Annotated in this window: 54 protein-coding genes and 1 tRNA gene (1 of these 55 cut by a window edge); 30 read left to right on the top strand and 25 right to left on the bottom strand. The window is 53.9% G+C overall.

The window, feature by feature from the left end; translation table 11 throughout:
- Window positions 1-307: 307 nt before the first annotated feature.
- The 4 genes from Q4551_RS05980 (at window position 308) to ccoM (ending at window position 3,606) form a co-directional block, all read left to right on the top strand.
- Window positions 308-1,030, top strand: coding sequence for a helix-turn-helix domain-containing protein (locus tag Q4551_RS05980; protein ID WP_303432493.1), 723 nt, complete (start codon window positions 308-310; stop codon window positions 1,028-1,030).
- 414 nt (window positions 1,031-1,444) lie between these two features.
- Complete coding sequence (locus tag Q4551_RS05975; RefSeq protein ID WP_303432492.1) at window positions 1,445-2,620, top strand: glycosyltransferase family 1 protein; 1,176 nt, start codon at window positions 1,445-1,447, stop codon at window positions 2,618-2,620.
- Between the two features lie 42 nt (window positions 2,621-2,662).
- Window positions 2,663-2,965, top strand: coding sequence for a hypothetical protein (locus tag Q4551_RS05970; RefSeq protein WP_303432491.1), 303 nt, complete (start codon window positions 2,663-2,665; stop codon window positions 2,963-2,965).
- Between the two features lie 521 nt (window positions 2,966-3,486).
- Window positions 3,487-3,606, top strand: coding sequence for a cytochrome c oxidase subunit CcoM (gene ccoM, locus Q4551_RS05965; RefSeq protein WP_303432489.1), 120 nt, complete (start codon window positions 3,487-3,489; stop codon window positions 3,604-3,606).
- Window positions 3,607-3,724: 118 nt separating this feature from the next.
- Here the strand turns inward: ccoM and Q4551_RS05960 are convergent, their stop codons facing one another.
- Genes Q4551_RS05960 through Q4551_RS05925 form a run of 8 tightly spaced genes read right to left on the bottom strand, consistent with a single transcriptional unit; the run spans window position 3,725 to window position 11,235 of the window.
- On the bottom strand, window positions 3,725-4,495 hold the full coding sequence (locus Q4551_RS05960) for a septal ring lytic transglycosylase RlpA family protein (protein ID WP_303432488.1): 771 nt from the start codon (window positions 4,493-4,495) through the stop codon (window positions 3,725-3,727).
- A complete protein-coding gene (gene mltB, locus Q4551_RS05955) occupies window positions 4,492-5,469 on the bottom strand; it encodes a lytic murein transglycosylase B (RefSeq protein ID WP_303432487.1) in 978 nt (325 codons plus the stop codon). The genes Q4551_RS05960 and mltB overlap by 4 nt, the downstream gene beginning before the upstream one ends.
- 25 nt (window positions 5,470-5,494) lie before the next feature.
- On the bottom strand, window positions 5,495-6,637 hold the full coding sequence (gene rodA / locus Q4551_RS05950; protein WP_303432486.1) for a rod shape-determining protein RodA: 1,143 nt from the start codon (window positions 6,635-6,637) through the stop codon (window positions 5,495-5,497).
- On the bottom strand, window positions 6,634-8,490 hold the full coding sequence (gene mrdA / locus Q4551_RS05945) for a penicillin-binding protein 2 (protein ID WP_303432484.1): 1,857 nt from the start codon (window positions 8,488-8,490) through the stop codon (window positions 6,634-6,636). Before mrdA ends, rodA begins: the two co-directional genes overlap by 4 nt.
- A gap of 7 nt (window positions 8,491-8,497) precedes the next feature.
- Window positions 8,498-8,965 carry a 23S rRNA (pseudouridine(1915)-N(3))-methyltransferase RlmH gene (gene rlmH, locus Q4551_RS05940; RefSeq protein WP_303432483.1) on the bottom strand — a complete coding sequence of 156 codons (468 nt, stop codon included), beginning with the start codon at window positions 8,963-8,965 and terminating at the stop codon, window positions 8,498-8,500.
- Window positions 8,962-9,318: a ribosome silencing factor gene (gene rsfS / locus Q4551_RS05935; protein ID WP_303432480.1), complete on the bottom strand. Its 357-nt coding sequence runs from the start codon at window positions 9,316-9,318 to the stop codon at window positions 8,962-8,964. Before rsfS ends, rlmH begins: the two co-directional genes overlap by 4 nt.
- Window positions 9,319-9,325: 7 nt before the next feature.
- A complete protein-coding gene (gene nadD, locus Q4551_RS05930) occupies window positions 9,326-9,967 on the bottom strand; it encodes a nicotinate-nucleotide adenylyltransferase (RefSeq protein ID WP_303432477.1) in 642 nt (213 codons plus the stop codon).
- An 11-nt stretch (window positions 9,968-9,978) separates the two neighbouring features.
- Complete coding sequence (locus tag Q4551_RS05925; RefSeq protein WP_303432475.1) at window positions 9,979-11,235, bottom strand: glutamate-5-semialdehyde dehydrogenase; 1,257 nt, start codon at window positions 11,233-11,235, stop codon at window positions 9,979-9,981.
- 176 nt (window positions 11,236-11,411) lie between these two features.
- Here Q4551_RS05925 and Q4551_RS05920 point away from each other — a divergent pair, with 176 nt between their 5' ends.
- Both Q4551_RS05920 and Q4551_RS05915 read left to right on the top strand, forming a co-directional pair.
- Window positions 11,412-12,347, top strand: coding sequence for a hypothetical protein (locus Q4551_RS05920; RefSeq protein WP_303432473.1), 936 nt, complete (start codon window positions 11,412-11,414; stop codon window positions 12,345-12,347).
- Entirely contained in the window at window positions 12,331-13,311 is a 981-nt protein-coding gene (locus Q4551_RS05915; RefSeq protein ID WP_303432471.1) for a diguanylate cyclase, read from the top strand. Before Q4551_RS05920 ends, Q4551_RS05915 begins: the two co-directional genes overlap by 17 nt.
- A gap of 44 nt (window positions 13,312-13,355) precedes the next feature.
- Here the strand turns inward: Q4551_RS05915 and Q4551_RS05910 are convergent, their stop codons facing one another.
- Window positions 13,356-13,601, bottom strand: a complete 246-nt coding sequence (locus tag Q4551_RS05910) for a hypothetical protein (protein ID WP_303432469.1) — start codon at window positions 13,599-13,601, stop codon at window positions 13,356-13,358.
- A gap of 180 nt (window positions 13,602-13,781) precedes the next feature.
- Here Q4551_RS05910 and Q4551_RS05905 point away from each other — a divergent pair, with 180 nt between their 5' ends.
- Window positions 13,782-14,804, top strand: a complete 1,023-nt coding sequence (locus tag Q4551_RS05905; RefSeq protein WP_303432467.1) for a DUF3549 family protein — start codon at window positions 13,782-13,784, stop codon at window positions 14,802-14,804.
- The gene (locus Q4551_RS05900) at window positions 14,801-15,268 is read left to right on the top strand and encodes a YchJ family protein (RefSeq protein ID WP_303432465.1); all 468 of its coding nucleotides are present in this window, start codon (window positions 14,801-14,803) and stop codon (window positions 15,266-15,268) included. Before Q4551_RS05905 ends, Q4551_RS05900 begins: the two co-directional genes overlap by 4 nt.
- Window positions 15,269-15,305: 37 nt before the next feature.
- Here the strand turns inward: Q4551_RS05900 and Q4551_RS05895 are convergent, their stop codons facing one another.
- Window positions 15,306-15,602 carry a hypothetical protein gene (locus Q4551_RS05895; RefSeq protein ID WP_303432463.1) on the bottom strand — a complete coding sequence of 99 codons (297 nt, stop codon included), beginning with the start codon at window positions 15,600-15,602 and terminating at the stop codon, window positions 15,306-15,308.
- A gap of 78 nt (window positions 15,603-15,680) precedes the next feature.
- On the opposite strand from Q4551_RS05895, the gene Q4551_RS05890 reads away from it, so the two are divergent.
- Entirely contained in the window at window positions 15,681-16,523 is an 843-nt protein-coding gene (locus tag Q4551_RS05890) for a hypothetical protein (RefSeq protein ID WP_303432461.1), read from the top strand.
- A gap of 122 nt (window positions 16,524-16,645) precedes the next feature.
- On the opposite strand, the gene Q4551_RS05885 is transcribed toward Q4551_RS05890, so the two are convergent.
- Window positions 16,646-18,184, bottom strand: a complete 1,539-nt coding sequence (locus tag Q4551_RS05885) for an alkaline phosphatase (RefSeq protein ID WP_303432458.1) — start codon at window positions 18,182-18,184, stop codon at window positions 16,646-16,648.
- Window position 18,185: 1 nt separating this feature from the next.
- Window positions 18,186-19,721, bottom strand: a complete 1,536-nt coding sequence (locus Q4551_RS05880) for an alkaline phosphatase (protein ID WP_303432456.1) — start codon at window positions 19,719-19,721, stop codon at window positions 18,186-18,188.
- 257 nt (window positions 19,722-19,978) lie between these two features.
- Between Q4551_RS05880 and Q4551_RS05875 the strand changes: the two genes are divergently transcribed.
- The 4 genes from Q4551_RS05875 (at window position 19,979) to lipA (ending at window position 23,124) form a co-directional block, all read left to right on the top strand.
- Window positions 19,979-21,118: a D-alanyl-D-alanine carboxypeptidase family protein gene (locus Q4551_RS05875; protein ID WP_303432454.1), complete on the top strand. Its 1,140-nt coding sequence runs from the start codon at window positions 19,979-19,981 to the stop codon at window positions 21,116-21,118.
- Window positions 21,119-21,123: 5 nt separating this feature from the next.
- A complete protein-coding gene (locus tag Q4551_RS05870) occupies window positions 21,124-21,426 on the top strand; it encodes a YbeD family protein (protein ID WP_303432451.1) in 303 nt (100 codons plus the stop codon).
- The gene (gene lipB / locus Q4551_RS05865; RefSeq protein ID WP_303432448.1) at window positions 21,426-22,064 is read left to right on the top strand and encodes a lipoyl(octanoyl) transferase LipB; all 639 of its coding nucleotides are present in this window, start codon (window positions 21,426-21,428) and stop codon (window positions 22,062-22,064) included. The genes Q4551_RS05870 and lipB overlap by 1 nt, the downstream gene beginning before the upstream one ends.
- A 73-nt stretch (window positions 22,065-22,137) precedes the next feature.
- Window positions 22,138-23,124 (top strand): lipoyl synthase, encoded by a 987-nt coding sequence (gene lipA / locus Q4551_RS05860; protein WP_303432445.1) that lies wholly within the window; start codon window positions 22,138-22,140, stop codon window positions 23,122-23,124.
- Window positions 23,125-23,242: 118 nt separating this feature from the next.
- On the opposite strand, the gene mltF is transcribed toward lipA, so the two are convergent.
- A complete protein-coding gene (gene mltF, locus Q4551_RS05855; protein WP_303432443.1) occupies window positions 23,243-24,682 on the bottom strand; it encodes a membrane-bound lytic murein transglycosylase MltF in 1,440 nt (479 codons plus the stop codon).
- 523 nt (window positions 24,683-25,205) lie between these two features.
- Here mltF and purL point away from each other — a divergent pair.
- Window positions 25,206-29,144 (top strand): phosphoribosylformylglycinamidine synthase, encoded by a 3,939-nt coding sequence (gene purL, locus Q4551_RS05850; RefSeq protein ID WP_303432440.1) that lies wholly within the window; start codon window positions 25,206-25,208, stop codon window positions 29,142-29,144.
- A 184-nt stretch (window positions 29,145-29,328) separates the two neighbouring features.
- Complete coding sequence (locus Q4551_RS05845; protein WP_303432437.1) at window positions 29,329-29,802, top strand: hypothetical protein; 474 nt, start codon at window positions 29,329-29,331, stop codon at window positions 29,800-29,802.
- Window positions 29,803-29,859: 57 nt separating this feature from the next.
- On the opposite strand, the gene Q4551_RS05840 is transcribed toward Q4551_RS05845, so the two are convergent.
- Window positions 29,860-30,009, bottom strand: a complete 150-nt coding sequence (locus Q4551_RS05840) for a hypothetical protein (protein ID WP_303432434.1) — start codon at window positions 30,007-30,009, stop codon at window positions 29,860-29,862.
- A gap of 114 nt (window positions 30,010-30,123) precedes the next feature.
- Here Q4551_RS05840 and Q4551_RS05835 point away from each other — a divergent pair, with 114 nt between their 5' ends.
- The 7 genes from Q4551_RS05835 to Q4551_RS05805 all read left to right on the top strand — a co-directional run bounded on the left by Q4551_RS05835 (window position 30,124) and on the right by Q4551_RS05805 (window position 36,039).
- Window positions 30,124-31,137 (top strand): HlyD family secretion protein, encoded by a 1,014-nt coding sequence (locus tag Q4551_RS05835; protein WP_303432432.1) that lies wholly within the window; start codon window positions 30,124-30,126, stop codon window positions 31,135-31,137.
- A gap of 3 nt (window positions 31,138-31,140) precedes the next feature.
- Entirely contained in the window at window positions 31,141-32,709 is a 1,569-nt protein-coding gene (locus Q4551_RS05830) for a DHA2 family efflux MFS transporter permease subunit (protein WP_303432430.1), read from the top strand.
- Window positions 32,710-33,009: 300 nt separating this feature from the next.
- On the top strand, window positions 33,010-33,288 hold the full coding sequence (gene rpsP, locus Q4551_RS05825; protein WP_303432428.1) for a 30S ribosomal protein S16: 279 nt from the start codon (window positions 33,010-33,012) through the stop codon (window positions 33,286-33,288).
- A gap of 24 nt (window positions 33,289-33,312) precedes the next feature.
- A complete protein-coding gene (rimM, locus tag Q4551_RS05820; RefSeq protein WP_303432427.1) occupies window positions 33,313-33,837 on the top strand; it encodes a ribosome maturation factor RimM in 525 nt (174 codons plus the stop codon).
- 40 nt (window positions 33,838-33,877) lie between these two features.
- The gene (gene trmD, locus Q4551_RS05815; protein ID WP_303432425.1) at window positions 33,878-34,657 is read left to right on the top strand and encodes a tRNA (guanosine(37)-N1)-methyltransferase TrmD; all 780 of its coding nucleotides are present in this window, start codon (window positions 33,878-33,880) and stop codon (window positions 34,655-34,657) included.
- 10 nt (window positions 34,658-34,667) lie between these two features.
- On the top strand, window positions 34,668-35,021 hold the full coding sequence (gene rplS / locus Q4551_RS05810) for a 50S ribosomal protein L19 (protein ID WP_303432423.1): 354 nt from the start codon (window positions 34,668-34,670) through the stop codon (window positions 35,019-35,021).
- A 148-nt stretch (window positions 35,022-35,169) separates the two neighbouring features.
- On the top strand, window positions 35,170-36,039 hold the full coding sequence (locus tag Q4551_RS05805) for a DsbC family protein (RefSeq protein WP_303432421.1): 870 nt from the start codon (window positions 35,170-35,172) through the stop codon (window positions 36,037-36,039).
- Window positions 36,040-37,174: 1,135 nt separating this feature from the next.
- Here the strand turns inward: Q4551_RS05805 and truC are convergent.
- Window positions 37,175-37,945: a tRNA pseudouridine(65) synthase TruC gene (truC, locus tag Q4551_RS05800; RefSeq protein ID WP_303432419.1), complete on the bottom strand. Its 771-nt coding sequence runs from the start codon at window positions 37,943-37,945 to the stop codon at window positions 37,175-37,177.
- A 267-nt stretch (window positions 37,946-38,212) separates the two neighbouring features.
- On the opposite strand from truC, the gene Q4551_RS05795 reads away from it, so the two are divergent.
- Window positions 38,213-39,808 (top strand): cation:proton antiporter family protein, encoded by a 1,596-nt coding sequence (locus tag Q4551_RS05795; protein WP_303432418.1) that lies wholly within the window; start codon window positions 38,213-38,215, stop codon window positions 39,806-39,808.
- Here Q4551_RS05795 and Q4551_RS05790 read toward each other — a convergent pair.
- Both Q4551_RS05790 and Q4551_RS05785 read right to left on the bottom strand, forming a co-directional pair.
- Window positions 39,760-40,338, bottom strand: coding sequence for a TIGR00730 family Rossman fold protein (locus Q4551_RS05790; protein ID WP_303432416.1), 579 nt, complete (start codon window positions 40,336-40,338; stop codon window positions 39,760-39,762). The two genes, Q4551_RS05795 and Q4551_RS05790, sit on opposite strands and share 49 nt — an antisense overlap.
- Before the next feature lie 160 nt (window positions 40,339-40,498).
- Entirely contained in the window at window positions 40,499-41,878 is a 1,380-nt protein-coding gene (locus Q4551_RS05785; RefSeq protein ID WP_303432414.1) for a PhoH family protein, read from the bottom strand.
- A 618-nt stretch (window positions 41,879-42,496) separates the two neighbouring features.
- On the opposite strand from Q4551_RS05785, the gene trxB reads away from it, so the two are divergent.
- Both trxB and Q4551_RS05775 read left to right on the top strand, forming a co-directional pair.
- Window positions 42,497-43,459 carry a thioredoxin-disulfide reductase gene (gene trxB / locus Q4551_RS05780; RefSeq protein ID WP_303432412.1) on the top strand — a complete coding sequence of 321 codons (963 nt, stop codon included), beginning with the start codon at window positions 42,497-42,499 and terminating at the stop codon, window positions 43,457-43,459.
- A gap of 289 nt (window positions 43,460-43,748) precedes the next feature.
- A complete protein-coding gene (locus Q4551_RS05775) occupies window positions 43,749-46,868 on the top strand; it encodes an EAL domain-containing protein (RefSeq protein ID WP_303432411.1) in 3,120 nt (1,039 codons plus the stop codon).
- A gap of 161 nt (window positions 46,869-47,029) precedes the next feature.
- Here Q4551_RS05775 and Q4551_RS05770 read toward each other — a convergent pair whose 3' ends face one another.
- The 5 genes from Q4551_RS05770 to Q4551_RS05750 form a co-directional block, all read right to left on the bottom strand.
- Complete coding sequence (locus tag Q4551_RS05770) at window positions 47,030-47,938, bottom strand: energy transducer TonB (protein WP_303432407.1); 909 nt, start codon at window positions 47,936-47,938, stop codon at window positions 47,030-47,032.
- Complete coding sequence (locus Q4551_RS05765) at window positions 47,935-48,357, bottom strand: biopolymer transporter ExbD (RefSeq protein WP_303432405.1); 423 nt, start codon at window positions 48,355-48,357, stop codon at window positions 47,935-47,937. Before Q4551_RS05765 ends, Q4551_RS05770 begins: the two co-directional genes overlap by 4 nt.
- Before the next feature lie 6 nt (window positions 48,358-48,363).
- Complete coding sequence (locus Q4551_RS05760) at window positions 48,364-48,816, bottom strand: biopolymer transporter ExbD (RefSeq protein ID WP_303432404.1); 453 nt, start codon at window positions 48,814-48,816, stop codon at window positions 48,364-48,366.
- Window positions 48,813-49,493 (bottom strand): MotA/TolQ/ExbB proton channel family protein, encoded by a 681-nt coding sequence (locus tag Q4551_RS05755; RefSeq protein WP_303432402.1) that lies wholly within the window; start codon window positions 49,491-49,493, stop codon window positions 48,813-48,815. The genes Q4551_RS05760 and Q4551_RS05755 overlap by 4 nt, the downstream gene beginning before the upstream one ends.
- A gap of 304 nt (window positions 49,494-49,797) precedes the next feature.
- Window positions 49,798-50,484 (bottom strand): hypothetical protein, encoded by a 687-nt coding sequence (locus Q4551_RS05750; protein ID WP_303432400.1) that lies wholly within the window; start codon window positions 50,482-50,484, stop codon window positions 49,798-49,800.
- A gap of 171 nt (window positions 50,485-50,655) precedes the next feature.
- On the opposite strand from Q4551_RS05750, the gene Q4551_RS05745 reads away from it, so the two are divergent.
- The 4 genes from Q4551_RS05745 to Q4551_RS05730 all read left to right on the top strand — a co-directional run bounded on the left by Q4551_RS05745 (window position 50,656) and on the right by Q4551_RS05730 (window position 53,932).
- Window positions 50,656-52,167 (top strand): PLP-dependent aminotransferase family protein, encoded by a 1,512-nt coding sequence (locus Q4551_RS05745; RefSeq protein WP_303432397.1) that lies wholly within the window; start codon window positions 50,656-50,658, stop codon window positions 52,165-52,167.
- A 181-nt stretch (window positions 52,168-52,348) separates the two neighbouring features.
- A complete protein-coding gene (locus Q4551_RS05740; RefSeq protein ID WP_303432395.1) occupies window positions 52,349-52,804 on the top strand; it encodes a hypothetical protein in 456 nt (151 codons plus the stop codon).
- A gap of 136 nt (window positions 52,805-52,940) precedes the next feature.
- The gene (locus Q4551_RS05735; protein WP_303432393.1) at window positions 52,941-53,501 is read left to right on the top strand and encodes a helix-turn-helix domain-containing protein; all 561 of its coding nucleotides are present in this window, start codon (window positions 52,941-52,943) and stop codon (window positions 53,499-53,501) included.
- A 53-nt stretch (window positions 53,502-53,554) separates the two neighbouring features.
- Window positions 53,555-53,932, top strand: a complete 378-nt coding sequence (locus tag Q4551_RS05730) for a hypothetical protein (RefSeq protein WP_303432391.1) — start codon at window positions 53,555-53,557, stop codon at window positions 53,930-53,932.
- Between the two features lie 306 nt (window positions 53,933-54,238).
- Here Q4551_RS05730 and Q4551_RS05725 read toward each other — a convergent pair.
- The 3 genes from Q4551_RS05725 to Q4551_RS05715 all read right to left on the bottom strand — a co-directional run bounded on the left by Q4551_RS05725 (window position 54,239) and on the right by Q4551_RS05715 (window position 56,508).
- Window positions 54,239-54,314: transfer RNA gene (locus Q4551_RS05725), tRNA-Arg, on the bottom strand.
- Between the two features lie 57 nt (window positions 54,315-54,371).
- Entirely contained in the window at window positions 54,372-55,835 is a 1,464-nt protein-coding gene (locus Q4551_RS05720; protein WP_303432388.1) for a heavy metal sensor histidine kinase, read from the bottom strand.
- Window positions 55,828-56,508, bottom strand: a complete 681-nt coding sequence (locus Q4551_RS05715) for a heavy metal response regulator transcription factor (protein WP_303432387.1) — start codon at window positions 56,506-56,508, stop codon at window positions 55,828-55,830. Before Q4551_RS05715 ends, Q4551_RS05720 begins: the two co-directional genes overlap by 8 nt.
- 150 nt (window positions 56,509-56,658) lie before the next feature.
- Between Q4551_RS05715 and Q4551_RS05710 the strand changes: the two genes are divergently transcribed.
- On the top strand, window positions 56,659-56,847 hold the start of the coding sequence (locus Q4551_RS05710) for a copper resistance system multicopper oxidase (RefSeq protein WP_303432384.1). The gene runs 1,518 nt beyond the window's last position; 189 of the gene's 1,707 nt are visible here — the first part of the coding sequence; its start codon is at window positions 56,659-56,661; its stop codon lies beyond the right edge, outside the window.

The following is a 56,847-nucleotide window of genomic DNA, read 5'->3' as shown; positions in this document are numbered from 1 at the left end:
CTGTGTCGTCTTTGTGATAATTCTTTGTGCATTTTTGTGAGCATTGCTGGCTTTACTTGGGCAGTTATTGATAAAAGGCAATATTTTTTTCTTCCTTGACTGTTCCAGAGTGATGACAGAACGCTGGATAAACCAGTCACAACCCCGTAGTACGGTACGTATAGGCAGTCAATAGTGCTTTTTTGACCTGTTCTGATGATTTTTTGGGCGCTGGCCATGATCCGGGCGCCTGCCGACAAAATTTATTGGTTGGTTTGGCAGAGCTGGTACGGAGTTTGCGAAAGACTATGTAAAGGAGGATCTGCCCATGTACAAAATCGCTGATATCCAAGACTATCGCCAGCCCAAACCTGCCACTGCCGCCCATTGGCTGACAGGCCTGACTGAAATCATTGAAGGTCGTTACCAGGACGAAGAAAGCATCCAACGCCTGCTGATGTTGATTTCTGAACACACGGAACTGCGTAATGTATCCATTGCATTACCTGACTCCCCAAGCCGCTTTAAAGCCCAATATTGTTCCACTGGTGTCACTAATGGTGTGTACAGCTTTGCTGTCCAACATGCCTTGTGCCGTCAGTTTGAATCACGTGAATGGTTGGTCATCAAGGATGGCAGTGAGCGTCCGGAACGATTTGACCCCCAAGCCAGTGGCCTGACCTTGCAGGATCGTTGCTTGTTGGTCCCTCTGGTGCTGCGTCAGTCAGTACTGGCTGTGTTGGTGATGGACCTTCGTGGTGCAAGACTGGACAATGTCAGCCTTGAACTGGTGCACTGCCTTGGTGCTCAGATTGCTCAGATTCTGGCAACACAAGTGGTGCCTAATTTCAAGACTCTGTATGCACGTCCTTACCAGCGTGTGCAAGAAGATGAACTGAGTGATATTCACGCAGCCATCGATAAGTGCAACGGCAACAAGACCATGGCTGCAAAAGTGCTGGGATTGACGCCACGGCAATTACGTTATCGCTTGTCCAAACTGAGTGAAGAAACGACGTCCTCGATGAGTGCTTCAGAAGTCACTCATTAAGCATTGGTTATATCCATTCTGTATGCGGGTCTCCGGCCCGTCGTTGATACTGGGGTGACTGGTATCTGCGACGGGCAGTCTGCTCGTATTGGCTGACCAGCCTGTCTCTTTTCCCCGCATGACCCATAACCCGCCTGTCATTCGTTTGTTATCCGGCTTGTTATCCTGTTCGCTGTTTTTGGTTGCTCGATAAACTATTGCTTCTTTTGGGTAAGTTCCATTTCCATTTCCCTTTCCCGGTTGGGTCGCCCTGATTTCAGGCTGTTGTTCAGGCGTTCTGAGCCGGAGGATGACGTGGAGGGCTGGTTTGGAGAGCTGACGTTTGGTGGAGTGATATGGGGCTTTATTGGCTTCATCAAAGTGTCACGGTGGTGCTGGCACACTGGTTGAATTTAGCCAGAGTGCCAGACCCGTATGGCTCCACTTCGTATCAGTATTGTTACCGAAACCTATGTGCCCGATGTTAACGGTGTCGCTAATTCCCTGCGCCAGTTGATTAATGCGCTGGACCCTCGTCACTTTCAGGTACAGCTGATTCGTACTCGGCCGCGCTCGACATGGCGTCCAGAAGTGGAAGAAGTCTGGTGCCGTGGTTTGACCATTCCAATGTACCCGGATTTACAGATTGGCTGGCCAGCCCGGGGAGATATTCGGGCGGCCTGGGATCGCTTTCAGCCGGAATTTGTCTTTATTGCCACCGAAGGCCCGCTGGGCAACTCGGCATTGAATTTGGCCACCGAGCGCGGCATTCCGGTGTTGAGTGCGTTTCATACCAACTTTCATCGTTACAGTAGTTATTATGGCTTGGGCTGGATTCGAACCCTGACGCTGAACTGGCTGCGCCGCTTCCATAACCGTACCGCCGGAACCCTGGTTCCTTCCGAAGAAGTCGCCGGGTTTTTATGTAAATCCAGCTTTCATAACGTTCAGGTATTGCCTCACGGGGTCAATTGTCATCTGTTCCATCCGCGGCGGCGTAGTATCAGTCTCAGGCAGTCCTGGCAGGTCAAGGACAGTGACCGGGTGATGCTGTATGTCGGACGTATTGCGGCAGAGAAAAATATCCCGCTCGCCATTGCGGCTTATGACCAGTTACGGGTGACCCGACCAGATCTGAAACTGGTGATGGTGGGGGATGGCCCGATGCGTGGTGATATTCAGGCCAGCCATCCCGATGTGATTTTTGCCGGCGTGCAAACGGGCGAGGCACTGGCCCGGCATTTTGCTTCCGCTGATCTGTTTGTCTTTCCCAGTGTCACGGAGACGTTTGGTCTGGTAACGCTGGAGGCCATGGCCAGTGGCTTGCCAGTGGCTGCATTTGATATGGCAGCTGCCCATATGCATATTCAGTCCGGTGTTAACGGTTCGTTGGCTCCGGTTGAAGAGAAGCCGGATATTGCCGAGCGGATGTTTGTCTCTGCCGCCGAGGCATTATTGGAGAGTGATCTGGTTGAGCAGGGCAAGGCGGCACGAGTGACGGCAGAACAGCTAAGCTGGGAGTGTGTGGCTGGTCAGTTTAGCCGTTATATAGATCGTGAGTTGGATCAGCCGATTGTTCAAATCGAAACAAAATACAAAACAATGGTATGAGCGTTGCAGTAAAATCCCTAGTACCAACTTGGGGGGAACCACATGGTTGAATTCAACCGCAACAATATCGCACTACTACAAAAAATAAAGCGATTAGCGAAAGATGAGCAGGGCTGCATAATTCACTATGATTCGCCTTCCTTGGAAGATGACCTCAGAACCCTTGTAAAAAGCGGCGTGAGCCATGATTTACTTGAGATGATTGAGATGTTTTTGCCGACCCAGGCACCAAAAACCAAGCCGATTATGGACAGAACGTACCGCGGTGCGACGGCCATGATTGATGATCGGGAGCGGATCGGGCCGTCTACCCGGGTCTATCGGGGGCGAATTATCTCTAATTAGTTTGTTATCAATGTGTTGTTTTTTGGTGCGATATTGAACTCGTTTTGAAAAATCTGTGAATTGCTGGTGCAGATGACCTGAATTAACCTTGCAGTGGCGTTCGGTAATCCAGAAAGATAACGATCAATAAGCATGACAGACAGCACCTTGTGCAAGGATGCCACGCAAGACCTGTCATTTTTCAGCAGCCAGCGCCTGTGGGCGCTGGTTTGCTCGACCCTAATAAGATCTTTGGGAAACAGGGATCTTCGTCCGGATAACGTCCCTGCCCCTGTTTCTGCCGGTGATGACCTGATCATCGGAATAACCGTCTCCCTGAAATCCTGCCTCCTGTTTCAGCGCAATAAGCAAGCCAGCCAATAACTGATCTTATGTCGCTTTTGATGCATATCAAGCGTAGCAACGGTTATAAAGAGCGGCTGAAAAACGGCTTGATGTGAGTCAATTTGACACAGGTGTGGACTGTTACATTGCCCTCAACACGTCAAACGCAAGACCGACTAAGAGTGAGGAATCCCACTATGTTTATGGACGAAGTTGTTTTTGCCGGATTAGTGATTGTCGGACTGACCTGCGTATTTTTTGTAGGTGTATATGCGGCTATCCGTAAGGACATCAAAAAACACGGCTCTGGAGAATAAGAGCCGGTTTTATTATTTTCTGCGCTGAGTACCCTTGCCTCGGGCCCGACCAGTTTGGTCGTGGCCCTTTTTTTTGTGGCTTGTGATCTGCTGCGCGTGACGGCAATGTGAATGGTGCTCAGTCGAGTTGATGAGCACCGAGTATGACGGGGTTGTTGATCTGCAGGTTTTCCAACCTGATCAGCAAGTCCTGCAAGGGCTCTCCTTCCGGTACCGGGCCGATACGTACCTTATGGAGTGGTTTGCCATTCAGATTGCCCTGATGTACCTCCACAGGCCACGACAGTGGCTTCAGCGCCTGACTCAGGCTTTGCTGCTGCCGCCTGGCGTTGGACTGGTCGGACAGGGCTGACACCTGTATCCAGTGTACCTTGTCGGGGTAAGGCTGGGTCAGCAGTTCGACCGTGACCGGGGCGGTGCCGGATACATCCAGGCCCACTTTGTGGGCAGCGGCATACGACAGGTCAATAATACGGCCTTCATGAAATGGCCCGCGATCATTGACCCGTACCACCACACTTTTGCCGTTGTCTTGACGGGTTACCCGCACATAGCTGGGTAACGGCAAGGTTTTGTGGGCCGCGGTAAATTGATAAACATCGTAAATTTCACCGTTGGAGGTAGCGTGGCCATGGAATTTCATGCCGTACCAGGAGGCGATGCCTGTCTGCCGGAATGACGTTGGTTGATCCAGTACTTGATAGCGTTGTCCCAGCACCTGATACGTTGGGCCGTTACCCGTCACACTGAGTGGTTCCCGTGTGGGGGTGGGCTCCTCTATGGTGGATAAATCCGGTGGTTCTGGAGGACTGAAGTCTTCCTTGTGCTGGTAACGCGAGCTGCAGGCGCTGAGTAGCAGCGCCATGATCAGCCAAAAGCCGGTCTTCACTGTTTCAGCGCCTCACTCAACTGATAAACCGCCATGGCATACAGACGGCTATGGTTATAGCGGGTAATCACGTAATAGTTATAGTGGGCCAGCCAGAACTCGGCTCCTTGCTTGCCAATCAGTTTGACCAGGCTGGCAGGGTCTTCGGCATTTGCTGGCTCGATGGTGGAAACTCCCATGGCTGCCAGTTTTGCGACAGTCCATTTGGGCTTCAGGTTGTCATTAACGGCTTGCTGGTACTGGTTGCCGCTGACGCGGGCGCGTTGTACCACCGGCTCGTGTGCTCGCCAGCCATGGACGTTGAAATAGTTGGCGACGCTGTTAATGGCATCCGCTGGGTTAGCCCATAAATCTCGCTGGCCATCACCATCGCCATCAACGGCATACGCGAGAAAACTGGTCGGAATAAACTGACCGTAGCCCATGGCGCCGGCGTAAGAGCCCTTGACGGTTGCGGGATCAAGATTTTCTTCTTTGGCCAGTGAGAAAAAGGCTTTTAATTCGCGCCAGAAGATCGGCCGTTTAGGGTAGTCGAATGCCAGTGTGGCCAGTGAATCCAGTACCCGGTAGCTACCCTGACGACTGCCGTAGAACGTTTCCACACCGATGATGGCAGTGATGATTTCTTTGGGAATGCCGTACTTCTGTTCTGCCGCCGCCAACAGCCCGGCATGTTTTGCCATAAAGGCCTTGCCGCCTTCAATGCGCTTGCTGGTGAGGAAAATATCCTGATAGCTATCCCATTCGAGGGTTTTTTCTGCCGGACGAGCGATGGCTTCCAGTACCGAGTCGAGTTTTTTCGATTCTGCCAGCCAACGCCTGGTTTCTGCAGGAGGGATTTGATATTCCTTTTCCAGCTCGGCCGCAAACTCATTAAAGCGAGAGTGCTGGTCGTAACCGGCATATGCCAGCGCTGAGCCACTAAGACTGATAACCAGGCAAGTCTTTGCCAGTTGACGTGTAAGTCTGGTCATACTGATTCCCTGTTAAGTATTTTGATTAACGTTTTTGATGTATTGCCATGGACATGATCAGGCCAAAGGCTGTCATCAGGCTGACGACTGACGTTCCACCATAGCTGACCAGTGGTAGTGGAACACCTACCACAGGTAAAATTCCGCTAACCATACCGATGTTCACAAATACATAGATAAAAAAGGTAACGGACAAGCTGCCCGCCAGCAGGCGGCCAAACAAGGTCTCGCTACGGCTGCTAAGCACCAGACAGCGGAATATGATCAGGAAGTACAGCACCAGTAGCAGCAATACGCCAATCAGACCCAGTTCTTCTGCCAGTACGGCAATAATAAAATCGGTATGACTCTCTGGCAGAAATTCCAGTTGTGACTGGGTACCCTGCATAAAGCCTTTGCCTTCAATGCCGCCGGAGCCAATGGCGGTTTTTGACTGAATGATATTCCAGCCAGACCCCAGTGGGTCACTTTCCGGGTTCAGGAAGGTCAGCACCCGTTGTTTTTGATAGTCGTGCATAACAAAAAACCACATCAGTGGGGCACAGGCTGAGACGATAGCAATCAGGGAACCAATCAGCTTCCAGGCCATACCGGCAAAAAACAGCACCAGTAGACCAGACGCTGAGATCAACAGTGAAGTACCCAGGTCGGGCTGTTTCAGGATCAGTATCGTCGGGATAACAATTAGCCCGCTGGCCTTGAGCAAGTCGGTGATATGCGGCGGCACCGGTCGCCGGGCCATATACCAGGCCACGGTGAGTGGCAGAATCAGCTTGACCAGTTCCGATGGCTGGAAGCGGGGCAGCCCGGGCAGGGCCAGCCAGCGTTGCGCGCCCTTGGCCCCTACACCGGCAATCAGCACGCTGATCAAGGCAACCAGAGCCAACAGATAAGCCCAGGGCGCAATCATTTGATAAAAGCGAGGGGGCAGCTGTGCTGCCAGCCCCATGCCAAGCAAACCAATGCCCATATGCACGGCCTGACGTACCAGCATATGCGTATCTCGGCCACTGCCGGTATACAGTATCAGTAAGCCAGCCAGGCACAGTACCAGTAGCAGTATCACCAGCAGCAAATCCAGATGAATGCGGGTGAATAATGCTTTACCACGATCAAATCCCGGGTGTATGCCGCTACCCAGTGTGCGGGTGAAGTCGGAATTGCTCATTCGCCAGTGCTTCCGCTGAGGTAAAGATTAATAACTGATTGAGCAATGGGTGCTGCGGTACGGCCCGCTGATTCGCCGTTTTCGACCACCACGGCAATCGCAATCTGCGGATCTTCAACCGGCGCAAAGGCGATAAACAGAGCGTGATCACGCAAGCGCTCGCGCAGGGCGTCGGAGTCGTATTCTTCATCTTGCTTGATGCCGACAACCTGGGCAGTACCGGTTTTGCCTGCGATGGAAAACTCCAGGTGTTTTTGCAGCACGCGAGCAGTGCCATGAGGGCTGGAGATCACTTTGCGCATGGCTTCAAACATATGATCCCAGTTGTCTTCGTTGTTCAGTTTGATGTCCTGGGCCTCACTTTCATCAATCGCTTCATGCTGACCGCTGTGGGCAGAGAGCAGACGGGGAGCGACCCACTTGCCGCGATTGGCCATTAACGCTGTGGCAGTGGCCAGTTGCAAGGGGGTGACCTGCATATAGCCCTGGCCAATGCCCAGGTTGACGGTATCACCGGCGTACCAGCTGGCTTTGTAGTGTTTGCGTTTCCATTCACGGCCGGGCAGCAGCCCGGAGAAGGCGTTATCAACATCTATCGCCAGGTTCTGGCCAAAGCCGAACTGCGCCAAAAAAGGGTCAAGCTTGTCAATTCCCGCGCGGACGGCGGCATCATAAAAATAGACATCGCAGGATTCGACGATAGCGCGTTCCAGATTGACTTCGCCATGACCCTGGCGTTTCCAGTCCCGGTAGACCCGGGAGCTGTTTTCCAGCATAAAGCTGCCGGTATCAAAAATAGTACGGCTCCAGCTGGTCACACCGAGGTCGGTGACGCCGATACCAATAAAGGGTTTCAGGGTGGATGCCGGTGGATAGCGGCCCCGTATGGCCCGGTCGAACAGGGGTAAATCCGGATTGTCACGCAAGGCATTATAGTCGGTATGGGATATACCGGTAACAAACAGGTTGGGGTCAAAGCCCGGGTTACTGTAGAGGCTGAGAATCCCCCCGGTTTTGACTTCAATAGCCACCAGAGCGCCCCGGTGATTGGCCAGTTGTTGCTGGGCCAGCCGTTGCAGGCGGCTGTCGAGGTGCAGGGTCAGGTCTTGTCCGGGGGTCGGGTCTGACTGCTCCAATACCCGTAAAATACGGCCGCGGGCGTTGGTTTCCACTTTTTGATAGCCGGGTTCGCCATGCAGGTCACTTTCATAACGCTTTTCAATACCTTGTTTGCCAATGTATTGGGTGGCGCTGTAGCGGCGTTTGGTATCGATATCGGTATCCAGGTGATTTTGTTCCCGCTGGTTGATACGTCCGACGTAACCCAGTACATGGGCAAAGGTTTCCCCTTGTGGATAATGACGCACCAGCTGGGCTTCGACATCGACACCGGGCAGGTAAACCCGGTTGACCATGACCTTGGCAATTTCAACTTCGGTCAGTTGATGACGTAAAACAACGGGTTCGTAGGGTCGACGACGCAGTTCCAGACGTCGTTCGAGCTGTTCCCTGTCCCGTTCTGAAATACCGATCATATCGTCGATAAAATTCAGAGTATCTTCCATATTACGAACGCGTTCAGGCACCAGCGTCAGGCTGTATGAGGGTACGTTTTCTGCCAGCAATTCCCCATTGCGGTCATAAATCAGACCACGCTTGGGAGGCAGCGGCTGGATCTTGATACGGTTGTTTTCGGATAGATTCTGGTATTTTTCGTAGAGGGTGATTTGCAAATAGGCCATACGCCAGACGAGCACGCCCAGCAAGGCAAAGATAATCAGGCCCAGAATCGCGGCACGAGAACGAAACAGCTTTACTTCAGCTGATTTATCCCGGAAGGAGTGCTCCCACATGCAGGCCTCATTTGTGGTAAGGATGGCCCTGCAACAGGGTCCAGGCTCGATATATCTGCTCAGCCACCACCACGCGTACCAGAGGGTGCGGCAAGGTCAGGCTGGATAGTGACCAGCGTTGTTTTGCCTGCGCCAGCAGCGTTGGGGCTATGCCATCAGGGCCACCAATCACCAGAGCCACATCGTGACCGTCCATGCGCCATTGCGACAGATGACCGGAGAGCTGTTCTGTTGACCAGGGTTTACCAAGGACATCCAGTACAACCAGATGTTCCTGTGGCCGTATTGCCTTTAGCAAGGCAGCAGCTTCCTGCTGCATGGCTTTTTCCTTTCTGCTGCTTTTACTGCGGTGACCCGGGCTGATTTCCACCAGTTCCAGGGCGCAGTCGGCAGGTAGCCGTTTGGCGTATTCCTGATAGCCGTCTGTCACCCAGGCGGGCATTTTCTGACCGACCGCCAGCAGCCGGATTTTCATTCCGCTGCATGACCCTTGCTGGATGAGTCGGCAGGTTCACCCCAGAGTCGCTCGAGGTCATAGAAGTGGCGTGACTGGTCGGTCATGACATGCACGACGACGTCGATCAGGTCGATCAGTACCCAGTCAGCGACGGCACGACCTTCGGTGCCATTGGGGCGCAGGCCGGCATGCTTGGCTTTTTCTTCAACATGGCCTGCGACGGCGGTAACGTGGCGATTGGATGTCCCGGTGGCAATGACCATCCAGTCGGTGACAGAAGTGCGGCCACGTACGTCCAGAATAGTGATGTCTCTGGCTTTCATATCGTCCAGGGAATCGACGACCAGGTTTTTGATTTGCTCAGTTTGCATTCGCTACTTATCGGTAAAGTTGGTGTTGAGTGAGATAGTCCAGTACAGGGTCTGGAGTAAGGAACCGGACATTCTCGCCTTCGGCAATGCCTCGACGCAAGCCCGATGCTGAAATATCCAGCCCGGGCCAGGCCTGTTGGCAGATACGACCTGCAGGACTGGCTAACAGGTCAGTAATGGAAGCCTGTCGTGCCAGCCACTGTTGTTGTTGCCATGGGGCAACGGGCTGGCGTTCTCCGGGACGACTGATGACCATCAGATTGGCGAGATCAAGGATGTCGTCACAGCGGTGCCAGCGGTCAAAACTGAGCCAGGCATCGGTGCCCATTGCCCAGGTAAAACTGATGGCCGGATAAAGGGTACGCAGCCATTCCAGGGTAATGACACTGTAGCTGCATTCCGGGCGTTGTAATTCAATATCGCTGACTTCGACACCATCCAGGTCGCTGGTAGCGAGATTCAGCATGGCCAGGCGCTGGCTTGATGACGCCCGGGGGGACGGCCGGTGTGGCGGAATACGGTTAGGCATCAGCAGCACCCGCTCAAAACCGGCGTCGCGTAATTGCAAGGCGATACGCAAGTGACCGATATGAACCGGGTCAAAGGTACCGCCCAGAATAGCCCAGGGAGCAGCCCGTGCGGCTGCCACGGTTGAGCTCATTATTTGCGTACTTCGCCGTTACCAAACACAACGTATTTCTGTGAGGTCAGACCATCCAGTCCGACCGGGCCACGGGCATGAATCTTGTCGGTAGAGATACCGATTTCTGCTCCCAGGCCGTATTCAAAGCCGTCGGCAAAACGGGTTGAGGCATTGATCATCACCGAGCTGGAATCGACTTCGGTGAGGAACTGGCGCGCCAGGGTGTAGTTCTCGGTGACAATACTGTCGGTATGGTGCGAACCGTGGCGATTGATATGTTCAATGGCAGCCTCAATGCTGTCGACTACCTTGATCGACAGAATCGGTGCCAGGTACTCGGTATCCCAGTCTGCAGCGGTGGCGGCTGTTATGCCATGAAGAATATCGCGGCTGCGGTCGCAGCCACGTAATTCAACGTCCAGGGCAGCATAGGCTTCTCCCAGCGCTGGCAGTAACTCATTGGCGACATCCTGATGCACTAACAGGGTTTCCATGGTGTTGCAGGTGCCGTAACGGTGGGTTTTGGCATTAACGGCGATATTCAGTGCCTTGGTCTGGTCGGCAAAGCGATCGAGATACACATGGCAGATGCCGTCGAGGTGTTTGATAACCGGGACCCTGGCGTCTTTGCTGACGCGTTCAATCAGCCCTTTGCCACCACGAGGTACAATAACGTCGACAAATTCTGGCAGGGTGATCAAGTGGCCAACAGCGGCACGGTCGGTGGTTTCCACTACCTGCACGGCGGTTTCAGGTAATCCGGCAGCGGCCAAACCGGTGCGAATACAGGTTGCCAGCATCTGGTTGCTGGCAATGGACTCCGAGCCACCCCGTAAAATGGTGGCATTGCCGGACTTGAGACACAGGCTGGCGGCTTCGATGGTTACGTTCGGGCGGCTTTCGTAAATAATGCCGATGACACCCAGAGGCACACGCATCTTGCCAACCTGAATGCCGCTGGGGCGGTATTTCATATCGGTGATCTCACCCACCGGGTCTGGCAGGGTGGCGACCTGATGCAGGCCTTCAATCATGGTGTCAATACGGGCGTCGGTCAGTTCCAGGCGATCGAGCAGGGCAGCATCCAGGCCTTTGGCCCGACCGTTTTCAAGGTCGGTGGCATTGGCTTGATAGAGGTCGCTACGTTGCTGGCTGATGGCATCGGCGATGGCCAGCAAGGCTTTGTTTTTGTCCTGGGTTGAGGCTCTGGCCATGGCTGTTGCAGCAGCACGTGCCTGTTGGCCCAGCGTTATCATGTATTGGTTTACATCCATCGATTACACCCGATCGGTCGGAAACAGATAAAGTTGGCTAGTATACACTACCCACCTGCGGATTAACCCGGTAATTACGTTCGGGGGCAGGGTATTGCGGTTACCCGGCACCGGGGTGATGCGGCGTTTTCCTGTCAAGGTACTGGCCGACGAATCCCAATGACAAAGGCTTTCTGATGCTCACAGGCAAGAACAATACGTATTTTTTACGACAGCAAGAGTTACGGCTGACGGCTTTCTATTGTCTGCTGATGGCCGTATGCCTGGCGGCGCTGTCCTGGATTGATTGGCGACACCAACATGTTGGAGAGACGATTGCCACTTTATTGCTCGGTTGCCTGCTGAGTATTTATGCCCGTTATCTGCTGTTGCATGACAAACCCTATCGACGTCGCTGGCCTGAATGGTTGGTCGTGACACTACTGGTGCTGATGGCCTTGCGGGAGATGACCATTGGCCTGGACACCGTACATATTGGTTTCTGGGTGCCGTTCTATCTGGTGTTTGCGTTTCGATGGCAGTATGCCATTTGGATGATGCTGGCTTTTTCGGTGTTATTTCTGTGTCTGGCCGCCTGTTTGGATATCCTGTTGCGAGCACAGGTTATGACAACCTATATCGTGAGTGTGGCGGTCGCCGCTGCAATTGGCTGGATGAATGAATCCGGTACTATCCGGTTGCGCGAAGAAGTCGGGGCGGATCCACGTACCGGTGCCTATCGGGAGGATCAACTGCTGATCGATCTGGCCCGTGAAATCCCCCGCGCGGATCGTCATTCATCCCGGCTGCTGTTGGCCCTGGTGCTGGTGCCGGGTACTTGGCGTCAACTGGGGAACGAGGCGTTTGAAGATCGTATCCAACAACTGGGAACGCATTTGCAACAGGGGGTACAGTCTTTTCATATGTTGTATCGATTGGAATCGGATGATTTTCTGGTGTTGATGCCTTATGGCACTCCGGATGACTTCCGCTTGATCGAACAGCAACTGGACCCTGTTGCCAGGGCGGGTGAGCAGCCTCTGGATATTGTCGCTATTCATTATCAGCCAGACGACGATGTGGACAGCTTGGTCGTACGGATCAGGGAGGCTTGTCATGATGATCATGCTTGATAATCACCATCGTGGCCCGGTGTTGCGGTCGGGCTTGTTTGTCTTGACGGCACTGCTGATGAGCTGGGTGGTATGGGAGCAGTTCCAGCTGGGTCTGTACGATACCGTGCTGATGAGTTTCTGTGTGATTCCGATGCTCTTGCTGGCGGCAGCGATTATCTGGCTGCAGCGGGATTGCAGCCATCATGATTGGCTGGCGCTGCCGGTACTGGTGCTGGTAGTGGCACCCGGTTTTATCCAGATCGAACCCAGCATGGCGTTATCTCTGAACTATCTGTTGATGATGCCGTTTCTCAGCTATTTTTGCCTGCGTCGTACCCTCAGCCATATTTATAACATCGGTATGATTATCGCCCTCTGGTGGACTGTCATGATGGCTGCGGATGTGCTGGTGGCAACCCGGGCAGCACTGGTTTACACCATGGTGGCGGCGTCGGTTGCCTGTTATGGCTTGTTGATCCAGCACCGCTTGCTGATGGTGGCTTCACTGACATTAAATGATGGTGAATCCGGGGCCTATAATGCCGGTCATTTTTCGCTGGTAGCGGAGCGGGAAGTGGCTCGCAGCGAGCGTGCCAAGCGGCCATTGGCGTTGATTGGTTTCAGTCTTGAAGATTTTTCCCAGTTGTGTGACTTGCATGGACAGCACGCCGTCAGTCAGTTTTTGCCGCAGTTTGTTGAAGGGATTCGTAATGAAGTGCGGGCCGGGGATGAGATTTTCCGTATCCGGGATGAGCTGTTTATCTTGCTACTGCCAGACTGTGCGGAAGATGGTGCTATCGTCCTGATGGAACGTATGCGTCGACAGATGGAGCGGCAGCCGTGGCCAATACTGGGTGAGGTATCCTTGCTGACCACCACTGTGGCATTGGTGGCCGGGGATACGTGCCAGGACGTTGAGCGGCGTTTGCTCGCCCGCCTGGCCAAGCAGAAGCGCGCCAGCCTGCAGGCGGCCGCTTTCTGAACCCCGCCAAGCGGCTGGCAGGGTTGGCCTGGGGTCAGAGCTGATTATTTACCCGGGCGGTTTTCCAGATAGCGGATGGTTTTGTTGGCTTCGTTGAGCTGATAGCTGAGATCTGCCGCCTGTTGCCGTAATGTCTTGGCTGCTTCCTGTTCTTGCTGATGCTGACTGAGCAGTTCCGTCAGACTGGTTTCAGCGTCTTTTACCTGTTGCTGCCAGCGACGACTGAGCCAAAAACCTACTCCTCCGCCGCCAATGATAAATCCGGCCAGCAGCGCCAATACGATCAGCATACCTTGTCTCCTGTGAGTGCCTGTGCAATGGCTGGCTATCATACCTGCTTGTTGTGAGTGTCGCAGAAGGATCTGCTGCCAGCACGGCAAGATCCTGCCATTTGCCTCACCATGACAACCGGCCATTCGGCAGAATCTGCTACACTGGCGACCGTTTTTGCATTTTTTAGAGGACAACGAGTGACCATTACTGATCTGGTAAGCCAGCGCGGCGCTAGCCTGCGTGTATTTGATATGGGCCGCCGTATTCAACCACTGGACACTGCGCTGTTTGAAGAAATTGAGCAGCAGAGGCGCAGTTATCCGGTGCCGTATCTCAAGCATGCCTGGCTGGCATTATTGAGCTGGCACCCTGAGCAACCGGGGCAGCATGCTATCTGGTTCCTGAAACTGCCGCTGGATGAACAAAACCTGCTGGATGCGCCGGCCCGTGATGGCTTTGTCCGTTATATCGCCCAGCGTCTGGCCGCCGGGGACAGCAGCAATGATAAAGGTGAAGCACCGTTCAGCTTCAAGCCGGATGCCCATCGAATGGCGTATTTTCATGCGCTGGCCGCGCGCGAGCTGGGGGCACCGGACAGTCGCTTTTACGCCACTACCCGGGGTTATCTGGCCGGAGATATGGGCTGGGAAAACTGGCAACAACTGGGCTTGCAGGGGCTGGCTGAAGTCGTTGCCGGTTATCAGCAAGACAATAACCAGGCGTTGCTGACGCGGGCTCTGCCATACCTGCCCAAGGTGCCGTTGAATGTGATACTCGGGTTTATGGAAAATATTTCGCCAGGGCAGGTGTTGACCAGTGCGGTCAATGACCGGCTTGCCAGTGTGATTGCCGCAGAACCGGATGCCAATGATCTCGCCGCGTTTGCCCGGGCTCTGTCTCACAGCGAAAATATTGAACAACGCCGACTGTTGCTACACGCGCTGCTGGCGCATCCCGCTGCCCGTTCTGTCGAGGTGCTGGCGGCGGTTTCCAGCCGTTGCTGGGCAGATCTGGAAGGAGAATTGCTGCTGGCGTTTCTGGAAACCCTGGCCGTTAATGAACAAGGGCAGGACACGTTTAACGCGCTGGTGGGGGATATGATGACCCTGCCCGGTATGCGGCAGCGGATGATGGCGGCTTTTTCATCGGATCAACACAGTCCGTCACTGGATCAGGGGATTACCCGTCTGTTAGGGATGGTCAGAGGACAAGCTCAATGACGCCGGATTCTCCCTGCCCTTGTGGCCGCATGTTGGCAGCATCTTCGGTGGTGAATTATGGCGACTGCTGCCAGCCATTACATCTGGGGCAGCCAGCCGCCAGCGCAGAAGCGTTGATGCGATCGCGTTACAGTGCGTTTGTGCTGGAGCTGGAAGATTATCTGCAGGCCAGCTGGCATCCAGACACCCGGCCAGACGGCCCGGTATGTGAAGCCTCCATGCGCTGGTACGGGCTGGACATTGAGAGCGCCGATGAGCTGGGTGATCCGGCGACGGTGTGTTTTACCGCGACCTTTCGCGCGTATGGCCGCTGGCAAACGCTGCATGAATGCTCACGCTTTGTTAAACAGGGTGAGCACTGGCGTTATTACGATGGCGAGGCCGAGTGGCAGCAATTGCAGCCGGGCCGTAATGACCCTTGCCCTTGTGGATCAGGGAAAAAATTCAAAAAATGTTGTGCCTGAAGCGAAGCACCTTGACCTCGGCGGGGAGCTTGGCAACTCAGTCCCTTTGCCTGCCCTGGCTGGGGCCTTTCAGCACCATGCCGACGGTCATGGCCAGTGCTCCTGCGGTCGCAATCAGCAGGCTGATATTGATGATCAGGGTGTGGCGGGCGTAATACGTCGTGATGGGTTCGGCGCTGGCAATACAGCTGCCAAGCTCGGGTGAATAAGTCAGCCCTTGCTGCTGGCACTCGGTAATGGCGGACAAGTCCAGTCCATAGACAATCAGCAGTGCAACGGCAGGCAGCACACAGAGCAGAGTGCCATAGCGAAGCAGTCCGGTTGGGTTAAACATAAAGGCGTATTTCCTCGAATGAGTGTTCAGTATCAGGGATGGCCGCCCGGATTCTCTGGCGGTATATGGGTTCTTTGTTTGTCAGTCGCAGTGTTATGGGGATTGACCGGCGGCAGTCCGTCAGTACAGGCCAAGCCGGTGGGCTCTGCGGCTGTTTCCACCGACCAGAATGAGGAAACGGCTGCCAGCGCGGCATTGGCGGCGATCCGACAGGATCTGGCTGCCGGGCGATTATCTCAGCCTGCGGTCTGGAACGCCATGGTACGTATCGATGAATTTCGTCGCCTCTGGCCCACCAATATGGCGGTGGTGCCACTGGCCTATCAATGGGCTGCCGCCTATCAGCAACAGGTTGAGGATTGGTTGGCTCAGGGAGAGCTGGCGGCGGCGGCGATGGCACTTGAGCAGCTATGGACGCTGGTGCCACTCAGTAACGGCCTGGACCGGTTACAGCACCGGCTGGACCGGGCACTGTTACTGCAAGGACAAACCCCTCCGGCGTTTATGGCCCCCGGTTATCCGCTGTCAACGGCTGGCGAAGAGGAAACCCCGGTGGTGGTACGTCTGGATTATCGTCCGTTGGGTATGGCAGTGCATGATGAATTTCGCAGCCATTATGAAGACAATTCCCCGCCATTGGCCGAGTTTCTGCTGGATGCGAATCTGGTTGAACTGCGTGACCAGTCGATCCAGACGTTAATGGCTCCGCTGTGTCAGGCGATTGTTGATAATCAGGCATCGGTGATCGTGCATGCTGAAGATCGGGTCGATTATCGTTGGCTGACGGTCAGAATAACCCTGTGTGTTCGCCGCATTAACGAGCATTTTCGTTTACGGCACAGTTATCAACAACAGGATGGCGCTCCCATGATTTCCTTGCACCCTGCGCGGGCAGCCTCTCTGTTACCCGCTCCGGAGTGAGTTGTGACTTGACCAACCGAATTGGCCAACAGCAGGCGCGACGGCGAGTCGGTGACACCCAAGCCGTCGGCGACCCGTGTACGATCACCGACGTATCCCTATCCCTATTGTTATCCCAGTCGCTATCGTCCTGTTGCGGTATCGACGGTCAGGGCATGACGCATCAAGTGAAACAGCCAGTGTTGTTCCATGGTGCCACCCAGCAGGTGGGACCAGGGGCCAGCCCCGTAGACGGCGACGTCTTCGCCGCCATGGGTTTCTGAGTACATGGGTATCAACGCTTGCTGACGATAGTCTGGTGATTCAGCTTCGTCGGCGCTGATGGCCGGACGCGGCATGGCGACAGCGCCGGGGCCATTACGATAATTCATCGATGTGTAGTGTTCGCCATCCGCCAGACGATCAGGCTCTGGTGCCGGGTGGCCGTGATCATCATTGCCCGTTACCAGTGCTGTCATCGGGTTGCCGCGGGTCGGATAGCCTGCCAGAGTCAGTGTATGGCTATGGTCGGCGGTGACCAGCAGCAGGGTATTTTCGAGATCAACAGACTGCAGCAGCCAGTCAACCGTTTGGTGTAATTCCTCGGTTTCTTTCAGGGCGCGATAGCCATTGCCTTCATGGTGGGCGTGGTCGATGCGGCCTGCTTCAATCACCAGTACGTAACCTTCCTCGTTGTGTGACAGGCGTTGCACGGCGGCCTGGGTCATATCCAGCAAACCGGGAGTTTGGGTATCGCGATCGTCAACGTATGGCAGGTGTGAGGGAGAAAACAGCCCCAGCCACTGGCCGTGACTCAAATCGGCGGTTTGCAAGGCGTCCCGGTTGGTGAGCAAGTGATGATCCGGGCGCTGCTGCCAATCGTCCGTGAGGTTGCCGGACTGACGAGCACCGCCAGTGGCAGTGGTGTTAAATTGCGCCAGACCACCACCAAGAGCAATATCGAGATCGCTGTTGACCAGTTGGGTGGCAATGTCCTGACAGCCGGAGGTGCGGGCTTCGTCAGTCAGCTGGCTGTCGTTTTCCCAGTTGCGATCGACACTGTGGGCATACGTTGCCGCCGGGGTGGCGTGGGTCAGGCGGGTGGTGGAGACCACACCGGTACCCTTGCCTTGCGCTTGTGCCAGATCCATCAGTGTGTCGAGCGTCTGGCCTGCACCGCTGGCACAGTCTCCCCGGGTGACGTCAGGGCCGACGGACAGTACTCCGGCACGGGTTTTTGTGCCCGTGAGCAGGGCTGTAATGGTGCCTGCCGAGTCCGGTGTTTGCAGGTCGGTGTTGTAGGTTTTGACCAGAGCTGAATAGGGCAGGGTTTCGAAGCTCATGGCAAAGTCTTCGCCGTTAAGACCAAGTTGTTGGCCGCTGAAGATGCGCCCGGCCGTTAACGTGGTGATTCCCATGCCGTCACCAATGACCAGCACCAGGTTTTTGGCTCGGTGTTGATTGTCTGGCTGTTGTTGGCGCTGGTCGGCTTGTTGTTGCCCTAGGGCATACCAGTCACTGCTGCTGACCGGGCCGGGGATCAATACCTCGGTGGTGTGTTGTGGCTGGCTGTCGCTGACCGGATCGGTATTGCTGTCATGGGTCGCGCAGCTGGCCAGTGCCATGGCACTCAGGGTGGTGGTGAGCTGTGCGGCACGTTTGAGTGGGGTCATAACGGTCATATCAGTTGTCCTCCGTGACGGCCGGGGCCTGGGTGGTTAGGTGCAGTGCCCGGCTGGCGAGGTGAAACAGGCTGTTTTGTTCCAGTAGGCCGCGGAACCATTGTGATCCCGGGCCTTTGGCGTGAATCGCGACATCGTCGCTGCCATGGGTTTCGCTTTCCCGGTGGCCCAGTGCAGCCTGATGGAAGTCCGGGTGGCTGGTGTCTTCATCCTCATGCCAGTGGACTCGGCCATTCTGGCGGCCGGATTCTGTAGCGCTGACCGGATCAATATCATTGGCACCCAGGCCATTGGCATAGCCCAGCGTGGTGTAAGGGGCACCATCGCTGGCATGGGTAAGCTGGTCGTTGTGTTGCACCAGACCAAGAATATCGTTGCCACGTTGCGGGTAACCGGAGAAGGACAGCGTATGGCTGTGATCTGCGGTCACCATGATCAGGGTGTCGTTGTCATTGGTCATGCGGTCGGCAAAGGCGACAGCATCGGCCATGGCGACGGTATCAGTGAGGGCGCGATAGGCATTGCCGGCATGATGGGCATGGTCGATACGGGCACCTTCAATAATCAGGACATAGCCCCGGTCGCTGTTTTGGGTTTGCTGATGCAGGATCTGCAAGGCGGCAAAGGTCATTTCGGTGAGAGAGGGTTCGGCGCTGGTGCGGTCATGGGCGTAGGCCATATGGCTGTCGGCGAACAGGCCAAGCACCGGGGTACGAGCCTGCATGCCCATAAGGTCATTTCGGCTCAGTAGAAGTTGGCCGTCGGGATAGCGTGTGCTGAATTGCTGGGTCAGGTCGGTATCGAGACGTACGCCTTCCCGGGCTGTTGTCATAAAGTTCTTGCGGCCGCCGCCCATCGCAAGATCAAGCCCGTTGGCAAAGCCGCGGTGGATCAATTGGGCGGCAATGTCTTCGCAGCCTTGCTGGCGCGCTTCTTCAGACAGATCGCTGTCGGCTTCCCAGTCCCGTTCGGGGGTGTGGGCGTAGGTTGCTGCCGGGGTCGCGTGAGTCAGGCGGGCGGTGGTGACCACACCGGTGGCCAATCCTTGCTGGCTGGCGTATTCCAGTAATGTTGTCAGCTGGTGGGCCTGGCTGCCCTGGCAGACAGCGCGATCCTGTTCGGGGCCAATACTGAGCACTCCGGCGCGGGTTTTGACGCCGGTCATGATGGCGCTCATGGTGCCGGCGGAATCCGGGGTTTGCTGGTTGGTGTTGTAGGTCTTGACCAATCCGGAATAGGGGAAGCGCTCGAATGACAGGAAGTTTTCTTCACCACTGAAACCTTGTTGCTGGCCCTGAAAGATGCGTGCAGCGGTCAGCGTGGTGACACTCATGCCGTCGCCAAGAAACAGGATCAGGTTACGTGCACGGGTGCCGGGTGTCTCGTTGGCAAGGCGGTATTCCAGCCAGGCCTGACCCTGTTGGTAGTTGGGCTGATAGGCTGATGGGGAGGCTGCCAGCAGCGGCGGCGACGTCAATAAAGCTGCGGTAGCGAGCGTTGTGATGGCCAGCAGGCCGGAGCAGGCAAGGCGTTGCATGGGAACTTCCTGTCAGATAAAGGTTCTTGTGAACGTTGGTTTGTATTGGTCAGTGTAAATCGGGGTGCGAACTGCGCCTATAGTCTTTACTGCCTGATTGCGGCCAGCGGGGGTCTGACTGGCTCAATTATCCTGACTCAGTGACCCTGTATATCGCAGCTCTTTATGACGGCAATATGTCGTTCTCGTCTGGACTGCAAATTCTGGTGGCCGTGTTACAATGCCCGGCTCAACTCTCCTACTGTTAGTCAAGAGTCATGCGCTATCTACTAAGCCTGTTTTTATACTTGAGTGCGGCCTGTGCTTCGGCTGCCATTATTGTTCCCAAAGCTCCTGATCTGGATGCGCGGGCCTTTATTCTGATTGATGCTGAGAGTGGCAATGTCCTGGTCGAGCACAATGCCGACGAGACCTTGCCGCCTGCCAGTCTGACCAAGATGCTGACCAGCTATATTGCTGTGCACGAACTGGTGACGGGTAATGTTACGGATGACACCATGGTGCCAATCAGTGTTAACGCCTGGAAAAAGGGCGGCTCCAAAATGTTTGTGCGCGAAGGTACCGAGGTCTCACTGATCGACTTGCTGCGCGGCATTATTGTGCAATCCGGCAACGACGCTTCGGTGGCGGTGGCAGAATACTTTGCCGGTTCTGAGGATGCATTTGCCGACTGGATGAACCAGTACGCCATCAAGCTGGGAATGACCAACAGTCATTTCATGAACGCAACGGGCTGGCCTGCGGAAGAGCATCATTCAACCGCACGGGATATCGCCACATTGGCGTGGCATATCATCAAGGATCACCCGGCCTATTACGGTCTGTATTCTGAAAAATACTTTGAATACAACGATATTCGTCAACCTAACCGCAACAAGCTGTTGTGGCGTGATGACTCTGTCGATGGCCTGAAAACCGGCCATACCGAAGCTGCCGGATTCTGTCTGGCTGCATCCGCGGTGCGGGATGATATGCGCCTGATCGCCGTGGTGATGGGTACCCGCAGTGACGATGCCCGTGCCAGGGAAACCCAGAAGCTGCTGGCCTATGGCTTCCGTTATTTCCAGACCCACAAACTGTACAGCGCCAACGATGTGCTGGAACAGCGCAAAGTCTGGCTCGGCCAGCAAGATCAGATCGACCTGGGGGTGAAGGATGACCTTTATCTGACCGTGCCCCGTGGTACTGAAGGCGATCTGGATGTTGAGCTGAACACCGATGAATACATCAAGGCGCCTATTGCCGCAGGTGATATGGTGGGCACTCTGGTGGTCCGCAAAGACGGTGAAGTTATCGAGGAGCGTCCATTGATTGCCATCAGTGCGGTAGAAGAATCCGGTCTGGTTGGTCAGCTGATGGGTGAAATCGAGATGTTCTTTACACGACTGTTGAGGTAATCGACATGGCTTTGATCAAGGCGGATGGCCAGCCTGCAACCACCCAGGAAGCGCCGAAAATCGAATTTCCCTGCGCCAATTACCCCGTCAAGGTTGTTGGCAAGGGCACGGATAATTATCGCCAGGTCGTGCTGGATATTTTCCATCTCCATGCTCCGGGGTTCGATCTTGAGAAAATCCAGGTGCGTGACAGCAGCAAGGGTAATTTCCAGTCGCTGACAATTTATATTACTGCGACGGGTATCGAGCAGCTGGAAGCGCTACATAAAGAGCTGAGTGCTCACGAACTGGTGCATATGGTGATCTGATGCCAGAGGTGGTGGTTCGTCAGCTGGGGCTGGTTGATTATCAGCCCTGCTATGAGGAAATGGTGTCTTTTACGGCCCGGCGTCAACCCGAGACCACGGATGAAATCTGGTTTTTACAGCATCCTGGCGTCTTTACCCAGGGTCAGGCTGGCAAGGCCGAGCATGTGCTGGTGCCTGGGGATATTCCCGTGGTACAGACAGATCGCGGCGGTCAGGTGACCTATCATGGCCCAGGCCAGCTGGTGGTTTATCTGTTACTGGATATCAAGCGTCTTGGCCTTGGTCCGCGGGCCTTGGTGACCGCCATGGAAGAATCGATCGCTGCGACGCTGGCCCAATGGGGTATTGATGCGGCTGCCAAAGCTGATGCGCCAGGGGTTTATGTCGACGGTCGCAAGATTGCCTCGCTGGGACTGCGCATTCGTAATGGCCGTACCTTTCATGGTCTGGCGCTGAATGTGGATATGGATATGACGCCTTTCTTGCGTATCAACCCCTGTGGTTACGCCGGGCTGGAAATGACACAGGTGGTTCGGGAAGCACCAAACGCCGGATTAAACATCGATCAGGTGGCTGGGCAGCTGGAACAACAGCTGATCCGTCACCTGGGTTTCACAACGATCACGAGCCCGGCATAATCTGCCGCGCCAGATCCAAATTATACATCCTGGTTGCGGTGATCCCGCTGACCGGGCAGGCTGGGGTAAACAGATGACTGAACGAGTAAAAGCGGTACAAGGGCAAAAATTACGTGGTGCTGACAAGGTTGCCCGTATCCCGATTAAAGTGATTCCTACCGAAGAAATGCCACGCAAACCCGATTGGATTCGGGTGCGTATTCCGGCTACCCCGGCAATCAGTGATATCAAGGCCAAGCTGCGCAAACACAAATTGCACACCGTATGCGAAGAAGCCAGTTGCCCGAACCTGGGTGAGTGTTTTGGTGGCGGTACGGCAACGTTTATGATTATGGGTGATATCTGTACCCGTCGTTGCCCGTTTTGTGATGTTGGCCATGGTCGCCCGAATCCGCTGGATGTTGATGAGCCGAAAAACCTGGCACTGGCAATTGCGGATATGGGGCTGAAATACGTTGTAGTGACCTCGGTCGACCGTGACGATCTGCGCGATGGCGGTGCCCAGCATTTTGCTGATTGTATCTCCCTGACCCGTGAACACAGCCCGAGTATCAAGATTGAAGTACTGGTGCCGGACTTCCGTGGTCGTATGGATGTTGCACTGGATACGCTGGAGCAAACGCCACCGGATGTGTTTAACCACAACCTGGAAACCGTGCCTCGCCTGTACAAAAAAAGCCGTCCAGGTTCCGATTACCAGTGGTCACTGGACTTGCTGAAAAACTACAAGCAACGTCGCCCCGATGTACCCACCAAGTCTGGCTTGATGCTGGGCCTGGGTGAAACCAACGAAGAAGTGATCGAAGTGATGAAGGACATGCGCGCTCATCTGGTCGACCACATCACCATGGGACAGTATTTGCAGCCAAGCCGTGAACACTTGCCTGTTGAGCGTTTTGTGACACCGGAAGAGTTTGATGAGCTGGGTAATATTGCCAAGGAAATGGGCTTTAGCCGGGTAACCAGCGGGCCAATGGTACGTTCTTCGTATCACGCTGATGCCCAGGCGGCTGGTGAAGATGTTAGCGGTGTCTGGAGTGGTCATAAAAAATCATCGTAACCGATGATCGCCAATCTCACTGATTGAGCAGTATAAAAAAACCGCAGCCTGACAAGGGCTGCGGTTTTTTTTATGGCTGTTGTCCGGCGGTTATGGCCAGGCTGGCTGCTTCCGTTATTCAGAGCAGTGGCGGTACCACAGTCATGGAAGAGGACAAGTGCAGGTTGTCGTTGTCTGTTGATGCAATCTGCAGAGCCTGTTCGTCATTCCAGACCAGTACGTCGTAGTAGCGGCGGATGTTCTGGACATAATCAACGGCTTCACTGCCACGGGCATAACCGTAACGGGTGTTTTTGTGGTAACGCTTCTGGCTCAGCAGTGGCAAAGCTTCTTTCACATCGCGCCACAGGTTCGGATTGCCACCCATTTCGTAGGCCAGACGGCGAGCGTCCTGCAAGTGGCCATAACCAATATTGTAGGAAGCCAGCGTCATCCAGGTACGATCCGGTTCGGCTACCTGGGTACCCAGGCGGTTGCGTAAACTGTTCAGATAGCGTCCGCCACCAAGAATGCTTTGCTCTGGGTCGAGACGATCACTGACACCAAGGTCACCTGCGGTCGCATTGGTCAGCATCATCAAGCCCCGTACGCCGGTGTAGCTGGTTGCCAGCGGGTTCCAGTGGCTTTCCTGATAACCCACTGCTGCCAGCAGACGCCAGTCAAACTGGTTGTCGTTGGCGGATCGTTCAAAATACGGCTTGTAGCGATCGAGCTTGCGTACAGTCTGGCGCAAGAAACGCTTGGCACCGACATAGTTCAGCTCATCGAGATGGCCGTAGTAGCGCTCGTTCAGCGTTGCCAGTTGTTGACGAGTCTGGCGTGACTGAAAAAATTCTCGTGAAGCGTTGAGCAGAGAGTTGTCACGATTGTGCTGGAATGCCCAGGCCAATGAGCGTTCATCATCAATGGTGAAGCCGATACCGATATTGGGGATATAGGCTTGCAGCATATTGAATTCGTTGGAGTTGACCAGGGTGTAGTCGATATCACCATTAGCAACCATATGCATCAAATCGGTAATATCCAGCTCGCCGGTTTCGCTCCAGCTCAGCTCTGGACGTTCATCCACCTGGGCACGACGTAATGTCTGGGCATGGCTGGATGACGCCGGGACTACAATCATACCGCTGAGCATGTCGTCGAGCTTGCGTGGGCGCTGGGTGCCACGGCGATAGATCACGTGTTCACGGACTTGCTGGTAGGGTTCGCTGAAACGGAACCAGCGTTGACGTTCTGGTGTAACAGCCAGGCCGGCGGCAGCAAACTGTGCCTGGTCGGCATTTAATGCTGTGAATATGCCAGTCAGGTTGTCGGCCACCTGTACATTCAGTCGCACACCAAGATAGTCGGCAAATGCCTGAGCCAGTTCCAGTTCATAGCCTGACGGGCCTGTACGGTCTTCGTAGTAGGTCACTGGGCTGTTACGGGTAATCATGGTGATTTCACCGTGCATCCGTATTTGCTCTAACTGTGTCGGGCGTACACTACCTGTGATCGCGGTAAGGCAGACCAGCAGAGTCATCAGACCCGTTAGCAGTTTGACTGATTTCATCAGCATGTAAGGTTGGCTCCATTATTAACTATCGTGCTCTCCTGCACTAATCTGGTGCGTGGCAGCAATTATTGTTCCATTTTACACCATAAGTTGGTTAAAAAACAATCGTTGAGCCAAGAGCTTCTCTGAATGGTGGCAATAGGTGTTGTCAATGGCAGGTGGTTTAATCGTGATCTGGTCGTGGTTATCAAGACAATAAGGATGGTTTTGCTGGTTGTTTATTCGCCATAAAGCCCGGTTTCATCGCATTTGGGCGTGCCATGGCCACGAATCAGACAAGCGCAGCAAGCCGCTTGCTGACAGCCGGAGTGGTGCGCTTGTGTCGGACTGTTTTGTCCTGTTTTTGGCTGCTTTCAGCACGGAGTAGCTGCTTTTCTGATCAGTTTATCCGGTAATCAGAACAGAAAAACTCTGTTGCCGCAGTCGCTCAGACGATGCCATCTGGTAGCAGAGTTGATTGCTATCCAGTATCATTTGGCCTCATTTTTTCCCGTATTTTCGGCCCCACCCCTGGAGTCAAGGCACAATGCTTGAGCTGCGTGGCGCACCAGCGCTTTCGGAATTTCGTCAATCCAGAATTCTCAGCAAACTGCAGAACGCAGTTCCATCCGTTACTGGCGTCTATGCCGAGTTCGTTCATTTTGCTGATCTCAAAGCCGATCTGGCTGACCATGAGCACCTGATTCTGGAGCGAATTCTTCGTTATGGCCCCAAGGCTGACAGCGTGGAATCCGGCTTTATGGATGAGGCGGATTTATTTCTGGTCATTCCCCGTTTTGGCACCATTTCTCCCTGGTCATCGAAAGCCACGGATATTGCCCATAACTGTGGCCTGGATAAGGTGTTGCGGCTGGAGCGGGGTATCGCCTATTACGTCACTGGCAGCCGTGCTGCTGATCGTGATGCGGTGACCGCCGCCTTGCATGATCGTATGGTTGAAGTGGTTCTTGACCACCACGATGGCGCCGCGGCGCTGTTCTCCCATGCCGAACCGGCACCCTTGACGACAGTGGATGTGCTGAGTGGTGGTCGAGAGGCGCTGTTGGCGGCAGATAAAGAGCTGGGCCTGGCCCTGGCCGATGATGAAGTGGATTATCTGGTTGATAACTACAAGATCATGGGGCGTAACCCGACCGACGTTGAGCTGATGATGTTTGCCCAGGCTAATTCCGAGCATTGTCGTCACAAGATTTTTAACGCCAGCTGGACCATTGATGGTCAGGAGCAGGACAGATCCCTGTTCCAGATGATCAAGAACACTTACGAGTGTTATCACGACAATATTCTCTCTGCCTATAAAGACAACGCGTCGGTGATCCGTGGTCATCAGGCAGGGCGCTTCTTCCCGAACCCGATGGGGACGGAACAGTCCGGTCAGTACGGCTATCACGAAGAAGCCATGCATATCCTGATGAAGGTGGAAACCCATAACCACCCAACTGCGATTGCACCACACTCCGGGGCGGCCACCGGTTCTGGTGGCGAGATTCGTGACGAAGGGGCAACAGGCCGTGGCTCCAAGCCTAAAGCAGGCCTGACCGGTTTTACGGTTTCCGATCTCAAAATCCCCGGCTTTGAACAGCCATGGGAAAGCCAGTATGGCAAGCCGGACCGGATTGTCTCGGCTCTCGATATCATGACGGATGGCCCATTGGGCGGTGCGGCATTTAATAATGAATTTGGCCGCCCGAACCTGTGTGGTTACTTCCGTACTTTTGAACTGCAACACGATGGTGAAGTCCGGGGTTATCACAAGCCGATCATGATTGCCGGTGGTTACGGCAATATTCGTGATGAGCATGTACAAAAGGGTGATATTCCTGTCGGTGCTGCCCTGATTGTGCTGGGTGGCCCGGCGATGCAGATTGGCCTGGGCGGTGGCGCAGCGTCGTCGATGGCCTCTGGCCAGTCCAATGCCGATCTCGATTTTGCTTCCGTACAGCGTGAAAACCCGGAAATGGAACGCCGGTGCCAGGAAGTGATCGATCGCTGCTGGCAGAAAGGCGAGCAGAACCCGATTGCCTTTATTCACGATGTGGGTGCTGGTGGTATCTCCAACGCTTTCCCTGAGCTGGTGGGGGACGGTGGACGTGGCGGTCAGTTTGAACTGCGAAACGTCCCGAATGATGAGCCAGGCATGAGCCCACGGGCTATCTGGTCGAATGAATCCCAGGAACGTTACGTGATGGCGGTGCCGCAGCAGGAACTGGCCACCTTTGATGCCATCTGTCAGCGTGAGCGTTGTCCTTATGCCGTGGTGGGTTACGCCACCGAAGAAGAACATCTGACCGTGACCGACAGCCACTTTGGCAACAAGCCCGTGGATATGCCATTGCAGGTATTGCTGGGCAAGCCACCGCGTATGCACCGGGATGCCAGCACTCGCGCCACAGTGGCAACGCCGTTTGATACGACAGGTATTGATCTGGCCGAAGCGGCGGAGCGGGTACTGACCTTGCCAACAGTTGCCAGCAAGTCCTTTCTGATCACCATTGGTGACCGCTCCATTACCGGTACCGTTGCCCGTGACCAGTTTGTTGGTCCTTGGCAGGTGCCAGTCGCAGACGTGGCGGTAACTACTGCGTCTTACGACAGTTATGTCGGTGAAGCCATGGCGATGGGGGAGCGTACTCCGGTTGCATTGCTGGATGCACCGGCATCCGGTCGACTGGCAGTGGCGGAAGCCATCACCAACCTGGCGGCGGCACCGATTGCCCGGTTAGCCGACATCAAGTTGTCAGCCAACTGGATGTGTGCGGCTGGTCACGAGGGTGAAGACGAGAAACTGTACGCCACGGTAAAAGCCGTTGGGATGGAGCTCTGCCCCGAGCTGCAAGTGACCATTCCAGTGGGCAAAGACTCCATGTCGATGAAAACCCGCTGGCAAGACACCAACGAACAGGGCGATAGCCTGGACAAGGCGGTGACTTCCCCCATGTCTCTGGTGATTACAGGCTTTGCGCCAGTATCGGATGCCCGCCTGGTTCTGACACCACAAATTCAGAAAGACATGGCCTCTGACCTGATTCTGGTGGATCTGGGCCGTGGCCAGAACCGCCTGGGAGCCTCTTGTCTGGCCCAGGTGTATCAGCAAGTCGGAGACATTCCGGCCGATCTCGACGATGCCGAAGACTTGCAGGCTTTCTTTGCTGTGGTGCAAGGGTTGAATGCCGACGGCAAGTTGCTGGCGTATCACGACCGCTCAGATGGTGGGTTGTTTGCTACCCTGGTGGAAATGGCGTTTGCCGGTCACGCAGGTCTGGATATTTCCATGGATCTGCTGGCCGATACCCCGTCCGAGCTGGCAGCAGCACTGTTTGCCGAAGAGCCGGGCGCAGTGATGCAGGTACGTCGTGACGATCTGGAAGCCGTACTGGCTCAATTTGAAGCCGCCGGTCTGGGAGATTGCACCGCCGTGATTGGTGCCGCCAATGACGATGACCAGATCACCTTCAGCTTTCAGGATGAAGAATTCCTCAGTGAATCCCGCACTCGCTGGCATCGGGTCTGGGCAGAAACCAGTTTCCGTATGCAGGCGCTGCGCGACAACGCCGACTGCGCCCAGCAAGAGTTTGATGCCCTGCTGGACAGCGACAATCCCGGGATTCACGCCGAGTTAAGCTTTGATGTGAACGAGGATATTACGGCAGATTTGCCCGATTCAATATCTGCCGATGCGCCGAAAGTGGCCATCCTGCGGGAACAAGGGGTTAACGGCCAGATCGAAATGGCGGCTGCGTTTGATCGCGCCGGGTTTGCCACTGTTGACGTGCATATGAGCGATATACTGTCAGGGGCTGTGACGCTGGAAGGCTTCCGCGGCCTGGTGGCCTGTGGCGGGTTCTCTTACGGTGACGTATTGGGTGCCGGGGAAGGCTGGGCCAAGTCGATCTTGTTTAACGATCAGGCCCGTAGCCAGTTTGCCGCCTTCTTTGCACGCCCAGATACTTTTGCCCTCGGGGTTTGTAATGGTTGCCAGATGTTGTCAAACCTGCACGAACTGATACCGGGTGCTGAACACTGGCCACATTTTGTGCGCAATATGAGCGAGCAATTTGAAGCACGGGTGGCGATGGTCGAAGTGCAGGAATCCGATTCCGTGTTCCTTGCGGGCATGGCTGGTTCGCGCATGCCGATTGCGGTGGCGCATGGTGAAGGCCGGGCAGAGTTTGGCTCACAAGCGGATCTCAGTGAACTGGCCGGCCAAGTGGCGCTGCGTTATGTTGATCATTATGGCAAGGTCACAGAGCAATATCCGCTCAACCCGAATGGCTCGCCAGAAGGTATTACCGGTCTGACCGCGGCTGATGGTCGGGTAACGATCATGATGCCGCACCCGGAGCGCGTATTCCGTGCTATCCAGAATTCGTATATTCCACTTGGAGCGGATGGCGAACCCTGGAGCGAAGACGGTGCCTGGATGCGTATGTTCCGCAACGCGCGCGTCTGGTGTGAAGAGAACTGAACTGCCTGATCCGGCTTCTCTTTACCGGTCAACGCAGGCACTACTGCCAATCCGCCAGCCTTTGGGGCAGCGGATTGGCTCTATTAACCGGCCGTTATCACAAGCCTGAGCTACGCTGCAGCGATTTATAAGAAGTCGGGTGGTTCTGGTAGTTATGGCAACGGCAGTAATGACGAGACAAATCATGAAAAAGATGTTGGCGGTAGTATTGCTGGGTGTCAGTGCCAGCGTGACGGCTCAAGCGGTAGAAATTAAAAAATCTGTGGATGAACAACGCTGCCGTATGGTCAAGCAGAGCACCTGTATCAACAACGGTCGTAATGGCATTCAGCATTGTCAGCAGGAGCATCGGCAATCAGCCGCAGAGTTCGGGGCTGACCAGATAGTGATTACCTCGACCAATCAGAGTGATCATCGCAAACGCATGGCAACCGGTAACTACAAGAACTTTACCAAAACCAAGATGACGGCGCGGTATTATGTCTGTGATGACAGAATCCAGCAGCATCAGAGCGTGCAGCGAGAGGTTGTTGTACCACCGGCGCAAGGTAAAACCGTCGAAGAGCGCCTGTTGCGCTTGCAAACCCTGCGTGAGAAGAACCTGCTCAGCGAACAGGAATATCGTACCAAACGTGCGGAAATCCTGTCAGAGCTGTAGCGCTATCGCTAACTCCTGACTTTTATTGCGTCTTTCCGCTCGCCTTTTACCCCGATGCTATCCTTGATTATCGCTGTGGCCCTGCACCGACTGGAAGGTCAGTCGGCAGGGTGGCGCTGCGATAATAACCGTGGTCGCCGTTATGGTGATCATCATGATGGTGGTTGTCATGATGGTAATCATTGTGGTGGTAACGGTTGTTTGCATAACCGCAGTTGTTGCCGGTTATGGAACAGTATGTGAAAACAATTTAATTTCCAATTTGTTAAATAGCAAGCTAGTTTAGCGCCCTGTTCTGGCTCCTCTGGGTGATGTAAGGCGATGCGTAAAGTAGTGATTGTTCTGTTGTTGTTATTGGTCACCGGTCTGGCGGGTTACTGGTGGTGGTGGCATCAGGGCCGCGAAGATACCGACAATGCCTACATCAAGGCCGATATTGTACCGGTGATGAGCCGGATCGATGGAACCGTGCTGGCGCTGGAAGCCCAGGACAATCGGGCGGTGAAGCAGGGCGATGTGTTACTGACATTGGACCCTGCCTTGTATCTGACCCGTTTACAGCAACAGCAGGCCATGCTGTCTGCAGCCCAGGCCCGACTGACACATCTGGCCGACCGGGTAGTGGCGGAACAATCCCAAATCGCTTCAGCTGCGGCTTCGCTGGAAGGTGCCCGGGCTGAATACCGGCGCGCACAACAACAACTGAAGCGCCTGCAGCAACTCAAACAACAGCAATATGTATCGCAGGATGCCATTGATGCCGCCGAACTGACCCAGGCCTCGGCTGAGGCCCGACTACACGAAAACGAAGCCCAACTGGCGTCCCGCAAGGCCAATCTGGTGGCGGTCAAGGGCGAGGCTCCGCAGTTACAGGCCAGTGTGGCAGAAGCCCGGGCGGCGGTGGCTCAGGCTCAGCTGATGCTGGATTACTGCACCATTGTGGCTCCCCGTGATGGGATAATCACCAGCCGCCAGATTCAGCTGGGACAGAGTGCGGCACCCGGTGCCCGCTTGATGAGTCTGGTGACTCACCCGGTTTGGGTATATGCCAATTTCAAGGAAACCCAGGTGGCCGAGATGCAAGTCGGACAAGCGGTTGAAATCCGGGTTGATGCCTTGCCTGATCTGATATTCAAAGGCCATGTTGACAGTTTTTTTGCGGCCACCGGTTCAGAATTTGCTCTGCTGCCTCCTCAGAATGCAACGGGTAACTTCACCAAGGTGGTACAACGATTACCGGTCAAGCTGGTGTTTGAGGACGGTCAGGATACCTCGATGCTGCGCCCTGGCATGTCGGTTGACGCTGCTGTTTTTACTGCTGCTGTGGCTGAGTAGCGTGTGACTGAGCGTTTTCCGCGCTACTGGTTAGCGATTGCTGGTGCCCTGTTGGGTGCCTTTATGGCCATTCTCGATATTCAGATCACCAATTCTTCGTTGAAAGATATTCAGGCGGCGTTGGGTGCCACTCTGGAGGAATCCTCCTGGATTGCGACCTCGTACCTGGTGGCTGAAATGATCGCTATCCCATTGACCGGCTTTTTTGCCGCCTGGCTGTCGCCGCGGCGTTATCTGGTGTGGAACAGTGCGGCGTTTGTGGCGGCCTCGCTGGCCTGTTCGCTGGCCTGGAACCTCGAGAGCATGATTGTATTCCGGGCGTTGCAGGGATTTACCGGCGGCGCGCTGATTCCGATGGCGTTTAACCTGATTGTGACCTTGCTGCCGCTGGACAAACGCCCGGTCGGGATGGCGCTGTTTGGTGTCACAGCAACCTTCGCTCCCAGTATTGGCCCGACACTGGGAGGCTGGTTAACAGAAACATTCAGCTGGCATTATCTCTTTTACCTCAATGTCATACCCGGGGCCGCTGTGATCACCCTGCTGACCATGGGGCTGGAGAAACGCAAGGTTGATGACACCCAGTTAGCCCGGATAGATGTGCTGGGCATGGTCACCATGGCGCTGGGGTTGGGGTGTTTGCAGCTGGTATTGGAAGAAGGCGCCAAGGATGACTGGTTTGAGGCTGAGTACATTCGCTGGTTAGCGCTGGTGTCATCGTTATCGCTGGTACTGTTTGTACGACACCAGTTACGGGTGCCGTTTCCATTGGTGAATCTGCGCCTGTTTGCCAACAAGGATTTCAGTCTGGCCTGTGTGGCGTATCTGATGCTGGGATTCGGGCTGTTTGGTTCCGTGTATCTGGTGCCTTTGTATCTGGCGTCATTACATGATTACACCGCGTTGGATATTGGCCTGGTACTGATGTGGGTTGGCTTTCCACAATTGCCGTTTTTTCCGTTGATCCCCAGAATTCTCAAGTTTGTGCAGGCCCGTTTTTTGGTAGCGATCGGGTTTGTGGTCATGGGGATGAGCCTGTTTATGAATATGCATATGAGCATGGACTATGATGGCAGTTATCTGATTCCGGCGTTATTGCTGCGGGCGTTAGGACAGCCGTTTATCATGGTGCCGCTGTCATTAATGTCGGCAGCGGCGTTACCGCCGCAGGATGTTGCTTCGGCGTCGACGTTGTTTAACGTGATGCGTAACCTGGGTGGAGCGATAGGTATTGCTGGCCTGGCAACCCTGTTGCAAAAACGCACTGACCTGCATGGTGCGGAAATTCGCGAGACGCTGGTGGCCAATAGCCAATCGACGCTGGATTATCTGGCACTGCTGGGGCAGCAAATGGGGCTGCCAGCACAGGCGCCGCAAGTATTGTCTCAGGTCGCAACCGAGGTGCAACAGCAGGCCTCGGTGATGTCTTACAACGAGGCATTTGCGGTGTTGGGGGTGTCGATGCTGGTGGCTGCCGTGGCCTCTGTGATGGTCAAGCCATCGAAGCCACTCAAGGCGAAAAGCACCGATACCACCCCGGATCATTCTGCCGCCGACAAGGCCAGCACCTGAAGCGCTGTTGGGCTTTGGTCTGGCGGGTGTGTGTCCGGGCAAGTGCCGGCAAACTGTCGTTTACTTCCTGATCTATCCAGCATACAATCTGCGCCCCTTTTAATAGGCCTTTTTCGCCTGTATCCGGATTGAGATGAATCGCCTCCGGGCGATAACAGCATGATTGGCAAGCGGGAAAGATGTTGAACGGCGGGCGATTCCAAAACCCGCCACCCGGAATATCCGGTAGTGTGACTCTGTTTTTCAGACCAACGCTGACTGGGATTCCGCTTGATAAAACGATCGGAGTAGATCTTTTTTATGGTAGTTATTCGTCTGGCCCGTGGTGGCTCAAAAAAACGTCCTTTTTATCACATCAACGTAGCGGATTCGCGTTGTCCTCGCGACGGTCGCTTTATCGAGCGTATGGGTTTCTTTAACCCGGTTGCTCGTGGCTCCGAAGAAGGCCTGCGTATCGATCTGGAACGTGTTGATTTCTGGCTGGCTCGTGGTGCTCAGCCTACCGAGCGTGTTGCCAAACTGCTCAAAGATGCACGTAAAGCCCAGCCTGCTGCTCCTGCAGCTGACGCTGAAGCTTAATTCGTGCCAGCTGAGGGAGCGTTGGTGACTGACCAGGAAATTACCGTTCTGGGCAAGATCTCGACCGCATTTGGCATCAAGGGATGGGTCAAGGTGTATTCCTTTACCGATCCGGTGAGCAACATTCTGGACTACCCGATCTGGCTATTGAGTATCAATGGTGAGTGGCGGACGTTTGAAGTGGAAGCAAGCCAAACCCAAAGCAAAGGGATTGTGGTAAAACTGAAAGGTATAGCAGACCGCGATGCGGCGCTGGCGCTGTCTCAAACCGAGATTGCCGTTTATACCTCGCAATTACCCGAACCCGACGACGATGAATTTTATTGGTTCCAGCTGGAAGATCTGAAGGTAGAGAATACCCAGGGTCAGCTGCTGGGCAAGGTAAAAGAGCTGTTTGATTCTGGTGGTGGTAACCAGGTAATGAAACTGACGAGCTGCGAAGGCAGTATCGATCAGCAACAACGCCTGATCCCCTACGTAGATACCATCGTTCTGGATGTCGACCTTGAAAGCAAGGTGATCCAGGTCGAATGGGAAGCAGATTACTGACCAGTGCTGTTTTGACAGCACCGGTATAGAGGCCCACACGATGTGGTTTGGCGTTGTTTCCCTGTTTCCGGATATGTTCAATTCGCTCACCGATTATGGTGTCAGCGGACGGGCAGTGAAGCAGGGACAGATTGCTGTCGAGCGTTGGAATCCCCGTGATTTTGCGTACGACAACTACCAGACCGTCGATGATCGTCCTTACGGTGGTGGCCCCGGCATGCTGATGAAAATCCAGCCGCTGCAGGATGCCATTGCCGCCGCTCGTGAAGCGGCAGATCAGCAACCAGGGAAACCGGCGCGAGTGATTTATCTGTCACCGCAAGGGCGCAAACTGGATCAGGCGGGGGTGCTGGAACTGGCACAACACGACAAGCTGATTCTGGTATCGGGACGATACGAAGGCATTGATGAACGTTTGATCGGGCAGGAAATCGACGAAGAGTGGTCGCTTGGCGACTTTGTACTCAGCGGCGGTGAACTGGCGGCAATGACATTGATGGATGCGGTGATTCGTTTGGTGCCGGGTGTACTTGGGCATGACTTGTCGGCCCAGCAGGACTCCTTTATGGAAGGCCTGCTCGACTGTCCCCATTATACTCGTCCGGAAGTGTACGACGGACAATCTGTCCCTGCGGTATTACTGAGTGGCAACCACGAGAAAATCCGCCTATGGCGGCTGAAACAGTCTCTTGGCAGAACCTGGGAGCGTCGACCGGATTTACTGGACACGCTGGAACTGAGTAACGAACAACATAGGTTATTGACAGAGTATCTGAGCGAACGAGTGAGTGAATCTGACACCAAATCGCCAGACTGTTAAGGAGCATACAATGAGCAACAAGAACCCAATCATTCAGCAGATTGAGAACGCCCAGCTGAAAGAATCCGTTCCTGAATTCGGCCCAGGTGACACTGTGGTTGTACAGGTTAAGGTAAAAGAAGGTACCCGTGAGCGTCTGCAGGCGTTTGAAGGTGTAGTGATTGGCAAGCGTAACCGCGGCCTGAACTCTGCTTTCACCGTCCGTAAAATCTCTCACGGTGTTGGCGTAGAACGTACTTTCCAGACTCACAGCCCACAGATTGACAGCATGGCTGTCAAACGTCGTGGTGATGTGCGTCAGGCGAAACTGTACTACCTGCGTGAACGTAGCGGTAAATCTGCACGTATCAAAGAGAAGGTATAACCTTCTTGTTTGGAAAGAACGGGCCTTGTGCCCGTTTTTTTATGGCTGTAAAACAGTATTGGCAAGATCGCTATGAATTGGTTGGAACCAATGACCCTCTCCGGCTTCAAAACCGAAATTTATTCCTGACAACAGGGTGTAGGACACAATGAAGAAATTATTGTTGTCGTTTTTGGTGGTTGGTCTGACCGCCTGTAACGATTCGGATGCAGCAGAACCGACTCAGGCTGCTGCCGCGGCAATCCGGACACTGGCAGAATCCCATTTACAACAGGTGTATGGGCCACAGGTAAAAGTGGAAGGTACCAGTCTGATTGCCAATAACCAGATTCTGGAAGTGATTCTGGAAGGTGGCCCGGCACTGTATATGACGCCGGATGCCAGCCATCTTATCTATCGTGATGAACTGATTGCCATTGATGGCCCACACGCGGTCAATGTGACGCAAGAGCGTATGAACCCGCGTCGTGCCGAAAGCATGGCAACCATTGCCGATACCGATACCGTCCTGTTCCCGGCCAAAGGCAAACAAAAAGCGCTGATCAACGTTTTCACTGATATTGACTGCGGTTATTGCCAGAAGCTGCACAAGGAAATTCCGCGTATTAATGAACTGGGCATTACCGTGCGTTACCTGGCGTACCCTCGTTCCGGTATTCAGGATCCCAATACTGGCCAGCTGACCCAGTCATTCCAGAAAATTAACTACGTCTGGTGTCAGGATGATCGCAAGACAGCCATGACCGATATGAAAAATGCCCAGAGTGAACTGAACTCCCTGAGTCGGCAGTTGCGTGCAGGGGATGCTGCCGTGCAGAAGCGCGTAAATGAATTACAGCAGACACTGGTTGCCAATATGCAGGCGAGTACAGCATGTAATGAACCGATTGCAGAGCAGTACCTGATGGGTCGACAACTGGGTGTGAATGGCACCCCAGCCATTATTGTTGACGATGGCCGTCTGTTCCCTGGCTATATGCCAGCAGACCAACTGGCAGAAGCACTGGGCGTACTCTAGGCCTCACTGACCAGCCCTTGATACCCGGATCGATAGACGCTGTATTCTGCAGCGTTTGTTGTCCGGGTTTTTATTATCCCGCCAACAGTGAAGCCAATGTTGGCGGCGCATGTCTGCTTCACAATTCTTATAGCCGCTGCTTATATCCATGATATTTTTTACTGCCGAGGCTTGACTGTTACCGAATCAAAGCTTTGTCTGTGTCTGTGGGTAACATGTCTTTCTTGCTGGTTAAAAAATGAACAAATTAGCGGGACCGTTGCCCTGACTGGCTCTGCAGCGCTTTTAAAGATGATATTCACACAATTATCCACAGAAACTGTGGATGAAGTGGCAGTGGGCTAAATCGACAGTCTGATGACGTCAAGTGTATTTTCAAATAATTGGTACAGAATCAGCAGAGAATACCGTCGCTGTTCGCACTGGCTTGATGAATTACTCACATAGACCATCATGGTCGTCATGGATAGTTTTTGGATGCAGTACTTGACAAGCACCCGGAGTCGGTACCTAAGACCTTGAAAAGCAAGTATTTTTTATAAGCTGAAAAAGATGTGTCTTGATGCTCCAAAAATGGCAGCTGTCAATTTCAAATTCCAGAAAATTATCCCCATAATTATCCACAGACTTGTTCCCGGTTTTTGATCGGGTATTTTGAAATTAACCAAGGAATGACAGCTTGCAAGTCTTGACAGTGATTTTTTTTAAAAATGACACGTCAATATTTTCTAACAGGCGTTATTCACATAGTCATAAAACCGTCATTTCCATCATCGATAAAAGTCAACAAGTGTCTTCAAAAAAACCGATATATTGCTATCTTATTGAAATATAAGAGTTTTTGTTTTTGGTTCAAAACCGAACAATTTAAGGAAAAGCCAGTATTGGTGCGGCTTGCAGGTACTTTTAAAGAAATTGTCCTCAGATTTATCCACAGATTCTGTGGGTAACCGGTCGTCAAGGCAAATTATCGGTTATTTTTACCATTCAGGAAAAAAAATGGCCTGACAACACGCCTTCAAAGGTCATCGCCAGTGGATAATAGGCTTGATCTGAGGTTGTTTTCTGCAAGGCTGTGCACAACTTCTGATTCAGGCAAAAATGTGCACAACTTTGGGGAGTAGGCTGCAGAATCTCAGACCGATGTCCGCTCCTTGTTATCCTCAGGTAAGGTTGCGGCGAGCAACTCCGGTAGCTGTGCTTGCCACTGGAAGCGCTGCACCAGTGACCACCAGACGTTATCCAGCGGAGCAGTAAACACCAGTGGCTGTTGTGTGACAGGGTGTGTCATATGGAGTTGCCAGGCGTGGAGCAACAAGCGTCCGGCATTGAGGTGGTCACGAAAGTAGCGACTGTGGCGCCCCTTGCCATAACGGGCATCACAAATAATAGGGTGGCTCAGATGTTTCAGGTGACGGCGAATCTGGTGCTTGCGCCCGGTTTTCGGCATGGCTTCAACCAGTGAGTAACGGGATTGCGGATACTTGTCGATCTCGACATCCAGCTCGACGGTGGCCAATAAACGGAAGTCGGTAATGGCTTCTTGTGGTGGTTTGATTACTGGCTGTTTGGCGTATTTATCAATCGGCGGACTCATGGCGTAGTCGAGGTGTACATACTCGGGCATATAACCACGCACAATCGCCAGGTAGCGTTTATCGATCACACGTTCCCGCCATTGATCAGCAATTTGGCTGGCTATCTCACTGGAAAGTGCAAACACCAGAACCCCGGACGTTGGTTTGTCCAGCCGATGCACCGGATAAACCCGCTGACCTAGCTGGTTGCGCAGTAGCTGCAAGACAAAACGGGTTTCGTGGCGGTCAATATCACTGCGATGTACCAGCAAGCCACTGGGTTTGTTAATGGCCACCAAATGGTCATCAAGATAAAGAATATCGAGCAAAATAATCGTTTAACCTCTGGCATCGGATTAAGCAGGTGGGGTGGTGTTGGACTGTAGCGGAATCGGAATCGACCGGCTACTGGCGCCGAAAGCTGGCGCTGCGCCAGGTCAGTACACCATTTGTACCTGCTGGAATAGGGAACAACCCTGTTATTGTCAGACGATTTGGGGTTTTGCTGATGGCACGGTGGCGAAATAAAGTGCTTCGGCTGGTATTCTTGCCACTGGCAGCAGTTGTGCTTTGCTGGAGCATTTAAAGGAGCAAGAATGGATTTTGTCTGGATTCTGGTGGCATTTTTATGTGGCTTTGTCGTCAAGCAGGTAGGCATGCCACCATTGGTAGGGTATTTGTTGGCCGGGTTTGGGTTGAATGCCGTGGGTATGGAACCGGATTCGGTCTTGAACCGGCTAGCGGATCTGGGCATTACCCTGATGCTGTTTACCATTGGCCTGAAGCTGAACGTCAAGGCGTTGTTAAAAACCGAAGTATGGGCAACCAGTGTGCTGCATACCAGTCTCTGGACGTTGCTGCTGGTTGGGGTGGTGTCTTTGCTGGGATGGCTGGGTATCAGCCATTATCTGGAAATCCCCTGGCAGACTCAGGCGTTGATCGGTTTTGCCCTGAGTTTTTCTTCGACCGTTTGTGTTATCAAGATGCTGGAAGAAGCCTCTGAGCTGAAAGCCCGCCATGGCAAGATTGTGGTCGGGATTCTGGTCATTCAGGATATTGTTGCGGTTATTTTCTTGGTGGCCTCAACTGGCAAGATTCCATCGATCATGGCGTTTGGTTTGCTGGGCTTATGGCTGCTGAAACCCATGCTGCATCGTCTGGTCAGCCGGGTTGGTCACGATGAGTTATTGCCTTTGCTGGGCTTCTTTCTGGCGTTGGGGGGATCGGAGCTGTTCTCGCTGGTGCATATGAAAGGTGATCTGGGGGCTTTGTTGATCGGTGTGCTGCTGGCTTCTCACAGCAAGTCGGTTGAAATCTACAAGGCATTGATGGGGTTCAAGGATCTATTCCTGATCGGGTTCTTTCTGTCGATCGGCTTTACCGCCTTGCCAACCCTCGATATGGCCTTGCCGGTGCTGCTGTTAACCTCATTGTTGATCGTGAAGTTCGGTCTGTTTTTTGTCCTGATGCTGAAATTCAAGATTTCAGGACGGACGTCATATCTGAGTGCTCTGGCGTTAACCAACTTCAGCGAGTTCGGACTGATTGTGGCGCACCTGAGCGTGGACAATGGCTGGTTGAGTAACGACTGGCTGGTGATTCTGGCGGTTTCCATGTCGCTATCGTTTGTACTCAGTACTGCCGTGTATCGCCGCGCCCACCATATTTATGCGCAGCGCAAGGAACAGATCAACCGTTATGAGCGCCCGGGAGCGCACTCAACCTACGAAACGCCGGTACAGGCCGAGGTGCTTATTCTGGGCATGGGCCGGGTTGGCAAGGGCGCTTACCGTGCGATGGAAGCTGAGTATGGCAACCGTATCTGTGGGGTGGAGTCTGACCCTGAACGTATCGCCTATCTGAAAAGTAAAGGCCTGAACGTGGTGGTCGGAGATGCGGACGATATGGAGTTCTGGGAAAGTATTGGCGCTGCTCGTAACGATATCCGTCTGGTGATGATGGCGTTACCGGCACAACTGGAAATGAAGAGCACGCTGGAGATGCTGCGCCTGTCCGGTTATACCGGCAAGATTTCTGCCGTGGCCCGTTACGACGATGAATGCCAGGAGCTGATCGACCTGGGAGTGGATGTCGTCTTTAACTACTATCTGGAAGTCGGTGCCGGTTTTGCGGCAGAAAGCCGTCATTTACTGGAAGAACCCGCTTCCGAGCCGGAACCCGCCAACGCATAGTGCTCAAGCTGTTGCAGCAAGAGGGCTGGTTCGCTGGCCCGCAACAGTTCTCCGCTTTGATGGGCAAATCCTTGCTGGCGAATATGCGTCAGCAAGTCAAAAAACGGCTGCCAGAACTGGTCAACATCAAAACAGGCACAAGGCTTGTTGTGATCACCGATGTTGGCCCAACACCAGACTTCGACCAATTCATCCAGGGTGCCGATACCACCGGGTAAAGCCACAAAGGCATCGGCCAGATCGGCCATCAGTGCCTTACGTTCATGCATGCTGTGTACGTGGTGTATTTGTGTCAGACCGGTGTGGATTCTTTCCTGTTGCCCGAGTACCCCAGGCATAACACCAATCACTTCCCCACCGGCTGCCAGCGCCGCATTGGCGACTATTCCCATCAGCCCTGATTGACTGCCACCATAGACAATGCCAATGCCTTGTTGGGCGAGAAAAGTGGCTAATGTTGTTGCGGCAGCGGCATAGGCCGGGTCATTCCCCAGGCGGGAACCACAATAAATAGCAACACGTTTGATCATCTTGATATCCGGTAAAAAAATTCGGCTACAGCATACGTCTCTGACGCTGGCTGTCATCTGCTTATCGCTGGGCAGCGGCCATCGACAGCCTGAAAAACCGTTTGGTACATGCGGGCTTATCAGCCCGCTGTCCTGCTGTATATGACGGTGGAAAGACCCATCAGAGATGGGTTTCTGCATATTCCGCCAGAGGCGAACGCGGCGACCCTTGCAGATGAATGGTACCGCCCTGGTCAAAGGCCTTGAAGCGCTCTATCAGATAGGTCAAGCCAGAACTGACAGGGGTCAGGTATGGCGTGTCGATCTGGGCGAGATTACCCAGACAGACCACCTTGCTGCCGGAACCTGCGCGGGTAATGATGGTTTTCATTTGGTGAGGGGTCAGGTTCTGGCATTCATCGATCAGGATCAGGCTGTGCTGGAAGCTGCGGCCACGAATATAATTCAGCGATTTGAACTGCAACGGTACTTTTTGCAAAATATAATCGACGCTGCTGGTGGCGTGCTCATCTTCGTAATGCAGGGCTTCAAGGTTATCGGTGATGGCGCCGAGCCATGGTTCCATTTTTTCCGCCTCGGTGCCGGGCAAATAACCAATATCCTCGTCCAGGCCTCGGGTGCTGCGGGTGGCGATAATCCGGCGAAACTGCTGGGTGGCGACGGTCATTTCAATGGCAGCGGCCAGTGCCAGAATGGTTTTGCCGGAACCGGCCTGACCACTGAGCGTTACCAGCGAGACCGACGGATCGAGCAACAGATGTAATGCCAGCGCCTGGGGCAGGTCCCGTGGACGCAGTCCCCAGGCTACCTGAGACATCAGTTGCTCCACCGGCAAGTCGTGCAATACCGCCGTGTCGTTGTCCAGATCCACCACCTTGCCGACAAAGCCGCTTTCATCAAGGATAAAATGATTGAGATACAGTTCGTCAGGCAAATGGCCTCGCGGAATACGGTGGAAAGTCCCGGTGGCATCATGGAAGCTGTTGACCTGGGTCTGGCTGTCCCAGAATGAATCGGCATAGGTGTGGTAGCCGGTTTCCAGCAGCGACACATCCGACAGCATCTGGTCGTTCTGATAGTCCTGTGCACCGATACCACAGCCCCGTGCCTTGAGGCGCATATTGATGTCTTTGGTGATCAGAATAATGTCGCGGTGGGGAGATTTTTCCTGCAGAGCGATCAGGCCATTGATGATTTTGTTGTCGTTCATCTCCCGGGATAAGGGCGCGTGACGGCTATCAAAGGTATCCAGCAGAATGGAAAACGAACCGAGTGACTTGCCATCGGCCCGCTTTATCGGTACTCCTTTGGCAATCTCGGTCGGGCTGGCTTTGCCAATAATACGATCAATTTGTCGTATCGCTTCCCGGCAATCGGTGGCGATGGCAGCTTTGCCCATTTTCAGCTTGTCGAGTTCTTCCAGTACCGTCATGGGAATAACGACCTGGTGTTCTTCAAATTGATGAATGGCACTGGGGTCGTGAATCAGCACGTTGGTATCCAGAACATACAGCTTGGTAGCAGTTTTGCGCGCGGCCATAAAAACACTCTCCTGGTTTCAGGTTCAGAGAAGCAAGCGGTGAGTCTGTGGTGATGCGTTCCGGGGATTGGCCGGATGGACAAGGTGACGTGGCAGATGACGTCGGAGGTAATGGATAAGTGGTCGGGGTAGCGAATGCAGCCGTATCATCAACACCGGCTGGCAGGGAAAACAAACAGTACGATTCCTGATGGTGATACGGAGCCGCAGATATAGACAGGTCGACTGGCAATGTGTCCCTCCCTCTGTGAGTAGTGCAATTACTATGGCCTTTGCTGTTGATCTTGCCAAGCCCCGGAAGCCAAATCTGTGGATCATGGCCACCTTGTCACTTTGGCTGATCAGGCGTTACCGGGGCAGCTGATGGCAGGAAAATAGCGCAAGTGAAACGCATCAAGGCTGGTCGAGACCATAACCGTTAATGATTACGGGCAAGGTTTGGGGGCGGGAAAAAATATTTGATTGAGAAAAGCGCCCTGTAATTGGCAAATACTATTGAACCGCCGCCTTGGCAACCGATAAGCTTGCCCCCATTACCAAGTACCAAGTGTCTGTATTCCGATTTATCGCCGGACGATGTAGACATCGTCGGCGGGTTTCCCTTCTGGAGATTTTTGTATGAGCTCGTCACGCCACGTAAAACTGTTAATCCTAGGTTCTGGCCCTGCTGGTTATACCGCCGCGGTATATGCTGCGCGCGCCAATCTGAACCCGGTAATGATTACCGGCATGCAAATGGGAGGGCAGCTGACCACCACCACTGAGGTTGATAACTGGCCGGGTGATACTGCCGGAGTGCAAGGGCCGGAGCTGATGGAGCGCATGAAAGCCCATGCCGAGCGTTTTGATACCGAAATTGTTTTTGACCAGATTCACACGGTCAAACTGGATCAACGTCCGTTTGTACTGCAGGGTGATAGCGGTGAATACACATGTGATGCTCTGATTATCGCCACCGGTGCCAGCGCCCGTTACCTTGGTCTGGAAAGCGAAGAAGCCTTCAAGGGCAAGGGTGTATCGGCTTGTGCCACCTGCGACGGATTTTTCTATCGCAAAAAACCGGTAGCGGTGATTGGTGGTGGTAATACTGCTGTTGAGGAAGCCTTGTACCTTGCCAATATCGCCTCTGAGGTCATTGTTGTTCACCGTCGTGACAGCTTCAGTTCAGAAAAAATCCTCGCCGACAAGCTGCTCGATAAAGCCGCTAACGGCAATGTCACCATTCACTGGAACAGCGAGCTGGATGAAGTCCTGGGCGATGATATGGGCGTCACTGGTATGCGTATCAAACATCGTGATACCGATGCAAAGACCGATATTGCCCTGGATGGTATCTTTATTGCCATTGGTCACTCACCCAACACCGGTATTTTTGAAGGCCAGCTGGATATGGAAGGCGGCTACCTGAAAGTTCAGACTGGCAGCCATGGTAATGCCACTCAAACCAGCGTAGAGGGTGTGTTTGCCGCCGGTGATGTATCGGATCACATTTATCGCCAAGCCATTACCTCTGCTGGGACCGGCTGCATGGCGGCACTGGATGCCGAACGTTATCTGGATAATCTGGCCAGCGCCAAGTAAAACGATCAACCCGTTCTGTGATTCGGCCAGTGAGGCCAATATCCCGAACGGGTGCCATTTTCTGCCAACGGGTACTGCTTCCAGTAATTATTACTATTCTTTATTGGTAGCTGCGTTGATAAACTCTAAAAGCGAACAGTCGGTAGCGGAGCATGGCCGCTGAGAAATATTGTAGCCCCTGACTGATTGATTATATTCTGTACATTTCCTGTGCGAACGTTATACAGTTGTTGTACGGAAATATAATAATATGTCTGCACACGCGTGGACGTTCAGGGAGTAAAAGCAGATGGTCCGTAAACATGTTTTTCTGTCGCTGCTACTGGTTTCCGTGGTGACGGCTGTCACCGGATGGGGGATTACCTCCATCTGGAACGAGCGGATTGTTTACGACAAGCAACGCCATGAAGAACGGCAGGTGCAGCTGGTCAGTTCACAGCTGTCTGGATATATGGCCAACACCGGCGATTTGTTACGTTCTCTGGCCCAGGAGCCAGCCCTGAAGGCCGCCTTGGCGCAAGAGGATGCCAACACCCGGATGTCAGACATTCTGTTTGGCGTCGCCAACCGACACATCTCTTATTATCAGGCCCGATGGATAGATGAAAAGGGTATTGAACGGGTGCGCTTGCAGCGCTTTGGCCGCAGTATCCAGCATGTTCCCACCGCCAAGTTGCAAGACAAATCAAATCGTTACTACTTCCAGGATGCCATCAAGGTATCGGCTGGCAGTGTGTATTTTTCCCCTATCGATCTGAACGTGGAGTACGGCGAAGTCGAACGGCCGTTCCGGCCCATGATCCGGGCCGCCACTCGGGTATTTGATAGCACAGGCAAAGATCGTGGCATTGTGATCATTAATGACAGCCTGACCCCGATGTTTGAATGGTTGGAACACAGTACCGCCCACAACTCATTGTTAATGGCCAATCGTAACGGCGACTGGCTAAAAGGCTTCAATCCCCAGGATGAATGGGGCTTTATGTTTGGCAACCCCAAACGCATCCGGGACAGTTCGGAGGCCGCCTGGCGCGCCATGGAGCAGCAAGTATCCGGTACCCTGGTGGAGCCTGAAGGCATCTGGATTTGGGATGTCGCCGATATCGGTGAGCGGCAATGGGGTGATTCGGACGCGATGGATTATCGCCATGCCCCCAAACTGATATTGGTCAGTTTTATTTCCAGTGAAGAGCAGGCACAACTGGTCAGTAACGAGAGCCTCTATGTCTGGATTGGATGTATCTCGGTCGGGATAGTGATCTGGGATCTGTTGCTGGCCTTTATGTATTTTCGTCATCGCCATGCCAATGTCGCTCTGCAGCTACAGGAGTCGGAGCGCCTGCGTGATATGTCAGCCGATCTCACCCACGCACGTGCCCAGGCACAGAATCTGGTTAATGGTAATGTCAACGGCATCCTGATTGTGGATGGTAACGGCCTGATTCTGATGACCAACCCGGCTCTGGATGAGCTGTTTGGATACCATAAAGGGGAGCTGCTTGGTCAACCGATGGAGATCCTGGCACCGGACAACGAGATGCTGTTTTATCCAGACCCATCCACGGCGGATATCGGCCAGTCCGGGCGTCGAACAATGGCCAAGAACAAGCATATCCACGGCAAGCATCGTGATGGCCATCTGATTGACGTGGAGATCAGCCTTAGCCCGGTAGAGTCTGATGATGGCATCCGGGTATCCGCGACGGTTGTCGACATCACTGATCGTCTGGAAAAGGAAAAACGGCTGCGTCACTACGCCAGTGCTTTCCGGGAAGCGGGAGAAGCCATGGTAATCACCGATGCCCACTGGAAAGTGGAACACGTCAATAGCATGTTTACCCGCTTGTGCGGGCTGTCGGAAGAGAAGGTTACCGGTGCCACCCCGGATATCTTTTTACTGGAGCGAATGGAGCCTGGCGGCCTGTCATTACAGCAATACGTCGAAGATGCCGATCATTGGGGAGGAGAGTGGCAAGCCTTGACCCTGTCGGGAGCGCTGTGTCCGGTTCGGTTGTCGATCAGCAGTGTGCGTGATATCAGAGGGCGTCGAAGCCATTATGTATTTTCTTTTGCTGATATCAGCGAAATTCGTGATGCCTATGTCCAGCTGGAGCATCAAGCCTACCATGATGCCCTGACCGGCTTGCCCAATCGGGTGATGTTGCAGGAATCGATCGATGCCGCCATCAGCCGCGCCAAACGGCACCGGGAAAAATTTGCCCTACTGTTTATTGATCTCGACAATTTCAAATACATCAATGATGGCCTGGGGCACCGGGCCGGTGATCAATTACTGAAGCAAGTCGCGGATGCCTTGAAAGAAGAGTTACGGGGTGAAGACGTGGTGGCCCGCCTGGGTGGCGATGAATTTGTTGTGTTGCTGGAAGGTATTGGTCAGGCCGATGCCGCCCGGGCAGTATTGAGCAAGCTGACCCGACGTTTGTCGTCGGCTTTTGTGATCGAAAATGATTCCGTGCGAGTGACTGCCAGCATCGGTATCTGTATTTATCCGGATGATGGCTGTGATGCGGCAACACTGTTGCGCAAGAGTGATATGGCCATGTATCAAGCCAAGGAGTCTGGCAAAAACCGTTGTTTCTTCTTTAACGAAGATACCGATTCGATGTCGCGGGATATTCTGAAAACCGAATATCAGTTGCATCGGGCTATCCAGGAAAACGAGCTGAAGCTTGTCTATCAGCCGCAGGTGGATACCAGAACGGGTCAACTGCAGGGCGTAGAAGCGCTGGTACGCTGGCAGCATCCTGAGCGCGGTGAAATCTCACCGGAAGAATTTTTACCCGTCGCCGAAAAAATGGGCCTGATGGCTGAGCTGGAAAACTGGGTTGTGCGCACCGCCAGCCAACAAGCCATGGACTGGAACAACTCCGGGGTTATTTACGGCAAGATGGCCATCAACCTGTCCGGTGGTTTTCTCAAACGCCCGGAATTTGCGACCGACGTTATGGCCATGATCGAAGAAAGCGGCTGTACCGCGAGTAATATCGAGCTGGAAATCACCGAAGGATTTATCCTGCACGGCGCTACCCAGGTGATTCGGCAGCTGCACCGGTTGAAAGAAAACGGCTATAGCCTGGCGATGGATGATTTTGGTACGGGTTATTCCTCGTTGTCGTATTTGCGCAAGCTTCCTATTGATAAGCTCAAGATCGACAAGCAGTTTATCAAGGATATTGTGGATGATGATGGCAGCCAGAAAATTGTCTCTGCCGTGATCGCGATGGCCAAAAGCCTTGGTATGACCGTAACTGCCGAAGGTGTAGAAACCCGAATGCAGGCGGAAATCCTGCGCTTCAAGGAGTGCGATCAGTTGCAGGGGTTCTTGTTTGAACGCCCCATGCCCGCCAAAGAGCTCGAACGCTTGCATCCGCCAACTGGCACCGGATAAGCATAACGGATATGAAACCGGGCCAACGGACACGGACAGAGCCGGTTTTAAAGATTCAATCAACAGGGATGGAGCCAGACCAATAGACACAGAAGGTGGTATTGGTCACGGCAAGCAATGATTCAAACGGACGCAACCGTCCGTTATTCTGAATCCGATCATTACCGGTAGGAGTTAATCAGCGAATAGTCGACTGGAATTACCAGCGGCAAGGTGCTTCTTTCCGGGTAAAAATCATCCGGGATGCCGGGTAATGGATTTGCTCGCGACAGCATTGCCAAAGCGGCCTTATCCAGGGCTGGATAACCTGACGACTCATAAATTCCAGAGCTGATTACCTGACCGTTACGATCGATCGTAAACTGCAACTTGACGACACCTTCCTGTTTCCGCCTTTTGGCAACCTTGGGATATTTCTGGAAACGGTTAAGCCAACGCTGAATACTGGCAATATAGTTTTGTGCCTGGCCTGGTGTGCCCCCGGCATGCTGTTGGTTGGAGTGGCCGGTTGCTTCTGCTGACGTGGTATCCGAGTTATTTTCCTTATTCTGCGAGTGTGCTGCTGCAGAAGGTGGCTGAGTGCTCGGCTCTGATTCGGTTTCTTCTTGCTCGGCTTCCTGCTCCGGTTCAACTTCTGGCTCTGGTTCAACTTCTGGCTCTGGTTCAACTTCTGGCTCTGGTTCAACTTCTGGCTCTGGTTCCGGCTCGACTTCCGGTTCCGGTGTCAGCTCTTCCTGAGGTGCGACCTTGAACGTCGGAACTTCAGGTTCCGGCGCAGGTTCTGGCACCTTGATCACTTCTGGTTTCGGCTTGGGTTTTGGCTTCGGCTTGGGCTTGGGTTTTGGCTTCGGAGGTACTACCGGTTCTGGTTCTGGTTGCACCAGCCGTTCTGTGGCATTAGCGTAGCTGCCCAGCATACCCATATTGACATCGATACCGGATTCACCGCTCGACATGGCGTCGCCTTCGGCAACGGCCGGCGTGTAAAACAGCAACATATAAACAGCCGAGGCATGCAAAGTAGCGGCGACGGTTAATGCGCCCAGCCAGTGTTTTCGCGTCAGACTCATGAGTTTCCTTCCGGTGCTTCAGCGTACAGGCGTACCGACTGGAATGAGTACTGGCGCAGCACCGCCATCGCTTGCTCCAGGGAGGCAGCTGTCGCTCGTTGGTCGGCAAAAATCCCGACCGATATGGCGGCATGATCACTCAGAGCCTGTAGTCGGGTCGCCAGCTCTTCTGGTGTGCAAGGCGTACCATCCAGAGTCAAGGTTCCTTGTTGCGCCACTTCAAGCCGCATCTCTGAGTGGGCATCTTCTTCGTTCAGCAAGGCTTTGGGCAGTATCAGGTCGGCATTGGGCATGGCTTTGATTTGCCCGGCGACCATAAAAAAAATCAGCAATAAAAACACAATATTGATTAATGGAATCATATTGTCATCGCTATTTCGTGCCTTGCGGGCAGGAAGCAGAGTTGTATTTTGTAGCATGGGGCCTTACTCCGGAGGCAGGTCTGAGTGACTGCTGGCAGCTGCCGCGTCGGTTTCATCACCAGGTAATGTTTGCCCGAGTGTGACCGCAGGCAGATCCAGAGCGGACAAGGTGGTCATCACTTCTACAATACGCTGTACCTGAATATCAGCCTCTGGCAGCACAACCAGGCTGTTGCTGTGGTTCACCTGCTCCAGTGCTTGCTCCAGCGCGGTAAAGCGGGTGGGCTTGTCTTGCGCCAGCGTAACGGCACCATCCTGATGAAGTACCAGTAACTGGGGGAGTTCTTCCGTTTCGGCCGGTTCGCTACTGGCTGACTGTGATGCCAGTGGCATCGTCAGCCACTGGGTAAAACTGGATGTCAGCATAAAAAACATCAGCAGAATAAACACCACATCAATCAGCGCAGTCAGGCTGATGGGACGAGCCCGGCGGGGCGTGATGGCCAGACTGCTCATGCGCGTTGGGCCGCCAGTTCATAAGAAGCCGGTGCGGTATCGGCATCCAGCTTCTGGGTGGCATGCAAGAAGAACAGACGGTCGATCACATCTTGCAGTTCACCGGTTTGCAGCTCTGATTTACGTTCCAGCGCGCTGTGGATCATGGAGACCGGAATCGCAACGGCCAAACCGCCAGCAGTGGTGAGCAGGGCCTGCCAGATACCACCAGACAGGACGGCAGGATCAACCTTGGAGCCGGCCGCTTCCATAGCCTGAAACGCTTCGATCATGCCCAGTACCGTACCAAACAGGCCGAGCAGCGGTGCGATATTGGCGATCACTTCCAAAGGTCGCAGGCCTTGTGTCAGCTTGCCGACTTCAATTCGGGCCAGACGCAGGGTTTCTTCACGCAGTGCCGCTTCAGGTAATGAGGGGGTTTTTCTCAGCTCAAGAAATTTGCCAATCAGCGCCAGACTGGGGGCCGGGTGATTGCGGGTCGCCAGCAAGGCCTGTGACTGCTCTCCGTTGGCCAGGTGGTTCAGCGCCTCATTAACCCGACTCTTGGAGCCTGAGCGGTGACGGAAAAATTGCCATAATTTGGCCAGAATCAGCGTGCTGGCCACAAAAGAAAGCACCAGCAAAATAGCATTGACCGGCCCTCCTAATGAATGAATAAAAGTCTGCAGTTGATCCATGATTACAATTCCTGAAGGTGTTTACATCTTTATGCTAATATTAATGATAATGACTATCAAATGTTTTTGGCTTTTATGTTGGGATTTTCGAATGGTTCTGTGACCAAAGGATTGATGTGAATCAAAAACGGTAAAGATCAAAAAACAGACAGCATAGGATCCCGTCATGTTGATAACCAAGTGGCCAAAGACGGGGACACAGAGGAATTGCAGGGAGGAGTTGCAGAAAGGAGTACAGAGAGAGGGGACAGGAGCCAACAAGAGAGATATGAGCGGGCAGCAGCATTGGCTGCTGCCCGGCCGGTTATGAACGATATACCGGCTTGTCGGTCCTGAGCAGCACGGCCCAGAACCACCAGTAGCCTGCTCCCAGCACCACCACTCCGAACAGTCCGGCGGGAGATGCCATCAGAGGCAGTGACGATGCCAACGGCTGCTCCAACGCCTGGCTCAGGCATAATGCTGACAAGGGTAAGCACAACAGCATATTCCAGGCAATCAGAGTGGCTGGGCGATCAAACAACAGCAGCTGTGAACACAGGGTATACAGAACACTGCCCGCCAGAATAACCAGTAACAGCCAACCAAAGGTGACGCTGGTTATCAGCTGGAGCAGTAATTCCGGCAGCAACCAGCCCAGTAATATGGAAGTCAGTCCCAGCCATGGCCAGTTGGCCGCTGCCGGTAATGGCAGTCGTAGTAACAGCACCTGCAACAGCGCCAGAGTACCCAGCAAGGTACTGGCCCCCAAAGCCACTGATTCTGCCGACAACAGGGTCAGAGCCAATCGGACACCCACCCACATCATGCCCGCGGCTGCCACTAGAGTTACGTATTGGATCGCTTTGGGATGTGCGCCAATATGGCCTGCTACTACAGATCGAGCAGACAGCTTCCAGGACACGGAAGGCAACAAGAGCGATTCGGAACGATGTGACAAGAACAGAGCCATAAACACCTCGGCAGAGTGGGTGAAGAACCTGCTCATCATGCCGTAGTCTGGTAGGGAGGATTAGCGTCACAACGGTAATGAACAACCAGTACAGATAACCTGTACAGTTAACTGAACTGGTCAATTGAGAGTGAACTGTACTGGTCGTTAACTCGACAGTACCGCTATGCTGGTTGTGATTGATGCGGCAACACAACATCAGGAGTCGATATGCTCGAACGCACCTTGGACAAGCCTCTTTATCAGCAGCTGGCCGATGCCCTCAGTAACGATATTCGCAGCGGGATATATCCGGTGGGACACAAGGTGCCCAGTGTGCGCAAGATGAGTGGTTTGCGGGGTGTCAGTATATCCACCGTGAGCCAGGCTTATGGCTGGCTGGAAGACCAGGGCTGGTTATTGGCCCGTCCCCAGTCCGGTTATTATGTCCGCTCCAGCCATGCTGGCATGGATCAGGCCAATGTGATCCGGATGCCGGTCTCATCGCCAGAAGCAATACCATCGGCCGTGACCAAGTCGGAGCTGATCAGTGATGTACTGGATCAACTGAATCACCCCGGCCGGATCAATCTGGGTGCTACTATTCCGCACGCTTCACTGATGCCTCAGCGCCAGTTGCAGCAACATATTCAAAAAGTCAGCCGTTACCAGTTAAGCGAGGTATTGGCCTACCAGTTTTCACCTGGTCATATTGGCCTGCGCCAACAATTGGCGATTCGGATGCGGGATGCCAGTGTCTTCTGCGACGCCGATGACATCGTGATCAGCCATGGCTGTGTGGATGCACTGACACTGTGTTTGCGAGCCAGCACGCACCCAGGGGATCTGATTGCGGTCGAGTCCCCTTGTTATTACGGCTTTTTACAGCTGGCAGAACTGCTGGGCCTCAAAGTACTGGAAATCCCCACCGACCCGGCTACCGGCGTCAGCCTGGAAGCACTGGAACTGGCATTGAGCCAATGGCCAATCAAGCTGCTCTTGCTCACCGCACGGTTCTCCAATCCACATGGTGCGGTGATGCCTGTGGCACGACAAAAACAGCTGGTGGCGATGGCGCGTCGCTATGATATCGATCTGCTGGAAGACGATATTTACGGCGAACTGTCTCACCTCACACAATCCGCCAGTCACAAACATGGTAGTGGTCAGGTTACTGCCATCACCGGCCTGGACGGTGCCTGTACTGCCCTCAAGGCCTGGGATACCGATGGCCGGGTAATGTACTGCTCTTCGTTTTCAAAAACCTTGTCGGCAGGGCTGAGAATCGGCTGGTGTATACCGGGCCGTCATTTTGATGGCGTTGTCAGACAACAGATATTCACTACTTTTTCTGCGTGTAGCCTCTCACAAGAGACGATCCACTCTTACTTGCAACAAGGACACTACGACAGGCATCTACGGAAATTACGGCAAACCATCAGCAGCAACCGGGTGCGGTTCCAGAATGCGCTACAGCAGTTTTTTCCACCCCAGACCCTGATCTCCCAGCCGCTGGGAGGTTATTGCCTTTGGATACAGCTACCTGATGGCGTTTCGTCCGGGTTGTTGTTTCACCTTGCTCGTGAACAGTCCATCAGCATTGTGCCCGGTAGCCTGTTTTCCAACAGTGAGCGGTTTGAACAATACCTGCGTCTGAATATTGCCCGGCCATGGGACGATGCCGTTATTCAGGCTCTCGAAACCCTGGGACGGCTGGTGACCCAGCTGATGCAAAAGGTATAAAACCGCAGGCCGGTTGGCGGGAGTACCAACCGGGTTGTCCTGCGCGGAGAAACAAACCGGTAATGGTTTACAAAAACCACGATAATGGCTTGGGATGTTGTCTTAACACTTGTACAAAAAACGCTAATTCCTTTACATTATTTATCATAGAGTAAAGAAACCTGGTTTTAGTGGAGGGCTGATGATGGCGGCTGTAGCGCCCGACCACGCGACTCTGTACCGGCTGGCACAACAGTTTCGGCGTGCAATAGAAGCAGTGCCCCGCGAAGAATTTATTGGTCTGGTATTTCGGGACTTCCCGGCAGGTTGTTGTGGTGATACTTCCAATGTCCTGGCTACCTACCTGTTTGAACAAACCGGCGTGATTGCCGACTACTGCTCCGGTCGGGCAGGAGGTCGAGACCACGAAATCTACTCCCACGCCTGGCTCAGAATCAACGACCTGATTGTCGACATCACCGCCGACCAGTTCCGGGATCGCGGCTATGCGCTGGACCCGGTTTACGTTGGCCCCCCAACCGACTGGTACAACAGCTTTGACATCACCATCGAAGCCGATGCCCGTCATACCTCCATCAAGGACGTGAACTGGCTGGATATCGCCTGGCAGCGGATTATGGGGGAATTACATCCATAACAGGGTGTTGGCCGCTAGCCGGTACTCACGTTTGCTGGGTGGCTTTATCTGTACCCGTGGGGATCTATCCGTGCCCGTAGGGTCCGGCTCCACTCGTTGTGCTGTTGCAGTGGTCAGCCAATTCCGGACAGTATTTATGGGCCTGGTGAATCTGGCAGATGGCCGGTATCAGTCGTTTTTGGTTGAGCTTGATGTCACTCGACAGGTACCGCCGAACCTGGCCGGAGTCTACTCACGTATTCTTCAGCAGCTGACCCTGCCGACTGCCGAAGACGGCGAACAGGCCAAGGACTCCAGCCGGGTACTGGCGCAGGCGTTGGCCAATTATTCCGCTGATGACCGGGTACGTATGACTATTCAGGGCAACTCTGGCAGCAGCAACGAACTGGTGCTACCGGGTGACATTATGAACCTGATGCTCACTGTGTTGACTCAGGTTTCCCAAGGCAATGCCATCAGTCTGGTTCCGATTCATCAGGAAATCAGTACCCAGCAAGCGGCTGAATTATTGAGTGTCAGTCGTCCGCATCTGGTGAAGTTACTGGAACAGGGGGATATTCCCTTCCGCAAGGTCGGTAGCCATCGTCGGGTCAAGTTGACCGATGTAATGGATTACCGCAAGCAAGTGGATGAAGCACGGGGTAAGGCTTTGGATGAATTGTCGGCGCTCTCTCAAGACGCTGGAATGGATTTCTGATCGTCGTTCTGGACGCCTGTGTCCTGTATCCACAAGGACTGCGTGATTTGCTGATGAGTTTGGCGGCTAAACGTATTTTCAAGGCACATTGGAGTGAGCAGATTCATGATGAATGGATTCGTAATCTTCATGAAAACTCGGGAATGCCAATGGCCCAATTGCAGAGGATTCGTGAGCTGATGGATCAATATACGGACGACGCCCTTGTGATGGAGTATGAATCGCTGATTACTGGCCTGAACCTCCCTGACCCTGATGACTTTATTGCGTATCAGGTTGATATGGCGCCCGCTGCTGTTTGCTCAGCTGTTAAGAAAATGCGCCAGCGCCTGAAAAACCCACCCTATACCGCCTCTGAATATCTGGTTGCCATCAAGCCCAGATTACCCAATACCGCGTCAATGATGATGGAATATCAGAGTCTGATCTGATCAAACAAAAAGTAAGATCAAGGTAGCTCTATTTCTACACCCTTGGTAATTATAAAGCAGTACACATAGGTCTGAAGCGGTGAGCGCGGGCCAGCGGGTGATGCCAGCAGACGGAAACCAACCAAACCAGCACTGGCGCGGGTTGGCGGCGGAAAATGCTCATTGCACGACAGCGCGGGAAAGTGCGAAAACAGCCGCCACGGTTTGACACCGTTTTGACACTATGAGCGGTTTTGACACCGCATTGACACCGCTATGATTCTGGAGCGAATCGGCCACAAAGCCTTGAATTTACTGGGTTTTTGATGGTCTCCCCACGAGGACTCGAACCTCGATCATCCGCTTAGGAGGCGGAAGCTCTATCCTGTTGAGCTATGAGGAGACAGGGGCGCGTATGGTACTGGATTCCGGCGTGCGGGAAAACCTTTGCAGTGGCTGATTACCGGTTTGCAGGTATTTCCAGGTAGAAGCAGGTGTTGCCATGGCTGGAGTGTACGCCAATGGTACCTTTGTGCAGGTTGATGATGGAGTGGGTGATGGCCAATCCCAGTCCTGTGCTGTCGGGGTTGCTGTCGGGGTGTTTCTGGCGTGCGGTGTCGGCGCGATAGAAGCGGTCGAACAGGTGAGGCAGGTGCTTTGCCGGTATGTCTGGGCCAGGGTTGTGGATCTCGAGACGGGCGTATGCCTGGTTTTGGCGCTGGATGTGGCGGAGTTCAACAGCAACACTGTGCCCTGGTTCGGTATGACGTATGGCGTTGGACAGCAGGTTGCTGATGGCACGGCGTATCATGTTGCGGTCGCCACTCAGCGGTGGGGAGTCGGAGGGGGTAAACGTGAGTTTTACCTGTCGTTCGTCGGCCCAGGCCTCAAAAAAATCCATCAGCTCGTGCAGGTCTTCTTGCAGGTTGATGGGTTCCGGGTGGATGCCTTGCAGGCCATTATCGGCTTTGGCAAGCCAGAGCATATCGGCGACCATGCGGGCCAGTCGTTCTTCTTCTTCAAGGCTGGAATACAGCAGCTCGCGGTAGGCATTGAGATCACGGGGTTGCCCGAGCATGACTTGGGTTTGGGTGATCAGATTGGTGAGCGGGGTACGCAGTTCGTGGGCAATATCGGCGGAAAAATTGGACAGCCGTTCGAAGCCGGTTTCCAGCCGCGATAGCATGTCGTTAAACGCTTGTATCAGTGGCACCAGTTCGGAGGGGGCCTGGTTGGGGTCTAGTCGGTTGTTCAGCTGTTCGGAGTCGATGCGGGCAATGCGCTGACTGATCTGGCGCAGAGGGGCATGGCCCTGATGAATACTGAACCAGACAGCCAGCAGCGTCAGCAGACCGATGCCCAGCACTATGGCCCACAGGGTGTTGCGGAAGTCATCAAGAAAACGCAGGTGAAAGCGCATATCAGTTGCCAGCATCAAGAGCCAGGTGGCGTCGTCGGAAGTGGCGGGTAACGTTAAGTGAACCAATACCCCACGGTACGGACGAGCTTCTTGTTGCCAGTTAGTCAGTGTCTTGGCGTTAATGTGGGTAACACTGGGTTGTTGTAAGAGGGTGTCGCTGACACTGGCATTACCACTGTGATAGCGCGTTGTCAGTGGTTGCGAGGGTCGTTCTACAAGCAGTTGGAGCGAGATGCCATGATAGCTGTGGCTGATTTGTTCCAGCAGGTGCTGAACATGAGCGGGCAGTGGTTGTCCTGCCTGGACTTCGGCCCGGTCGGGGCTGGTATCGAACACCTGTTGTATGGCGGCGGCTGCCTGGGCCAGCTCCTGGCTGTCTTGTTCGGCAAAGTGGCTGCGAATGGAATTCTGTACCATGCTGACCAGCAAAATCAGCCCGGCGCTGATTACCACTGCGGTCAGTAGTGTGACTCGCCACTGCAGCGATAATGGCCGTTTAATCATGTTGTTCATCGTCCAGACGATAGCCCATGCCCCGAACGGTATGAATCAGTCGTTGTTCGAACGGGTCGTCGATTTTACGGCGCAGGCGGCGAATGGCGACGTCGATGACGTTGGTATCACTGTCAAAATTCATATCCCATACCTGAGAGGCAATCAGCGAGCGCGTCAGCACTTCTCCCTGGCGGCTGACTAACAGTTCCAGTAGGGCAAATTCGCGGTTGGTGAGAGGGATTTTCTGGTGACTCCGGACGGCGATGCGTTTCTGGGTATCGAGGGTCAGATCGGCGACGGCCAACGTCTCTTGTACCGGGCGTAACCCGCGCCGCAGCAGAGTACGCACTCGGGCCAGCAATTCGGCAAAGGCAAAAGGTTTGACCAGGTAGTCGTCGGCGCCCAGTTCCAGTCCTTTGACACGGTCTTCGATGCGGTCGCGGGCGCTGAGAAACAGAATCGGCGTCTGGTTGCCGGATTCTCGCAACGACTGGCAAATCTTCCAGCCGCTGACGTCCGGTAGCATCACATCCAGCAGCAATAAATCGAATGTTTCTGTCATGGCGAGGTGGTGGCCATCGAGGCCGTTGCGCGCCAGCACAACATTAAAGCCGGCTTCGGTCAGGCCTTGATGGAGGTAGTCGCCGATTTTGGTTTCGTCTTCAACAATGAGTAGGCGCATGGGGTGCTCTCTGGAATCTACTGGCAGTGTACAAAAAACTGCCAGATAGACACATGACCCGAACATGACGGTTTTGTCATGTTCGGGTCATCCGGGGGTCAGCTGTGGCTGGTTACTCTGTACAAAATGGAAGAGTGCAGAGGTAGAGTGATGAAAATTCTGACTCCCACTGGCATTGCGGCCAGTGGGTTATCACGGCGACGGTTTGTGCAAGGGTTAGCAACTGGCGTCGCCTTGGCTGGCATGGGCAATGCTCGGGCGGGATCTTTGCCTGCCAGCAACAATCCACAAGTGCAGGTACTGACCGGCACTCAGTTTGATCTGGTGGTGAGTGAACTG

The organism is Oceanobacter sp. 5_MG-2023, from assembly GCF_030548165.1.
In the GTDB taxonomy this organism is placed as follows: domain Bacteria; phylum Pseudomonadota; class Gammaproteobacteria; order Pseudomonadales; family Oceanobacteraceae; genus Oceanobacter.
The sequence above is the reverse complement of the archived record's forward strand: the minus strand, read 5'-3'. Positions and strand labels throughout refer to the sequence as shown.

What these genes read in the sequence shown, in the direction of transcription:
- purL (WP_303432440.1), top strand. Translation starts at nt 25,206, where the DNA reads ATGCTTGAGCTGCGTGGCGCACCAGCGCTTTCGGAATTTCGTCAATCC.
- Q4551_RS05835 (WP_303432432.1), top strand. Translation starts at nt 30,124, where the DNA reads ATGCGTAAAGTAGTGATTGTTCTGTTGTTGTTATTGGTCACCGGTCTG.
- Q4551_RS05740 (WP_303432395.1), top strand. Translation starts at nt 52,349, where the DNA reads ATGATGGCGGCTGTAGCGCCCGACCACGCGACTCTGTACCGGCTGGCA.
- Q4551_RS05720 (WP_303432388.1), bottom strand. Translation starts at nt 55,835, where the DNA reads ATGATTAAACGGCCATTATCGCTGCAGTGGCGAGTCACACTACTGACC.
- Q4551_RS05885 (WP_303432458.1), bottom strand. Translation starts at nt 18,184, where the DNA reads ATGACCGTTATGACCCCACTCAAACGTGCCGCACAGCTCACCACCACC.
- Q4551_RS05715 (WP_303432387.1), bottom strand. Translation starts at nt 56,508, where the DNA reads ATGCGCCTACTCATTGTTGAAGACGAAACCAAAATCGGCGACTACCTC.
- ccoM (WP_303432489.1), top strand. Translation starts at nt 3,487, where the DNA reads ATGTTTATGGACGAAGTTGTTTTTGCCGGATTAGTGATTGTCGGACTG.
- Q4551_RS05875 (WP_303432454.1), top strand. Translation starts at nt 19,979, where the DNA reads ATGCGCTATCTACTAAGCCTGTTTTTATACTTGAGTGCGGCCTGTGCT.
- lipA (WP_303432445.1), top strand. Translation starts at nt 22,138, where the DNA reads ATGACTGAACGAGTAAAAGCGGTACAAGGGCAAAAATTACGTGGTGCT.
- trmD (WP_303432425.1), top strand. Translation starts at nt 33,878, where the DNA reads ATGTGGTTTGGCGTTGTTTCCCTGTTTCCGGATATGTTCAATTCGCTC.
- Q4551_RS05745 (WP_303432397.1), top strand. Translation starts at nt 50,656, where the DNA reads ATGCTCGAACGCACCTTGGACAAGCCTCTTTATCAGCAGCTGGCCGAT.
- Q4551_RS05970 (WP_303432491.1), top strand. Translation starts at nt 2,663, where the DNA reads ATGGTTGAATTCAACCGCAACAATATCGCACTACTACAAAAAATAAAG.
- rsfS (WP_303432480.1), bottom strand. Translation starts at nt 9,318, where the DNA reads ATGCAAACTGAGCAAATCAAAAACCTGGTCGTCGATTCCCTGGACGAT.
- Q4551_RS05980 (WP_303432493.1), top strand. Translation starts at nt 308, where the DNA reads ATGTACAAAATCGCTGATATCCAAGACTATCGCCAGCCCAAACCTGCC.
- lipB (WP_303432448.1), top strand. Translation starts at nt 21,426, where the DNA reads ATGCCAGAGGTGGTGGTTCGTCAGCTGGGGCTGGTTGATTATCAGCCC.
- mltB (WP_303432487.1), bottom strand. Translation starts at nt 5,469, where the DNA reads ATGACCAGACTTACACGTCAACTGGCAAAGACTTGCCTGGTTATCAGT.
- Q4551_RS05845 (WP_303432437.1), top strand. Translation starts at nt 29,329, where the DNA reads ATGAAAAAGATGTTGGCGGTAGTATTGCTGGGTGTCAGTGCCAGCGTG.
- Q4551_RS05975 (WP_303432492.1), top strand. Translation starts at nt 1,445, where the DNA reads ATGGCTCCACTTCGTATCAGTATTGTTACCGAAACCTATGTGCCCGAT.
- Q4551_RS05870 (WP_303432451.1), top strand. Translation starts at nt 21,124, where the DNA reads ATGGCTTTGATCAAGGCGGATGGCCAGCCTGCAACCACCCAGGAAGCG.
- Q4551_RS05755 (WP_303432402.1), bottom strand. Translation starts at nt 49,493, where the DNA reads ATGGATCAACTGCAGACTTTTATTCATTCATTAGGAGGGCCGGTCAAT.
- Q4551_RS05775 (WP_303432411.1), top strand. Translation starts at nt 43,749, where the DNA reads ATGGTCCGTAAACATGTTTTTCTGTCGCTGCTACTGGTTTCCGTGGTG.
- Q4551_RS05730 (WP_303432391.1), top strand. Translation starts at nt 53,555, where the DNA reads ATGAGTTTGGCGGCTAAACGTATTTTCAAGGCACATTGGAGTGAGCAG.
- mltF (WP_303432443.1), bottom strand. Translation starts at nt 24,682, where the DNA reads ATGCTGATGAAATCAGTCAAACTGCTAACGGGTCTGATGACTCTGCTG.
- Q4551_RS05895 (WP_303432463.1), bottom strand. Translation starts at nt 15,602, where the DNA reads ATGTTTAACCCAACCGGACTGCTTCGCTATGGCACTCTGCTCTGTGTG.
- Q4551_RS05925 (WP_303432475.1), bottom strand. Translation starts at nt 11,235, where the DNA reads ATGGATGTAAACCAATACATGATAACGCTGGGCCAACAGGCACGTGCT.
- Q4551_RS05795 (WP_303432418.1), top strand. Translation starts at nt 38,213, where the DNA reads ATGGATTTTGTCTGGATTCTGGTGGCATTTTTATGTGGCTTTGTCGTC.
- rpsP (WP_303432428.1), top strand. Translation starts at nt 33,010, where the DNA reads ATGGTAGTTATTCGTCTGGCCCGTGGTGGCTCAAAAAAACGTCCTTTT.
- Q4551_RS05770 (WP_303432407.1), bottom strand. Translation starts at nt 47,938, where the DNA reads ATGAGTCTGACGCGAAAACACTGGCTGGGCGCATTAACCGTCGCCGCT.
- Q4551_RS05880 (WP_303432456.1), bottom strand. Translation starts at nt 19,721, where the DNA reads ATGCAACGCCTTGCCTGCTCCGGCCTGCTGGCCATCACAACGCTCGCT.
- trxB (WP_303432412.1), top strand. Translation starts at nt 42,497, where the DNA reads ATGAGCTCGTCACGCCACGTAAAACTGTTAATCCTAGGTTCTGGCCCT.
- rplS (WP_303432423.1), top strand. Translation starts at nt 34,668, where the DNA reads ATGAGCAACAAGAACCCAATCATTCAGCAGATTGAGAACGCCCAGCTG.
- mrdA (WP_303432484.1), bottom strand. Translation starts at nt 8,490, where the DNA reads ATGTGGGAGCACTCCTTCCGGGATAAATCAGCTGAAGTAAAGCTGTTT.
- Q4551_RS05805 (WP_303432421.1), top strand. Translation starts at nt 35,170, where the DNA reads ATGAAGAAATTATTGTTGTCGTTTTTGGTGGTTGGTCTGACCGCCTGT.
- rlmH (WP_303432483.1), bottom strand. Translation starts at nt 8,965, where the DNA reads ATGAAAATCCGGCTGCTGGCGGTCGGTCAGAAAATGCCCGCCTGGGTG.
- Q4551_RS05900 (WP_303432465.1), top strand. Translation starts at nt 14,801, where the DNA reads ATGACGCCGGATTCTCCCTGCCCTTGTGGCCGCATGTTGGCAGCATCT.
- Q4551_RS05750 (WP_303432400.1), bottom strand. Translation starts at nt 50,484, where the DNA reads ATGATGAGCAGGTTCTTCACCCACTCTGCCGAGGTGTTTATGGCTCTG.
- Q4551_RS05735 (WP_303432393.1), top strand. Translation starts at nt 52,941, where the DNA reads ATGGGCCTGGTGAATCTGGCAGATGGCCGGTATCAGTCGTTTTTGGTT.
- Q4551_RS05790 (WP_303432416.1), bottom strand. Translation starts at nt 40,338, where the DNA reads ATGATCAAACGTGTTGCTATTTATTGTGGTTCCCGCCTGGGGAATGAC.
- Q4551_RS05785 (WP_303432414.1), bottom strand. Translation starts at nt 41,878, where the DNA reads ATGGCCGCGCGCAAAACTGCTACCAAGCTGTATGTTCTGGATACCAAC.
- Q4551_RS05765 (WP_303432405.1), bottom strand. Translation starts at nt 48,357, where the DNA reads ATGCTACAAAATACAACTCTGCTTCCTGCCCGCAAGGCACGAAATAGC.
- Q4551_RS05910 (WP_303432469.1), bottom strand. Translation starts at nt 13,601, where the DNA reads ATGCTGATCGTATTGGCGCTGCTGGCCGGATTTATCATTGGCGGCGGA.
- Q4551_RS05920 (WP_303432473.1), top strand. Translation starts at nt 11,412, where the DNA reads ATGCTCACAGGCAAGAACAATACGTATTTTTTACGACAGCAAGAGTTA.
- Q4551_RS05915 (WP_303432471.1), top strand. Translation starts at nt 12,331, where the DNA reads ATGATGATCATGCTTGATAATCACCATCGTGGCCCGGTGTTGCGGTCG.
- Q4551_RS05760 (WP_303432404.1), bottom strand. Translation starts at nt 48,816, where the DNA reads ATGAGCAGTCTGGCCATCACGCCCCGCCGGGCTCGTCCCATCAGCCTG.
- rodA (WP_303432486.1), bottom strand. Translation starts at nt 6,637, where the DNA reads ATGAGCAATTCCGACTTCACCCGCACACTGGGTAGCGGCATACACCCG.
- Q4551_RS05840 (WP_303432434.1), bottom strand. Translation starts at nt 30,009, where the DNA reads ATGCAAACAACCGTTACCACCACAATGATTACCATCATGACAACCACC.